At 68.0% G+C, this 56504-nt stretch carries 49 protein-coding genes, 10 tRNA genes and 3 pseudogenes (1 of these 62 cut by a window edge); 27 read left to right on the top strand and 35 right to left on the bottom strand.

All coding sequences use genetic code 11. The annotated features are described in order from the left end of the window. Nucleotides 1-340 precede the first annotated feature (340 nt). The 4 genes from ACIBL3_RS00290 to ACIBL3_RS00305 form a co-directional block, all read right to left on the bottom strand. A complete protein-coding gene (locus ACIBL3_RS00290) occupies nt 341-1642 on the bottom strand; it encodes a hypothetical protein (RefSeq protein ID WP_396350978.1) in 1302 nt (433 codons plus the stop codon). Nucleotides 1643-1900: 258 nt separating this feature from the next. After that, on the bottom strand, nt 1901-2524 hold the full coding sequence (locus tag ACIBL3_RS00295) for a hypothetical protein (RefSeq protein WP_396350979.1): 624 nt from the start codon (nt 2522-2524) through the stop codon (nt 1901-1903). Nucleotides 2525-2581: 57 nt separating this feature from the next. Next, nucleotides 2582-4363 carry a tyrosine-type recombinase/integrase gene (locus ACIBL3_RS00300; protein ID WP_396350980.1) on the bottom strand — a complete coding sequence of 594 codons (1782 nt, stop codon included), beginning with the start codon at nt 4361-4363 and terminating at the stop codon, nt 2582-2584. Nucleotides 4364-4465: 102 nt separating this feature from the next. Continuing rightward, a tRNA-Thr gene (locus ACIBL3_RS00305) sits at nt 4466-4541 on the bottom strand. Between the two features lie 485 nt (nt 4542-5026). Here ACIBL3_RS00305 and ACIBL3_RS00310 point away from each other — a divergent pair. From ACIBL3_RS00310 to ACIBL3_RS00340, 7 genes are all read left to right on the top strand, one after another. Further along, nucleotides 5027-5095, top strand: a tRNA-OTHER gene (locus ACIBL3_RS00310). A gap of 174 nt (nt 5096-5269) precedes the next feature. Continuing rightward, nucleotides 5270-5345: transfer RNA gene (locus ACIBL3_RS00315), tRNA-Pro, on the top strand. 92 nt (nt 5346-5437) lie between these two features. Further along, nucleotides 5438-5511, top strand: a tRNA-Arg gene (locus ACIBL3_RS00320). A 2-nt stretch (nt 5512-5513) separates the two neighbouring features. Continuing rightward, nucleotides 5514-5590, top strand: a tRNA-His gene (locus ACIBL3_RS00325). Between the two features lie 35 nt (nt 5591-5625). Continuing rightward, nucleotides 5626-5702, top strand: a tRNA-Leu gene (locus ACIBL3_RS00330). Nucleotides 5703-5771: 69 nt separating this feature from the next. Further along, the gene (locus ACIBL3_RS00335) at nt 5772-6218 is read left to right on the top strand and encodes an HNH endonuclease (RefSeq protein ID WP_396350981.1); all 447 of its coding nucleotides are present in this window, start codon (nt 5772-5774) and stop codon (nt 6216-6218) included. 34 nt (nt 6219-6252) lie between these two features. Further along, nucleotides 6253-6325, top strand: a tRNA-Gln gene (locus ACIBL3_RS00340). A gap of 65 nt (nt 6326-6390) precedes the next feature. Here the strand turns inward: ACIBL3_RS00340 and ACIBL3_RS00345 are convergent. Next, nucleotides 6391-6681, bottom strand: coding sequence for a hypothetical protein (locus ACIBL3_RS00345; RefSeq protein WP_396352286.1), 291 nt, complete (start codon nt 6679-6681; stop codon nt 6391-6393). Between ACIBL3_RS00345 and ACIBL3_RS00350 the strand changes: the two genes are divergently transcribed. The 8 genes from ACIBL3_RS00350 (at nt 6613) to ACIBL3_RS00385 (ending at nt 10446) form a co-directional block, all read left to right on the top strand. Further along, nucleotides 6613-7071 carry a hypothetical protein gene (locus ACIBL3_RS00350; RefSeq protein ID WP_396352317.1) on the top strand — a complete coding sequence of 153 codons (459 nt, stop codon included), beginning with the start codon at nt 6613-6615 and terminating at the stop codon, nt 7069-7071. The genes ACIBL3_RS00345 and ACIBL3_RS00350 overlap by 69 nt on opposite strands. A gap of 278 nt (nt 7072-7349) precedes the next feature. Then, a tRNA-Ser gene (locus ACIBL3_RS00355) sits at nt 7350-7441 on the top strand. A 28-nt stretch (nt 7442-7469) separates the two neighbouring features. Continuing rightward, nucleotides 7470-8660 carry an RtcB family protein gene (locus ACIBL3_RS00360; RefSeq protein ID WP_396350982.1) on the top strand — a complete coding sequence of 397 codons (1191 nt, stop codon included), beginning with the start codon at nt 7470-7472 and terminating at the stop codon, nt 8658-8660. A gap of 42 nt (nt 8661-8702) precedes the next feature. Next, nucleotides 8703-8792: transfer RNA gene (locus ACIBL3_RS00365), tRNA-Ser, on the top strand. Between the two features lie 96 nt (nt 8793-8888). Further along, a complete protein-coding gene (locus ACIBL3_RS00370) occupies nt 8889-9716 on the top strand; it encodes an alpha/beta fold hydrolase (protein ID WP_396352287.1) in 828 nt (275 codons plus the stop codon). A gap of 62 nt (nt 9717-9778) precedes the next feature. Beyond that, a complete protein-coding gene (locus ACIBL3_RS00375; RefSeq protein WP_396352288.1) occupies nt 9779-10123 on the top strand; it encodes a methyltransferase family protein in 345 nt (114 codons plus the stop codon). Then, nucleotides 10120-10203: transfer RNA gene (locus ACIBL3_RS00380), tRNA-Tyr, on the top strand. The genes ACIBL3_RS00375 and ACIBL3_RS00380 overlap by 4 nt, the downstream gene beginning before the upstream one ends. A gap of 54 nt (nt 10204-10257) precedes the next feature. Further along, nucleotides 10258-10446 carry a hypothetical protein gene (locus ACIBL3_RS00385; protein ID WP_360518161.1) on the top strand — a complete coding sequence of 63 codons (189 nt, stop codon included), beginning with the start codon at nt 10258-10260 and terminating at the stop codon, nt 10444-10446. A gap of 120 nt (nt 10447-10566) precedes the next feature. Here the strand turns inward: ACIBL3_RS00385 and ACIBL3_RS00390 are convergent, their stop codons facing one another. The 7 genes from ACIBL3_RS00390 to ACIBL3_RS00420 are packed head-to-tail and all read right to left on the bottom strand — an operon-like array spanning nt 10567 to nt 20997. Beyond that, nucleotides 10567-11952 carry an FAD-binding oxidoreductase gene (locus ACIBL3_RS00390; protein WP_396350983.1) on the bottom strand — a complete coding sequence of 462 codons (1386 nt, stop codon included), beginning with the start codon at nt 11950-11952 and terminating at the stop codon, nt 10567-10569. Continuing rightward, complete coding sequence (locus ACIBL3_RS00395) at nt 11949-12815, bottom strand: U32 family peptidase (protein ID WP_396350984.1); 867 nt, start codon at nt 12813-12815, stop codon at nt 11949-11951. The genes ACIBL3_RS00390 and ACIBL3_RS00395 overlap by 4 nt, the downstream gene beginning before the upstream one ends. After that, entirely contained in the window at nt 12812-14119 is a 1308-nt protein-coding gene (locus ACIBL3_RS00400) for a DUF2088 domain-containing protein (RefSeq protein WP_396350985.1), read from the bottom strand. Before ACIBL3_RS00400 ends, ACIBL3_RS00395 begins: the two co-directional genes overlap by 4 nt. Further along, nucleotides 14119-15936 carry an IlvD/Edd family dehydratase gene (locus tag ACIBL3_RS00405; protein ID WP_396350986.1) on the bottom strand — a complete coding sequence of 606 codons (1818 nt, stop codon included), beginning with the start codon at nt 15934-15936 and terminating at the stop codon, nt 14119-14121. Before ACIBL3_RS00405 ends, ACIBL3_RS00400 begins: the two co-directional genes overlap by 1 nt. After that, on the bottom strand, nt 15933-17384 hold the full coding sequence (locus ACIBL3_RS00410; protein ID WP_396350987.1) for an aldehyde dehydrogenase (NADP(+)): 1452 nt from the start codon (nt 17382-17384) through the stop codon (nt 15933-15935). Before ACIBL3_RS00410 ends, ACIBL3_RS00405 begins: the two co-directional genes overlap by 4 nt. Next, on the bottom strand, nt 17381-18271 hold the full coding sequence (locus ACIBL3_RS00415; RefSeq protein WP_396350988.1) for a fumarylacetoacetate hydrolase family protein: 891 nt from the start codon (nt 18269-18271) through the stop codon (nt 17381-17383). Before ACIBL3_RS00415 ends, ACIBL3_RS00410 begins: the two co-directional genes overlap by 4 nt. An 11-nt stretch (nt 18272-18282) precedes the next feature. Further along, nucleotides 18283-20997, bottom strand: a complete 2715-nt coding sequence (locus ACIBL3_RS00420) for a UxaA family hydrolase (RefSeq protein ID WP_396350989.1) — start codon at nt 20995-20997, stop codon at nt 18283-18285. Between the two features lie 50 nt (nt 20998-21047). Here ACIBL3_RS00420 and ACIBL3_RS00425 point away from each other — a divergent pair, with 50 nt between their 5' ends. The 3 genes from ACIBL3_RS00425 to ACIBL3_RS00435 all read left to right on the top strand — a co-directional run bounded on the left by ACIBL3_RS00425 (nt 21048) and on the right by ACIBL3_RS00435 (nt 24286). After that, nucleotides 21048-21800: a GntR family transcriptional regulator gene (locus ACIBL3_RS00425; RefSeq protein ID WP_396350990.1), complete on the top strand. Its 753-nt coding sequence runs from the start codon at nt 21048-21050 to the stop codon at nt 21798-21800. 37 nt (nt 21801-21837) lie between these two features. Further along, nucleotides 21838-22473: a DAPG hydrolase family protein gene (locus ACIBL3_RS00430; RefSeq protein ID WP_396350991.1), complete on the top strand. Its 636-nt coding sequence runs from the start codon at nt 21838-21840 to the stop codon at nt 22471-22473. Between the two features lie 511 nt (nt 22474-22984). Further along, on the top strand, nt 22985-24286 hold the full coding sequence (locus ACIBL3_RS00435) for a hypothetical protein (RefSeq protein WP_396350992.1): 1302 nt from the start codon (nt 22985-22987) through the stop codon (nt 24284-24286). Between the two features lie 405 nt (nt 24287-24691). On the opposite strand, the gene ACIBL3_RS00440 is transcribed toward ACIBL3_RS00435, so the two are convergent. Then, the gene (locus ACIBL3_RS00440; RefSeq protein WP_396350993.1) at nt 24692-25489 is read right to left on the bottom strand and encodes a hypothetical protein; all 798 of its coding nucleotides are present in this window, start codon (nt 25487-25489) and stop codon (nt 24692-24694) included. 21 nt (nt 25490-25510) lie between these two features. Between ACIBL3_RS00440 and ACIBL3_RS00445 the strand changes: the two genes are divergently transcribed. The 3 genes and pseudogenes from ACIBL3_RS00445 to ACIBL3_RS00455 form a co-directional block, all read left to right on the top strand. Next, on the top strand, nt 25511-25843 hold the full coding sequence (locus ACIBL3_RS00445; RefSeq protein ID WP_396350994.1) for a hypothetical protein: 333 nt from the start codon (nt 25511-25513) through the stop codon (nt 25841-25843). 97 nt (nt 25844-25940) lie between these two features. Continuing rightward, a pseudogene (locus ACIBL3_RS00450) lies at nt 25941-26273 on the top strand (LLM class flavin-dependent oxidoreductase); the annotation flags it as partial. 16 nt (nt 26274-26289) lie between these two features. Beyond that, a pseudogene (locus ACIBL3_RS00455) lies at nt 26290-26667 on the top strand (LLM class flavin-dependent oxidoreductase); the annotation flags it as partial. 1 nt (nt 26668) lies between these two features. On the opposite strand, the pseudogene ACIBL3_RS00460 reads toward ACIBL3_RS00455, so the two are convergent. After that, a pseudogene (locus ACIBL3_RS00460) lies at nt 26669-26725 on the bottom strand (MerR family transcriptional regulator); the annotation flags it as partial. 47 nt (nt 26726-26772) lie between these two features. Continuing rightward, nucleotides 26773-27117 carry a VOC family protein gene (locus tag ACIBL3_RS00465; RefSeq protein WP_396350995.1) on the bottom strand — a complete coding sequence of 115 codons (345 nt, stop codon included), beginning with the start codon at nt 27115-27117 and terminating at the stop codon, nt 26773-26775. Nucleotides 27118-27212: 95 nt separating this feature from the next. Between ACIBL3_RS00465 and htpX the strand changes: the two genes are divergently transcribed. Then, entirely contained in the window at nt 27213-28091 is an 879-nt protein-coding gene (gene htpX, locus ACIBL3_RS00470) for a zinc metalloprotease HtpX (protein WP_396350996.1), read from the top strand. 101 nt (nt 28092-28192) lie between these two features. Here htpX and ACIBL3_RS00475 read toward each other — a convergent pair whose 3' ends face one another. The 14 genes from ACIBL3_RS00475 to ACIBL3_RS00540 all read right to left on the bottom strand — a co-directional run bounded on the left by ACIBL3_RS00475 (nt 28193) and on the right by ACIBL3_RS00540 (nt 43054). Then, nucleotides 28193-29389 (bottom strand): Gfo/Idh/MocA family protein, encoded by a 1197-nt coding sequence (locus ACIBL3_RS00475; protein WP_396350997.1) that lies wholly within the window; start codon nt 29387-29389, stop codon nt 28193-28195. 95 nt (nt 29390-29484) lie between these two features. Further along, nucleotides 29485-30150: a glycerophosphodiester phosphodiesterase gene (locus tag ACIBL3_RS00480; RefSeq protein WP_396350998.1), complete on the bottom strand. Its 666-nt coding sequence runs from the start codon at nt 30148-30150 to the stop codon at nt 29485-29487. Beyond that, a complete protein-coding gene (locus ACIBL3_RS00485; RefSeq protein ID WP_396350999.1) occupies nt 30147-31466 on the bottom strand; it encodes an ABC transporter substrate-binding protein in 1320 nt (439 codons plus the stop codon). The genes ACIBL3_RS00480 and ACIBL3_RS00485 overlap by 4 nt, the downstream gene beginning before the upstream one ends. A 2-nt stretch (nt 31467-31468) precedes the next feature. Then, entirely contained in the window at nt 31469-32281 is an 813-nt protein-coding gene (locus tag ACIBL3_RS00490) for a carbohydrate ABC transporter permease (RefSeq protein ID WP_396351000.1), read from the bottom strand. Beyond that, nucleotides 32278-33231 (bottom strand): carbohydrate ABC transporter permease, encoded by a 954-nt coding sequence (locus ACIBL3_RS00495; RefSeq protein ID WP_396351001.1) that lies wholly within the window; start codon nt 33229-33231, stop codon nt 32278-32280. Before ACIBL3_RS00495 ends, ACIBL3_RS00490 begins: the two co-directional genes overlap by 4 nt. Further along, entirely contained in the window at nt 33228-34025 is a 798-nt protein-coding gene (locus ACIBL3_RS00500; RefSeq protein WP_396351002.1) for an inositol monophosphatase family protein, read from the bottom strand. Before ACIBL3_RS00500 ends, ACIBL3_RS00495 begins: the two co-directional genes overlap by 4 nt. 216 nt (nt 34026-34241) lie before the next feature. Next, a complete protein-coding gene (locus tag ACIBL3_RS00505; protein ID WP_396351003.1) occupies nt 34242-35261 on the bottom strand; it encodes a 2-hydroxyacid dehydrogenase in 1020 nt (339 codons plus the stop codon). Next, nucleotides 35258-36736, bottom strand: a complete 1479-nt coding sequence (locus ACIBL3_RS00510; protein ID WP_396351004.1) for an FGGY family carbohydrate kinase — start codon at nt 36734-36736, stop codon at nt 35258-35260. Before ACIBL3_RS00510 ends, ACIBL3_RS00505 begins: the two co-directional genes overlap by 4 nt. A gap of 12 nt (nt 36737-36748) precedes the next feature. Further along, a complete protein-coding gene (locus ACIBL3_RS00515) occupies nt 36749-37549 on the bottom strand; it encodes a DeoR/GlpR family DNA-binding transcription regulator (RefSeq protein WP_396351005.1) in 801 nt (266 codons plus the stop codon). Continuing rightward, nucleotides 37546-38163, bottom strand: coding sequence for a histidine phosphatase family protein (locus ACIBL3_RS00520; RefSeq protein ID WP_396351006.1), 618 nt, complete (start codon nt 38161-38163; stop codon nt 37546-37548). The genes ACIBL3_RS00515 and ACIBL3_RS00520 overlap by 4 nt, the downstream gene beginning before the upstream one ends. Next, nucleotides 38160-39497: an FGGY-family carbohydrate kinase gene (locus tag ACIBL3_RS00525; RefSeq protein ID WP_396351007.1), complete on the bottom strand. Its 1338-nt coding sequence runs from the start codon at nt 39495-39497 to the stop codon at nt 38160-38162. The genes ACIBL3_RS00520 and ACIBL3_RS00525 overlap by 4 nt, the downstream gene beginning before the upstream one ends. 179 nt (nt 39498-39676) lie before the next feature. Continuing rightward, nucleotides 39677-39910: a hypothetical protein gene (locus tag ACIBL3_RS00530; protein WP_396351008.1), complete on the bottom strand. Its 234-nt coding sequence runs from the start codon at nt 39908-39910 to the stop codon at nt 39677-39679. Nucleotides 39911-40152: 242 nt separating this feature from the next. After that, the gene (locus tag ACIBL3_RS00535) at nt 40153-42804 is read right to left on the bottom strand and encodes a hypothetical protein (RefSeq protein ID WP_396351009.1); all 2652 of its coding nucleotides are present in this window, start codon (nt 42802-42804) and stop codon (nt 40153-40155) included. 25 nt (nt 42805-42829) lie between these two features. Then, on the bottom strand, nt 42830-43054 hold the full coding sequence (locus ACIBL3_RS00540) for a hypothetical protein (protein WP_396351010.1): 225 nt from the start codon (nt 43052-43054) through the stop codon (nt 42830-42832). A 144-nt stretch (nt 43055-43198) separates the two neighbouring features. On the opposite strand from ACIBL3_RS00540, the gene ACIBL3_RS00545 reads away from it, so the two are divergent. Then, nucleotides 43199-44611 (top strand): family 43 glycosylhydrolase, encoded by a 1413-nt coding sequence (locus tag ACIBL3_RS00545; RefSeq protein ID WP_396351011.1) that lies wholly within the window; start codon nt 43199-43201, stop codon nt 44609-44611. Between the two features lie 96 nt (nt 44612-44707). Here ACIBL3_RS00545 and ACIBL3_RS00550 read toward each other — a convergent pair whose 3' ends face one another. Further along, complete coding sequence (locus ACIBL3_RS00550; RefSeq protein ID WP_396351012.1) at nt 44708-45388, bottom strand: hypothetical protein; 681 nt, start codon at nt 45386-45388, stop codon at nt 44708-44710. A 64-nt stretch (nt 45389-45452) separates the two neighbouring features. On the opposite strand from ACIBL3_RS00550, the gene ACIBL3_RS00555 reads away from it, so the two are divergent. Next, the gene (locus tag ACIBL3_RS00555; RefSeq protein WP_396351013.1) at nt 45453-45938 is read left to right on the top strand and encodes a CGNR zinc finger domain-containing protein; all 486 of its coding nucleotides are present in this window, start codon (nt 45453-45455) and stop codon (nt 45936-45938) included. 47 nt (nt 45939-45985) lie between these two features. Here the strand turns inward: ACIBL3_RS00555 and ACIBL3_RS00560 are convergent, their stop codons facing one another. Genes ACIBL3_RS00560 through ACIBL3_RS00575 form a run of 4 tightly spaced genes read right to left on the bottom strand, consistent with a single transcriptional unit; the run spans nt 45986 to nt 52750 of the window. After that, entirely contained in the window at nt 45986-49708 is a 3723-nt protein-coding gene (locus ACIBL3_RS00560) for a hypothetical protein (RefSeq protein WP_396351014.1), read from the bottom strand. A 2-nt stretch (nt 49709-49710) separates the two neighbouring features. Next, nucleotides 49711-50538: a carbohydrate ABC transporter permease gene (locus ACIBL3_RS00565; RefSeq protein ID WP_396351015.1), complete on the bottom strand. Its 828-nt coding sequence runs from the start codon at nt 50536-50538 to the stop codon at nt 49711-49713. After that, nucleotides 50535-51467, bottom strand: a complete 933-nt coding sequence (locus tag ACIBL3_RS00570) for a carbohydrate ABC transporter permease (protein ID WP_396351016.1) — start codon at nt 51465-51467, stop codon at nt 50535-50537. The genes ACIBL3_RS00565 and ACIBL3_RS00570 overlap by 4 nt, the downstream gene beginning before the upstream one ends. Further along, a complete protein-coding gene (locus ACIBL3_RS00575) occupies nt 51464-52750 on the bottom strand; it encodes an ABC transporter substrate-binding protein (protein ID WP_396351017.1) in 1287 nt (428 codons plus the stop codon). The genes ACIBL3_RS00570 and ACIBL3_RS00575 overlap by 4 nt, the downstream gene beginning before the upstream one ends. A gap of 308 nt (nt 52751-53058) precedes the next feature. Between ACIBL3_RS00575 and ACIBL3_RS00580 the strand changes: the two genes are divergently transcribed. Both ACIBL3_RS00580 and ACIBL3_RS00585 read left to right on the top strand, forming a co-directional pair. Then, a complete protein-coding gene (locus tag ACIBL3_RS00580) occupies nt 53059-53751 on the top strand; it encodes a hypothetical protein (RefSeq protein WP_396351018.1) in 693 nt (230 codons plus the stop codon). Between the two features lie 120 nt (nt 53752-53871). Next, on the top strand, nt 53872-54630 hold the full coding sequence (locus tag ACIBL3_RS00585; RefSeq protein WP_396351019.1) for a hypothetical protein: 759 nt from the start codon (nt 53872-53874) through the stop codon (nt 54628-54630). A 125-nt stretch (nt 54631-54755) separates the two neighbouring features. Here the strand turns inward: ACIBL3_RS00585 and ACIBL3_RS00590 are convergent, their stop codons facing one another. Next, complete coding sequence (locus tag ACIBL3_RS00590; protein WP_396351020.1) at nt 54756-56279, bottom strand: serine/threonine-protein kinase; 1524 nt, start codon at nt 56277-56279, stop codon at nt 54756-54758. A gap of 95 nt (nt 56280-56374) precedes the next feature. Between ACIBL3_RS00590 and ACIBL3_RS00595 the strand changes: the two genes are divergently transcribed. Beyond that, nucleotides 56375-56504, top strand: partial view of an RNA polymerase sigma factor gene (locus ACIBL3_RS00595; RefSeq protein WP_396351021.1) — the start only. The gene runs 431 nt beyond the window's last position; only the first 130 of its 561 coding nucleotides appear in the window; it begins with the start codon at nt 56375-56377; the stop codon falls past the right edge of the window.

Raw genomic sequence — 56504 nt, forward strand, 5'->3', positions numbered from 1 at the left:
CTCGACTCGGTTGCATGCACTGACAGGGACGGGCTCTTGGAAGCGATACGACGGCAATCAATGCGCGCGGGTGGAGGGCGTCGGCCGCAGGTCGTAAGCCCGGCCCGCGCTGCGCGCCGCTTGTGGCGCGCCTTGATACTCAAGAGGTCCATCCGGCAAATAGCCCTCCTGTAGTCGTGTCCTCCGTCGGGTGATGCGCGACACTCGTCGGCCAGGTCATGTGCGACAGTCTGAAGCGCGGATCGCGGCGTGACAGGAAGTTCCGTGGACGGCTCCGGGAGGCTGGAGCCTCGGGCAACGAACAAGCACGGACGCGATTCCTTGTCCGGCTTGGAACTCGTCAGATGCGCAGCAGGTAGCTGAGCCCGTTCTCATGCACGGTCGCCCTACCTTCTCGCCAATCGTTGAACCATTGGGCGCCGGGTACCACTGTTCCGGAGATAAGGCCGAGCCCAGCGATTGCGAGAACGATCGGAGTCAGCGGCGCGGCGAAGACGGTCAATACGGCCGCCCCGGCTCCGGTGGCCAGGCCGGCGGCGGACAGAATTCCCTGCTTGCGTTTGCGGTTGACCCAGTCGTCGCGTCGTTCGCGCGCAGTGTCGAGTTCGGCGGCGAGCTCGGGGATGGTGCGGCGGTCGAGTTCTCTGGCGAAGTCGTCGGTCCAGGGGTCAGTTTGGATGCGCCTCGCGAGCGCTGCGAGGTGTGTCCGTACGTGATTGAGCTCGTCTGTGTGGTCTTGGCGATACTCCAGAACCGCGTCAACTGGCAGATCAGGGCTGAGCGCTGGCAGATTGAGGTCCGTATCAGGCAGCGCGGCTGTCGCCAACAGATCTGTTCGCAGCCCGCGGTTCCGGACCCGGTCCTCAAGGACTTGTCGCACGAGCGGATTCTTCGCGGTTCTGCCTAGCTTGTGGGCGAGGATCATAGCGTGGAAGGGGTCATCGGCTATCGGTGTCGCTTGGGACAAGAGGAGCCCACCGAATAGGGCATGGTTCACCATGATCGCCTCGCCGAGGGCCAGCGGTACGTCGATGTACCGGTAGTTGAGGACGTCACCAGCCGAGTCGTACCGAATCTCGGGGTAGACATGGCCCTTGCGGACGAAGTCGCGATAGTCGGCCAACTGCCGACGCTCCTGCGCCGAGGCGGAAGCGTCTTCGTTCCCGGAGAGGTAGGACTGCCCCTCACGGTGTTCGATGTAGTCGTCGATCCGTCGAGCCATTTCGGCTGCCAAGGTTGGCGCCAGCTCGCCAAGCAGGGAGCGCAGGTGCCCGTCGACCAAGAGACTGTCGGGAACCTTGGCCAGGGCAAGCGACCATATGTGCTTGCCAACTCGCTGGGCATGCTCCCCGCAGAGACGTATGAACTCCGGATCGCGGATGTCCTCGCGAATCGCGTCTGCGAGCTCTGGTCCGTAGTGCTCCAGCACCTTTGCGGGGTTGAGTCGCTCAAGGAGCCCATGCCGCTCAAGCAGCAAAACTTCGTCGAGCGCAAGCGGGTTCGGCCCAACTCGGTCCCAACTCGCGTCGCGGGGATCCAGCAAGATGAGCTTGTCGAAGTACAAAGCTGCGGTCTTCAGGAGGGGCAACTGCGCGTCGAACATGGTCGCATACGGGTAGTACAAGAGCCGGTTCTCCGTCATGGCGTCCCCCTTGCAACTCAGCAGAACCACTGCGTGACCCTACAAATGAGGATGCAACGAACTGCCTTGTACTTCCATAGCTGTCATCGGGCCGCTTCCTGGCATGATCGGGCCGCGATCCAGAACCGCTGCAATTCGGCATGTGCGTGCGTTGGCCGGCGTCCCGGGTGGCCGCCAGACTTTTAGCCTGTCGCACATCACCTGGCGGACTTGTGTCGCCGATCAGTTGTCGGATCACAGCCCTCCTGTAGTCGCGCGCTAATTGCTTGTCGGGCGAGCCTTCGCTGTCTCATCTGTTGGGCCCTGCCCCTGAGTGGATTCCGTTTTGCCGTACCGGTCCGGCTGGAGTGGCAGCACGCGGGTTCCGTCCCGATTCCTAGCAACTGTGAACGACCTTCGCTCCCGCCTGGTCGCCCGACGAGCCACCCAGCCCGACAGGAGATCATGCGTGTTGGCCAGGTTCGCCACCAGTGCCTGGCGTCGTTCGTCGGACCAGTCTCCTGCGCGTACCGCTTGGACATCACCAGCCAGTGCCACTAGGAACGGGCGCAACCGCTTCTCAACGAACTCGGGGTCGACGACTTCGATCTCGGCCAGCCCGAGTCCCATCATTCGGATCACTCGAAGACGAGCCACGTCAAGAGAAAGTGCGTCGCGCTGCTTTATGGCATGGCCGATCTCAATGCTGAGGTCACCGATAGCAGCGTCGAGCTCCCTTGCTGCCGTCCGAGCGCTCAGCTCGTTCTCAAGAGCGCGTTCGTGGCGCTTGGTGCCTAGCAGGATCAGCCACGCAGTCGCCGCGGCGAGGATCGCTCCAACGCCAGTGCTCACAAGGCCCTGCAGCAGGTTGTCCCAGCCGCCCCACAACTCCAGTGACTGCATGCAGGCCATGATCGCAGGCAACCGGTCTTCACACGTGCCCTTGGCCGATGCGCCAGCTCACGGCGAGAGCGCCACATACGTGGTGAGAATCGCATCGCCGCCAGGGCGCCGGACGATCAACTCGAAGTCGTCGATCTCGTGAGGCTGGGAGCCATGGCGCTTGACAGCGCCGAGCAGCAAGCGATGGAGCGATTCCGTGTCGCTCGGATCGGCCTGCGTCTGCAGGCTGGCTACGGTGGCACCAAGCCTGCGGACTTCCAGCTTGATTGCTTCAGGGCCAGCGGTCATCGGAGCAGACGGACTCTCCTGCGTCGATTCGGCGGCGACAGCTGCCGCATCTGCTGGCCGGGGCGCAACGAACGTCGGCCTGCCCGGCGCGACCCGGACCAGTCCCCAGTCGCTCAGCAGTTGCACGGCGCGCTGCGCTGTTGAAGGCGATACGCCTGTCTCGCGGCCAATCTTTTTGACCGACGGTATCGGCAACCCCACTGCTAGCGTGCCAGCGTAGATACGATCGCGCAGCTCGATCGCCAGCTTCTCGAACCGGTGCTTCGGATCGAACTCCACTTTCGGGGGAAGGTCTGCAACGAGTGGTCGAGCTGGCATCCGTGGTGTCACGGTGCCGGCGGCCCGCTGGTCCGCCTCCGATACCCAGGCCGAGTAATGACGACCCGTCGTGGCGCCACCACCACCGTGGCCGTGGCGGCCCGCGACCGTGCGAATGTCGACGCCCGCTGTCAGCAGCTCGGTTGCGTTGTACGTACGGAGCTTGTGGATTGAGGTGTCGATGCCGAGTCGAGCCACCAGCCTGCTGTACCGCTGAGTGACCGAATCGGGCTTGAGGTGGGTCTGCCCTAGCGGGTCGCGGGAGAACATGAATGCGTCGCGAGAGAGCGTGGCCCCGAGTCCACGTGCCCGCTGTTCGCAGCGGTCTCGATGCTCAGAGAGCACCGCAATGCTCTCGGGATCGAGGACGATTCGTCGGTCGTCCTCGTTCTTGGTGTCCTTCTCCCATGTCTCCTTGCCGTACTGGCCGATCGCTCGCTGGACATGGATCACACCTCTACTGAGGTCGACGTGGCGCCAGCGGATGCCGCAGAGCTCGCCGCGGCGGTTGCCGGCCACCATGGTTAGCCAGATCAGTGCGCCCCAGTCGGGGTCCTTCCAGGCTTCATTGACGATTGCCGCAGCGTCCTCGACGGATGGTGGCCGTGGCCTCGGCTTTGGGGGTGACGGCGGCTCGGCAAAGTCGATCGGATTGATGGTCACCCACTTCAAGCGGACCGCGCGGCGAAATGCTCCGCTGAGGATCTGGTGAATGTAGAGGATGCTCGATTCGCTGAGTGGCTCGCATACGTGTGGCTTGCAGCGCTCGTCGCAGTCGTGCGCTCGATTGGTCCGGTGATCGGTTCGGGGCTTGCGGTCACAGTGATCCCGGCACCGCCGTAACTCGGAGTAGAACGAGTCCATCACGTGAGCGTCGACCGCGCGCACCTTCTCCCGCCCGATGGCGGGGATGATGTGTTTGTCGGCTTGGTTGCCGTAGTTCTTCTTCGTCTTGAACCCGAGTTTGGCGTCGGCGAGGTGGCGCTCGAGGAGCTGCTCGACGGTCGCATCCGTCCTGGGGTGGCGCCGTTCGTAGACCTCAAGGCGGAAGCGAGCAAGGACAGTCTTAGCCTCCTTTTCGGCGTTCGGTCCGGCCGGTACCGTCTCACGGAGGTACACCCGGTCCTTGGTGATCGGGTCCCGGCCGGCGTAAACGCTGACCCGTAGCGAGCCGGACGGCAACGTCTCGATACCGCCAAGTTGACGCTTCGGCTTCGCCTTGTCCTTGGCCACGGATCGCAGCTTACGGTCGCCTCGCACCACGACCGGCACCACGGACGGCGAAAAGACGAAACCCCCACCGTCAGGAAGTGCCTTCTGACCTGGGGGTTTGGGTGGAGCCGCCTGTCGGAATCGAACCGACGACCTTCTCATTACGAGTGAGACGCTCTGCCGACTGAGCTAAGGCGGCGGGTGCCGAGGCAAGAGTGTAGCGGGAGGGTGGGGGAGATTCCGAATCGGATACGTGAGGGGGCGGGGTGAGGGGATGGGGGTAGCGAGTGGGTGACTGGGTGTAGCAGGGGGAGGTGGGCCGGAACGCGAGGGGTAGGCGGCGCGTCGGAGGGGTGCGGAATTGCAGTGGGAACAAAGGGTTTGGGAAATGCGTTGACTTCTTTGATGGGTGTGCGTGAGACTAATGCCCGCAAGGAACTACAAGACTTCGAGGAGATGACCGTGACCAGGACGTGGAACGCGATGGAGGCGTGGCGGGGAGCCATTGCCTTGTCGGTGTGTCCGCGACCGGTGCGCGACAGCCGATCCGTCTTTTATCACCAGCTCGGCGCCGAGCTGAGCCCCAGTCCGGGCGGCCCACCTGGGTGATCTCCAGCGGGAGATCGTCCCAGGGAGCCGTCTGAGCCGGGTGTCCGGCATCAGGCGGCTCTTTTCTTTTGCCTCGTCGGTGCGCAATGGTTGCCGGCCGGATTCCAAACCCGGGGCGCGAGGGTTCGATTCCTTCCACCGATGCTTTTGTGCGGTATTCACGAATACCGACCCGAACAATTGACAACTGGACATTCATCGCATTTTCCGCCGGGCCGCCGAGGCCGGGCGGACCTTCCCTGCGGCGCCGCCCGTGCGCCGGGGAAGACGCCCGGGCACGTCCCGGGCACCGTCCCCGGGCCGACCCCGGGGACGTCACCAGCTGTGGGCCAGTGGCTAGGCCGCCTCATTTGGGTTGAGGACGACGGGGGTTCGAGTCCCTCCAGCTGGACCAGGCGCCCGCAGGATGCTCAGCTACCGGCCGAGCGGGCGCCACGAACGTGCCCTGCGCCGGAAATCCGCACCACATCCGGCGCAGGGCACCGGACGCCCGTGGCTCAACGGGAGAGAGCACCGGTCTACGAAGCCGGGGAGTGCAGGTTCGAGTCCTGCCGGGCGTGCTGTGTCCGAAGCAGAAGCGGTCGATGCACCGGGACGTGACCCCGGAGGAAGCGGGTTCGAGCCCCGCCGGACACCCCACACGAAGAGCAACAGACCGTCGTACCAGCAGATCTGCGGCCCTCGCCCAATTGGTAGAGGCAGCTGGCTTAGGACCAGAAGGTTCGGGGTTCGAGTCCCCGGGGCCGCACCACACGACCACACCGAGATCAGCCGACCTGGCGGCGCGCTGTCGGGCACACTGGATGGGAGGAGGAACCACATGAGCGGTGTGATCGTTCTCAACGCCTCGTACGAGCAGCTGCACGTCGTGTCGATTCCGCACGCCATCCGGATGCTCGTCCGGGAGGTCGCCGTCGTCGAGGAAGCGCACGACGGCGCGAGCATCGGACCGTTCCCGCTCCCCCGCGTGCTGCGCCTGGTGCGGTACGTCGTGACCAAGTGGCGCTACGCCGCCGGACGCCTGCAGTACACGCGGGCCGGCGTACTGAAGCGCGACAAGCACACCTGTGCGTACTGCGGCCGGCCCGGCGCGACCACCATGGACCATGTGGTGCCGCGGTCACGTGGTGGACGTGGCGAGTGGCTGAACGCCGTCGCCGCGCACGCGTCCTGCAACGAGAAGAAGGGCTCACGCACGCCCGAGGAGGCCGGCATGCCACTGCTGTGGCAGCCGTGGATCCCCTCGCGTGCGGAGATAGCGCTCTGACGCGACACCACCGAGGTGTCGCGCCGGAGCGCGATGCCAGGTGGGCGACGGTGACCCACCCTCGGTTCTGACCCGAGGTCCCGCAGGTTCGAGCCCTGCCCTGGCAGCGGTACGCCGGCCACCCGGCGTCCGGGGATCGCGTCGGCACGCGAGCGACCCTTGCACGGTCGTCTCACCGGGTTCGACACCCGGGATCTCCACGCTCGGTCCAACCGGTACTCCTCGCCCACTCGTAGATGGGCCAAGCACGCGCGGCTCGGCGCTGGAGCAGCCATGGCAGGATCGGCGGCAGCACCCGACGGAGGTTGGTGCGCCCACGGATCGCAAGAATCGTGGTTGGCTTCCAGTTCTCCTTCCGGGCAGCCTGGCGGTACAGATCACCACCGGTCAGATCGTGAACTCGCTCGACGACGTCAGCGTCCGTGGATTCCAAGTTGATCCGGCCACCGTGACGCCTCGTCAAGGTGAAACAACCTTCGCCCTCGAAGACACCGGCGACCCAGGCTGCGGCCGGACCGGTCAACTCCGTTGGAGACGACCAGGTATCGGGCCAGGAAACCTGAGCGAGTGTCTTGCAGGACTCCATCTGTTTTCGCCGTCGCTGACCCATCAGTGGCCACAACAGCCTCGCGAGCGGCAAGAGGTGTTCTCGTCGCTTCACCTGCCACCCATAAGCCTGCTTGTGATGTGGCTGCCTGCTGGCTACGGGCCGGATCAGGCCGACACCGGTGATCCGCTCAAGCCGCTGCAGAACGTCGAGATCGGTCATGACTACTCGAAGCACGGAGGTGGATCCAGAGTTGGTGAAGGTGCCCTCACCTTCTATCAGTCCTGCGATCCAAGCCAAGGCTGACATCGACATCTCTTTGACGGGTGGTTGCGGGCCGCCGTTCGCACAGGAGCGGCAGCGCACGGCTGTGCGAGACATGCGTTCACCGCACTCGGGACACGACGGATGACCCAGTACTCGATCCCGACACGGCCAGCACTTCCAGCGCGATTCGTTGGTGACGAACACCTTGCCGCACGACCGGCAGGTTCGCGACTCCGGTGCTGGAAGGCGTGGGCTCATGGCCAACAACTACCGAGAGCCACCGACAGTTTGCAGAAGGATCAGAGATCACCAGACCTGGCGGAATAAGCCGAGTTTCGGCCTAACGGCAGCCGTTTCGAAAACGGTCAGCCCTTCAGCGGGCGTGCAGGTTCGAGACCTGCTTCCGCCGCATGCACACGATCGAGGAGAGTGGGGAGATGGACGGGTTTCCGGTTGAGCTCAGTGGGGCCAAGAGCTCCACGCTCATGTGGGCGCGGGAGCACGAGGTGGGTGCGCAGGCGCTGCAGCAGCTGCGGAACATTGCGGCGCTGCCGTGGGTGCACGGTGTCCGGGTGATGCCGGACGTCCACCTCGGCAAGGGCGCGACGGTCGGTTCGGTGATCGCGATGAAGCAGGCGGTGTCGCCGGCCGCGGTCGGGGTCGACATCGGGTGCGGCATGGAAGGCGTCCTCACCTCGCTGACGGCCGCGGACCTGCCGGACGACCTGTCGGCGATCCGGTCCCGGATCGAGGCCGCCGTGCCGGTCGGGTTCCGGGCGCACGAGGACCCGGTCAGCGTGCGCAAGCTCGGGCTGGACCGTGGTTGGGACCGGTTCTGGGGTTCGTTCTCGAGCCTGCACGACGGGGTGCAGGACCGGGAGAAGAAGGCGCACCAGCAGATGGGGTCGCTGGGCGGCGGCAACCACTTCATCGAGGTCTGCCTCGACGACGAGGACCGCGTCTGGCTGATGCTGCACTCGGGCAGCCGGAACATCGGCAAGGAGCTCGCCGAGCGGCACATGCGGATCGCCCGCACGCTGCCGCACAACGCGGACCTGCCGGACCGTGACCTGGCGGTGTTCCTGTCCGGTACGCCGGAGATGGACGCGTACCGCCGGGACCTGACCTGGGCGCAGGAGTACGCGTCCCGGAACCGCGCAGTCATGCTTGCGCTGGTGATGCAGGCGGTCCGGGACTCGTTCCCGTACGACGTCCGGTTCGAGCAGCCGATCTCGTGCCACCACAACTACGTGGCCGAGGAGCACATCGACGGGCTCGACCTGCTGGTCACCCGCAAGGGCGCGATCCGGGCGGGTCGCGGTGACCTCGGGCTGATCCCCGGCTCGATGGGGACCGGGTCGTACGTCGTTCGCGGTCTCGGGTCGGAGCGGTCGTTCTACTCGGCCTCGCACGGGGCAGGCCGGCGGATGAGCCGCAACGAGGCGAAGCGCCGGTACACGGTCGACGACCTGATCGCCCAGACGACCGGCGTCGAGTCCCGCAAGGACGCCGGCGTGATCGACGAGATCCCGGCGGCGTACAAGGACATCGAGTCGGTGATCGCGGCTCAGTCCGACCTGGTCGAGGTCGTCGCCCACCTCAAGCAGGTCATCTGCGTCAAGGGTTGAGAGTGGTCCTGCCGTGGTCAGGGGACACGGCAGGACCGTGCTGGTGAGGTCCGCCTGCAGGCAGGGGCAGCGGTTTGCTAAACCGTCGGCCGGGTTCGCCCTGGTCCGCGAGTTCGAATCTCGCCCTCACCGCGTACGTACGCAGTTGTTCGCAGTCGCCGGTGTCCGTGAGTTGGGTAGTTCTTCGGAAGCGGTCGGGCGGAGCCCGAACCTAGCCTGAAGAACGTGATGCCAGAACGCGCACGACTGCTGCGCGATCTGCCGGTCAATGAACGGCGGATCGACGTCGGCGGCGTGTCCACAGTCCTCCTGGAGGGTGGGCATGGGTCGCCGCTGGTGTTGCTGCACGGGGGTATCGAGTGCGGTGGCGTCTACTGGGCGCCGGTGCTGGCCCGGCTTGCGGACGAGCATCAGGTTGTCGTGCCCGACGTACCAGGGCTTGGGGAGTCTGATCCGGTTGACCGGCTGGACGACGAGACGTTCGGTCGCTGGATGACCGAGCTGCTGCGGCTGACCTGCGACGAGCCGCCGATCCTGATCACGCACTCATTGCTCGGGACGATGGCTGCCCGGTTCGCGGCGAAGCACGGCGAACTGCTGCGCCAACTGGTGATCTACGCGGCTCCCGGAGTCGGCCGGTATCGGATGCCGATCGGGCTTCGGGTGACGGCGATCAGGTTCGCCGTGCGGCCGACCGAGGACAACATGGTGCGGTTCGAGCGCTGGGCGTTCGCGGACCTTGATCAGGTACGGCGGAAGTCGCCGGACTGGATGGACGCGTTCACCACCTACACACGGAGTCGTGCCGTGGTGCCGCACGTCCAGCGAACGATGCGGCAGCTGATCCGCACTTGCACCAAACAGGTCCGCGAGCCGATCGACGTACCGACGTCGCTGCTGTGGGGCGCACAGGACCGGTTCGTTCCATTGCCCCTTGCGCTCGAAGCGAGCCAACGGTTGAACTGGCCGTTGCGGGTGATCGACGATGCCGGGCACGTCCCGCACATCGAGCAGCCGGAGGCGTTTCTCGAGGAGGTCGCACGGACGCGAAGCTAACCAACGTCCCGATTCCCGAGGCCAGTCTGGCCGGGATCGCGGTCGGGTTCGCGTTGGAACAGGTGCGACCGTGGCGGCTGCGCAAACGCCGTACCGGATGGGCGGCGCTCGCCGCAGGTAGCCTGGTGATCGCCGGCTCGGTGCGGGCGGCGACTACGGACCTGGCAAAGCCTGAAGCGCTTGTCACCAAAGGCCCGTACGCGATCAGCCGGAACCCGATGTACGTCGGCTGGATCCTGCTGCAGCTGGGGGTCGGTCTGATCACCCGGTCCGGATGGGTGGTGGCGACCATGCCACTCGTCGGCGCGGCGATCCACCGGGAGGTTGTCGGTGAGGAACGCGGGCTGACCACGAAGTTCGGGGACGAGTACCGCGAGTACCGCGCGAACGTCCGCCGCTATCTGTAGGAGCGCCACCGTGGGAGAGGTGGGGCGGGCTGTAAACCCGTTGCCCTTGGGCTGAGCAGGTTCGAATCCTGTCTCCTGCACGAGGCAAAGATGCCTTCAGCAACTATCAATGTGACAAGAGAGGAGGACCGGCCATGGCCGACCTCAGGAAGCGGGTTCCGGGTGGTAGGACCGGTGCTCCGGTCAAACAGGGTCACGCGATGCGCCGGGTGCGGCTCGCCTGCGGGCACGTCCAGCGCGACCGGATCGCCCACCGTGGCGATCACGTGTGGTGCGAAGCCGACTGTTCCGACTGGATGCGCGTCGTCTCGGTCGACGAGTGACCACCCGTCGGGTACGCACCAGCAAGTGCGTACCCGACAAACCCTCTGGTGACGGATGCACGCCCGGCCCTCCGAAGGCCGGGTCCCTGGTTCGACTCCAGGCAGGGGGACTCCAAAACCTCAGAAGCGTTCCAGGACCTTCCCCGGATTGAGCAGGTTGCCGGGGTCGAAGGCCTGCTTGATCCGGCGTTGCAGGTCGAGGCCGGCCGGGCCGAGCTCCTGCTCGAGCCAGCGGGTCTTCAACGTGCCGATGCCGTGTTCGCCAGTGATCGTGCCACCCAGCGCCAACCCGAGGTCCATCACCGCGCCGAACGCCTCCAGGGCCCGCGCCTCGGCGGCCGGATCGTGGCGGTCGAAGATCACGGTGGGGTGCATGTTTCCGTCCCCAACGTGCCCTGGGCAACAGATCAGTACGTCGTACTTCGTGCCGATCTCGGCGATACCGCGCAGCAACGCGACCAGCTTCGACCGCGGTACGGCGACATCGTCGACCAACGTGACACCCAACGGCTCCAAGGCGGCGTTGACCAGCCGCCGAGCCTCGAGCAGCATCCGTGATTCCTCGGCGTCGGACGCCTCCGCGACCTCGACGGCCCCGTGCTCGGAACAGATCGCGGCGATCCGAGCGACGTCCTCGGCCGCCCGCGGACCGCGATCCGACTGGGCGATCAGCAGCGACCCGACATCGGCCGGCAGCCCCATGTCCCGGTAGTCCTGGATCGCCCGCGCGGTCGGCCCGTCCAGGAACTCCAGCAGTGACGGCCGCAGCCCGGACGCCATCACCGCGGCAGCAGCAGCGATCCCGTCCTCGATGGACAGGAACGTCGCCGCCGCGGTCAACGCGGCCTCGGGCGCAGGACGCAGCGCCAGCGTCGCCTCCGTGACGACACCGAGCGTCCCCTCGGATCCCACGATCAACCGCGTCAGGTCGTACCCGGCGACGCCCTTCGCCGACCGGCGGCCGGTGCGGACGACCTCACCCGACGCCAGCACCACCTCCAGTCCACGCACGAAGTCCGACGTCACGCCGTACTTCACACAGCACAACCCACCGGCGTTGGTGGCGATGTTGCCACCCACCGTGGACATTTCCCACGACGACGGATCCGGCGGGTAGAACAATCCCTGTTCCAGCACCGCGCGGGACAACTCGGCGTTGACCACACCGGGCTGGACGACGGCGACCTGGTCCTCGACCGAGACCTCGAGCACGCGGTTCATACGCGAGGTCGACAGCAGCAAGCACCCGTCGATGGCATTCGCCGCCCCCGACAGCCCGGTCCGCGTTCCCTGCGCGACCACCGGCACGCCGAACTCGCCGGCGGCCTTCAGCACCTCCGAAACCTCGGCCGTCGACGACGGCCGCACCAGCACCCGCGGTACGCCGGCCGTGCAGAAGGTCGCGTGATCGTTGCGATGAGCGTCCAGTACGTCGGGATCGTCCAGCACACCCTTGTCACCCAGCACCGACCGGAGCCGGGTGACAAGCGGATCGGAAGAACTCATCCCTCATCCTGTTCGGCCAATAGGCGCAGGATCAACTCGGCCCGGCGGACCCGTTCGCGGCCGAGGGCCTCGGCGGTTCCGGAGAGGTGCGCGCCGACCGGGTAGATGTTCGGCGCGTTCCGCAGCCCCATCTTCAGGTACACCGGCGCCGCGACCCGGACGATCTCCGGTACGTCGTAGAACCGCACGTGTCCGCCCTGGTCGTCCGGGACCTCGATGTACATGTCGATCGGCACCGACGTCACCGAGCGGATCTCGGCCAGCACCGGGACCGGCAGGTCGGTCGACACGTTCAGGCTGGTCGCGCCGAGGCGCTCGTACAGCCGGGCCGTCGGCGCGTTCGGCAGCGGCATCAGCACCGACGTCTTCAGCACCAGGTCCGACGGCAGCGAGCCGTCGACCTTCAACTCACCGAGGATCTCGAGTACGCCGATGTCGCCGACCAGCAGGCTGCGCACTCCGAGCTCGACCGCACGGAACGCGTCACACAGCGACGCCGCGACCATCTCGTTGCCCCGGGCAACACCACCGACGGTGGCGGACACCTTGGCCTGGCCGCCGATGTCCCAGGCGCCGCGCGGGCCGAGGAACAGGCAGACCTCGACGCCGGCCGACGCGCCAAGTGAGAGCATCTCCTCGATCTCGGCGTCGGTCAGCATCATCACGCCGCTGCCCTGCGACACCCGGTCGATCGTCACACCACGGGTCTTGGCCTCCTCCAGCACGGCCGCCATCACCCGCGGCCCTTCACAGGAAGGGATCTCGATCTTGTGCGGCGATCCGTCCGGGAACGTCGCCGCGGACGTGTCGCCCGGGCGGAAGCCGCGGTCGGCCAGTAGCGCGTGTGCCTCGCGAAGGTTCATGCGTCACTCCAGGGTCCGAGCCGGCCGGCCGACGTCAGGTCCCGGGCCGTCCCGGTGATCTCCAGGTCGAAGCGGTCACCTGCCTCGGTCAGCAGAGCCGGCGTCACCATCAACTCGTTCGGGGAAAGGGTGTCCTTGATCCGGGCCAGCCGGAGCTCGGACCAGTCCCGCCGCCCACACATCGTGGCGGCGGCCAGGACGGCGGCCTCGTCGTCCTCCATCACCATCGGCAGCCGGGACCGGCGGGCTCCGCCGGCGCCGGAGGTCAACGCGTTCACGTAGCTGACCCGGAGGTCGATCTGCTCCAGGATCCGCGCCGGGATCACGTCGGCCAGGCCGAGGCCGGACGCGTTCCCGTGCGAGGCCCCGGACAGCGAGTGCACCGTGATCGCCGCGATCGACGGCGACTCGAACTCGGGGATCCCGTGCACCCAGCACCGGCCGATCACGTTCGTGTCCATGCCGGCGCCGGACTTGTCCTTGCCGAGCTCGTCCACCACCAGGACGTCGAGCTCGTCGAACGGCAACCGCCCGAGCAGGCTGCCAGCCCTTTGCAGCAAGGCGTTCTCGGCCGGTCCGGCAATGCCATCGGCCTCGACGAACTCGACCGCGGCGGTGCGTTCCAGCGCGTTCTCGAGGATGCCGAGACCGCCGAGGATCTTGCCTTGGGCAATGACGATCCGGGCGGCGGCCTCGATCGCGCCGCCGAGCGAGGGGATCCCGCCGGCGTGCAGGGACGCCGCGCCGGCGTGGTTGCCGAGGCCGATCGCCAGGATCTTGGCCAGCCCGCTCTCGATCGGGCCCCGGAAGTCCGTATGCGGCTTGATCCGGTTCACCAGCAGTACGCCGTCCGCCTTCGCCGCCAGCGCGTCGTGGTGTACCGGCGTACCGTCCTCGAGCGTGCCGACGACGACGGTCTCCATGGTCGCCTCGACCGGGCAACCGACCGACTCCTTGGTGATGCCCAGCCCGGCCAGCATCTCGAGCTGACCGGAGGCGGTCGCACCGCCGTGTGAGCCCATTGCCGGTACGACGAACGGCTCGGCACCGACCGCGGTCAGCCAGTCGACAGCCGCCTTCACCACGGGCACCAGGTCGTGGATCCCGCGGCTGCCGGCGGTCACCGCGATCCGAGCGCCCGGTCGGATCTGGGCACGCAACGGCTCCAAGGCGTTGAAGGCGTCGGTGTACGGATCAGCCGAGGCGGGGAGGTCCGGGAGCAGCCGCCGTACCGGCGTGACCTGCGGGATCACACCGGTCGGCCGAAGCCCCCGGATGGCATCAAACGGGCCCCAGGAGGACATCAGTGGCTCTGCCTCGCTACGGACGAGCCGGTGCGGCCGACCAGGAAGTCCAGGTCGCAGCCCTGGTTCGCCTGCGTGACGTGGTCGACGTACAGCCGAGCCCACCCGCGATCCGACGGCGGCGCCGGCGGCTGCCAGTCGGCCCGCCGCTTCTCCAGCTCCTCCTCCGGTACGTCGAGGTGCAGCCGCCGAGCCGGTACGTCGAGCTCGATCCAGTCACCCGTCCGCACCAGCGCCAGCGGACCACCCACGGCCGCTTCCGGCGTGACGTGCAGTACGACGGTGCCGTACGCCGTACCGCTCATCCGCGCGTCCGAGATCCGCACCATGTCGTCGATGCCCACCTCGGCCAGCTTGCGCGGGATCGTCATGTTGCCGACCTCCGGCATGCCCGGGTAGCCGCGCGGTCCCGCGTTCTGGAGCACCAGCACGGTGTCCTCGTCGACATCCAGATCCGGGTCGTCGACGGCCTTGTCGTACTCCTCGATGCTGGAGAACACCAGCGCCTTGCCACGGTGCTGCGACAGCCGCTCGGACGCCGCGGACTGCTTGATGACGGCGCCGTCCGGGGCCAGATTGCCCTTCAGTACGGCGGTTCCCGCGCCGGACCCGAGCGGGTCGCCGACCGGCCGGATCACCGCATAGGTCTGGTCCGCCGTGCCACCCGGGATGACCGCTTCGATCCGCTCGGCGTTCGCGATGTTCTCGCCGATGGACTTGCCGGTCACGGTGATCGCGTCGGTCTTGAGCAGCGGCTCGATCTCCTTCAGCACCGCAGGCAGCCCGCCGGCGTAGTAGAAGTCCTCCATCAGGTACTTGCCCGACGGCTGCAGGTCCACCAGCCACGGCACCCCACGGGCCCACTCGTCGATGTCGTCCAGCGTGATGTCGACGCCGACCCGGCCCGCGATCGCCAGCAGGTGGATGACGAAGTTGGTCGAGCCACCGATCGCGGCGTTCGCGCGGACCGCGTTCGCGAAGGCGTCCCGGGTCAGGATGTCGCTGAGCTTGAGGTCCTCCTTCACCATCTCGACGATCCGCTGACCGGACTTCTGGGCGATCACGTAGCGGCGGGAGTCGACCGCGGGAATCGCTGCGCCACCGGTCAACTGCAGGCCGAGCGACTCGGCCATGCAGGCCATCGTCGACGCCGTACCCATCGTCATGCAGTGACCGTTGCTACGCGACTGACCCGCCTCGGCCGCGGCGAAGTCCTCGGGCGACATCCGGCCGGCGTTGAGGTCCTGGGTGAACCGCCAGACCGCCGTACCGGAGCCGATGTCGCAGCCGCGGAACTTGCCGTTCAGCATCGGGCCGCCGGTCACCACCAGGGTCGGCAGGTCGACACTTGCGGCGCCCATGATCGAGCCCGGCGTGGTCTTGTCGCAGCCGGTCAGCAGCACCGCGCCGTCGAGCGGGTTGCCGCGCAGCGACTCCTCGACGTCCATGCTGAGCAGGTTGCGGAACAGCATCGCGGTCGGCCGGAGCAGGGTCTCGCCGAGCGACATCACCGGGAACTCGAGCGGGAACCCGCCGGCCTGCCAGACGCCGCGCTTCACGGCGTCGGCGACCCGGCGCAGGTGCGCGTTGCACGGGGTGAGCTCGGACCAGGTGTTGCAGATGCCGATCACCGGGCGGCCGTCGAACGCCTCCTCGGAGAAGCCCTGCGAACGCATCCAGGACCGGTGGATGAAGCCGTTGCGGCCCTCCTCGCCGAACCAGTGATCGAAGCTGCGCCGTCCGGTTTGCTGCGGATGCCCTTCACCGGGCAGGACCTGACCCTCACCGGGGTCGTTGGTCGGGGGAAGATCGGTCATCGAGACACCTCACCTGTTGTCACAGTCCCGTTCACCCGGCGGCTGATCCCGGCCGGGTTCGAGTCCTTCAGTACGGCGGGCAGCACCGTGTCGGGCGCGTCCTGGTAAGCCACCGGGCGCTGGAAGCGGCGGGCCGCGGTCACCCCGACACTGGTGTGGATCGAGCCGACGGTCGACGGGAACGGGCCGCCGTGGTGCTGTGCCCAGGACACCGCGACTCCGGTCGGCCAGCCGTTCCAGAGCACCCGCCCGGCCCTTGCCGTCAGCAACGGAAGCAGCTCACCGGCCAGCTCGGTGTCCGACGACTCGGCGTGCAGCGTCGCGGTCAGGTTGCCCTCGAAGGCCTCGACGGCGGCCTTGAGCTCGTCCAGGCCGTCGTACTCGACGACGATCGAGACCGGGCCGAAGCACTCCTCGAGGATCTCGTCGCGGCGGGCCAGCAGCTCGGCGACGGTCGTCTGCAGCAGCGTCGCGCCACCGGACGCCCAGACCCGGACACCCTCGACCTTCTGCAGCCGGTCCAGGCCGGAGGCGAAGCCGTCCTTGATCCGGTCGTTCAGCATCGGCGCCTCGGCCACTCCGCCGGCCGCCTCGGTCAACTGGTCCTGCAGGCCGTGGCCGGACGGCAGGAAGAGCAGCCCCGGCTTGGTGCAGAACTGACCGACGCCGAGCGTGAAGGAGCCGACGTACCCGGTCGCAATGTCCTTGCCGCGGGCATCGACCGCGGCCTGGGTCACGAAGACCGGGTTCAGGCTGCCGAGCTCGCCGTAGAACGGGATCGGCTCGGGCCGGGTGACCGCGATCTCGTGCAGCGCCTTGCCGGCCGGGACCGAACCGGTGAACCCGGCCGCGGTGATCCGTGGGTCCTTCAGCGCGGTGACGCCGACGTCGAAGCCCTGGATCAGGCCGAAGGCGCCCGCCGGAGCGCCGGCGACCCGCAGCGCCTCGATCATCACCTCGGCCGTCTTCGCGGACAGATCCGGGTGGCCGGGGTGTGCTTTAACGATCACCGGGCAACCAGCAGCCAGCGCGGACGCGGTGTCGCCGCCGCAGACGCTGAACGCGAACGGGAAGTTGCTGGCGGCGAACACCAGCACCGGGCCGAGCGGCACCAGCACGTGGCGCAGGTCGGGACGCGGCACCGGCTTCGCGTTCGCGTCGGCGGTGTCGATGATCACTTCCAGCAGCGAGCCCTCTTCGAGCACGTCCGCGAACATCCGCAGCTGGCCGGTGCTGCGCGCGACCTCGCCGCGCAGCCGCGGCTCGGGCAGCGACGACTCCCGCATCGCGATCGGCACCAGCTCGTCCGCGGCCGCGTCCAGCGCGTCCGCCACCGCGCGGATCCACCCGGCCCGGACGGCGGGCTCCGAGGCGCCGAGCGCCGGTGCGGCGGCCGCCACGTCGGTCAGGGCTTGCTCGAGCTCGGCGGGCGTGGTGTCCGGAATCATCGCTTCTCCTCCAGGTTCTCGGTTGCCAGGAACGCGAACGGGTCCCGGCCTACTGCCACCGTATTCGTCAGCGTTCCGACCTCGGCGATGGTGATCGTGATCACGTCACCCTCGGCGAGCGCGAAGTCGAGCTCAGGCACGATGCCGGTGCCGGTCGCCAGGATCACGCCGTCCGGGAAGTCGTTGGGCAGGAACAGCGCGTCGATCAGGTCCTGGAGGTTCCGGACCAGCTTCGCGGTGGACGTCGTACCCACGAACACCTCGTCGCCGGCGCGCTCGATGACCAGGTCGATGGTGAGGTCCTTCGGGTCCGCCACCTCCCAGGCGGGCCGGATCCCGGCGGCCAGCGCGCACCCGCCGGCGAACAGCTTGGCCTGCGGCACGTAGAGCGGGTTCACGCCCTCGATCGAGCGTGAGCTCATGTCGTTGCAGACGGTGAAGCCGACGATCTCGCCGTGGCTGTTCGCGACCACGGCGAGCTCCGGCTCCGGTACGTCGTGACCGGAGTCGGACCGGATACCGACCGGCTCGCCGTCCACGACGACCCGCCAGGCCGGCGCCTTCTGGAACAGCTCGGGGCGGTCGGCGGTGTAGACCTTGTCGTACACGGACTGCTCGGTGCTCTCCTCCATCCGGGCGCCGCGCGACCGCTCGTAGGTGACACCCGCGCACCAGACCTCACCGCGGCTGTCGAGCGGCGGCAGGAACCTCAGGCCGGCGGCCGGGACCTCCTGGCCGACCTTGGCGACCGCGGTCTGCAGCTCGTCGAGCCGGAGCCGCAGCAGCTCCGCGAAGCTGTTCACGCCCTCCAGCGGAGCCACGGTGTCGCCGGTGCGCACACCGACGACGGGCCGGCCGTCGTTGGACTGGTAACGGACCAGGTGCATAGATATGCCTTTCACATCGAGGTGCCGAGCAAACCACGGGTGATCTGGAAGCCGACGTTGCCGGAGGCAACTGCCTTGGGGACGAGCCGGCGGCCGGCGACGGCCGCGATCGTGTCGAGTCCGGTCCGGGCCTGCTCGGCCGCGTCGCCGGTGGCGACGGCGTCGAGGTCGTCGCCGTACTTCGCGACCGTCTCCGGGTCGTTGCTGAACTCGACCACCGGGACGAACCGCTGCGCGGACAACGTGCCGCCGGCGACGTGCGCGAGGATCTGCTGGACCCCGCCGGCCCCGAAGCCGGTCGCGGTCTCCATCCAGTCGGTGCCGGGCATCCGCATCACATGCCAGCCCGGCTCGACGAACCGCTGCCCGTGCGCGATCGTCGACTCGAGCTGATCCGACGACCCGAAGGCCGCCGTACGGAAGACCTTGTGGGCCAGCAGTGCACCGCGCGAGGAGAGTACGACGGAACCGCCGGAGCCCACGATCTCGCGGCCGATCAGCGCCAGCGCCTCGGCTGTCTCGTCGGACAGCGGTCCGCGGGCTTCGAGCCCGACGGTGAGCTCACCGACCGTCCCGTCGTACTCGACCGGCGCCTGGAGGTCGAAGCTGCCGAACCAGTCGCGCACCCTCGTCCCAACGGCCTCGAGCCCGCCGTCGGCCTGGATGCTGGCCCAGCCGAAGCGGGCCGGGTCCGCGCCGGCTTCGACCAGGCGGGAGCGGAAGTAGTCGTTGTGGGTCTTCTCGCAGCCGTGCTCGAGCAGCAGCGCCATCCGGGTGTTGGGGTGGAGCAGGTAGCCGAGCATCGTGCGGGCGAACGTCTCTTCCGACGCGCCGCCGCTGCTGCCGCAGCCCTCGGTGTGCGGGAGCGCGACCATTCGCGTGACCGCGTCACCGGCCCACTTCTCCAGCTCCGCCTGGGCGGCGAGCCGCAGCGCGATCTGGCCGGAGCACAGGCTGGTCGGCAGGATCAGGCCGACCGACTCCGGCACCAGCCGGTCGTCGACCTGCAGGAGCCGTACGGCGGTCCGCGCGTTCGTGCCGAGCCCGGTCAGCGGGAGGCCGTCGAGCGGTGCGTCGCGGTCCTCGGCCGGGAGGTCGGTCAGTTTGCGGCTCATCCGGCCGTCGGTGCTGATCGAGATGCCCTCGCGCGGCCCCTTCTGGCGCCAGTTCCGCCAGATCGACACCTGGCTGTGGCCGGCCCGCTCCCCCGCGCTCGGCTCACCCGATGCGACCCGGACGGTGAGGTCGAAGGTGTCCGCGGTCAGCTCGGTCATCGCCGTACCGGTGAGGTAGCGGCCCGCGTCCACGTCCATCTCGGCGTGCAGACGCTCGTACCGGGCACTCGTGGTGACGAACTTGAGCGTGGGCACGAACGGGAAGTTGGTGATCGAGCCGTTGCCGGTGGTGAAGAAGATCAGGTTGCAGCCGCTGCCGATCTGGCCGGCCACCGACTCGAGGTCGTTGCCGGGGCTGTCCATGAAGATGTAGCCGTTGCCGGGGAGTGGTTCGCCGTAGTCGATCACGTGGTCGAGCCGGACCTCGCGCGGCAGCTTCCGCGCGGCGCCGATCGACTTGAGCACGATGTTGTAGAGGCCGCGGTACACGTTGCCGCCGGACGGGTTGCCCTCGGCGGTGTGACCGTGCCAGCCGACGCGTTCCTTGAACGACTTGATGGTGCTGAGGAAGCGCTTCGCAGTCGCCAGATCGCGCACGTTCTTCAGCACGTACGGCTCCGCGCCGATCAGCTCGTCGGTCTCGGCGAGTACGGCGGCGCCGCCGTGCTTGATCACCTCCGCGCCGACCAGACCGGCCAGCGGGTTCGCCGAGATCCCGGAGAACGCGTCGGACCCACCGCACTGCAGGGCGATCTTCAGATCGGCGAGCGGGACCTCGACCCGCGGCTGGGCGTCGACGATCGGCAACCACGGCTCGATCAGGGCGCCGGCGGTGGTCAGGTCGTGCTCGAAACCGGCGCGGCGGGTGAAGAACGCGTGCGGGACCTTGATCGACGGGTAGCCGTGCTCCGTCATGTAGTCCTGGACTGCCTGGCCGGACACCACGTCGTCCTCGGTGTCGATGATCAGGACGGCGCCGACGTTCGGGTTCAGCGTGAAGCCGGCCAGCGTCCGGAGCAGCAGGTCCAGGTTGTTCGGCGCCTCGTCCTCGCCGCCCTCGGTGTGTGCCACCGGTACGACGCCGTCCCCGGCGGCCGCGCCGTCGAAGCGCCGCGCCAGCTCGGTGACGAACCCGCTGCTCCGGGAGCTGGTCGCCATCACCACCACGTGGTTGCGGGTACCCGCCGCGCCCTGCTCTCGCGGGTACCCGAGGAATGTCCCGGGTTGCTCGACGCTGGTGACCTGGGCGCCGAAGCTCAGCGCGGACTCGTCGAGCTGGTACGGGTCGAGCGGCTCGTTGGTCGCCGACGGCTCGGTCGGGAGACCCTCCACTCCGCGCGCGGTGACTGCGGCCAGGCTGGTCGGCGTACACACGTAGTCGCCAGGCACGAGATCACGGGAGGCGCGGGCGAACGGGGTGTTCCAGGAGGTCACCGCCTCGCCGGTCCGCACCGGCCGGACGACGAACCGGTGCCCCTCGAGGACCGTGTGCGGCAGGGTGATCACGCTGCCGTCGAGGTCGATCGTCGTACCGGCGTCCAGCCGGCGGGAACAGATCGCCGCGTTGTCCTCGGGCTCGGGCAGTACGCCGACCTCGTCGAACCTCAACATGCCTCGCCTCTCGTGGATCTGGCTCAGTGACCCCGAATCGTGCATGATGCATGATTACAGACGTAACCCTGCCGAAGACGACCGGCCGGGTCAAGACCGCGACCAGGATCCGGAGAGGGCCGATGACGGACATCGTGGAGCCGCAGGACCGGCGGTTGCTGCGGCGGCAGATGCTCGCCGACGACGTGTACGAGGCGATCAAGACGATGCTGATGGACCACGTCATCCGGCCCGGCGCCCGGATCTCGATCGACGGGCTGGCCCGGGAGTTCCAGGTGTCGTCGACCCCGGTCCGGGAGGCGCTGGCCCGGCTCGAGTCGGAGGGGCTCGCGGTCAAGGAGCCGCTGAAGGGGTACCGCGCGACCCCGCTGCTGTCACTGGAGGAGTTCGACGACCTGTACCGCTTCCGCCGGCTGCTAGAGCCATGGGCGGCCCGCCGGGCAGCCGAGCTGATCGACGACGACGGCCGCGCCCGCCTGAAGGCCGAGCTCGCGAACGCGGTCGAACCGACCTCAGTGGACTATGCCGGCTACAAGTCGCTGACCGCGCACGACAACCGGTTCCACTCGCTGATCGCGACGCTGTCGGGGAGCGAGCAAGTCCGGCTTGCGTTCGAGCGCACCCACTGCCACCTGCACATCTTCCGGCTGCACTACGAACGCGACATCGGCCCCGAAGTCCTCACCGAGCACCGCACCCTCGTCGACGCGATCAGTTCCGGCGATCCAGCAGCCGCCGAAGCGGCCATGAACCAGCACATCGACAACTCCATGTCCGTCCGCCTCCGCCGGATCTACGACTGAACGGTTTCGGAGTTCGCCGCTGGGGCACGCGCAGGGAATGACGGCACCGCAACTCCCTGAACCGCGGCCCGTGCTGTGGCCGCTCCGCCCACTCGGGTCCGCGGCCGTCTGGACCAAGGCCTCCGACGGCCGAACCGTCGTCACGGTCCGCCACTCACCCCTGTCCCAGGTGACCCCGGAGATGCTCGCGTGGTGGTACTCCCACGTCCCCGGAACCATGCGGTACGCCGGCAAGACCTTGCCCCGCTACCTGGTCTGGCACCCGCTCGACCACATCTCCTACGAGGCGTCGACCCCGACCGTCCAGCCCGGCACCAGCCTGCACATCACCGAAGCACTGGGCCGCGACGTCACCAAACTGATCGACATCCAGGTCACCGTCGAAACCATCGACGCCCAGGCCGCGATCATCTCCAAACGCCTCTTCGGTACGTCGCTCATCCGCCTGGAAAACGAGTTCACGCCCTACAACGGCGGCGCCCGCTACGTCACCCGCCTCACCATCGGCGACACCACACCCCTAGCCGGCCTCATCCTCAACCGGGTAGCCCACACCCGAGCGTTTCCCCCAGCCAAACTGGCCGCCTGGATCCGCCACCACATAGAAGAAATAGGCAACCTGGAAAACTTCCTCCCCGACCTCTACCGCTACCGCGCCGACCACGAACCGTAAGCCGCGCGTGGGAGTGTCCAGCCCACGCCTGCGCCCGCACGCTCCCACCCACCCCCGGCTCATCGCCGTGCATCCCCTTGCCGGCTATCGCCGGCACCTCGCGGGCTACCGCCCGCCCTGACTACCCCGCGAACCGCATTTCGCCAGCGTCAACCGTGGTCACACGAACTGGTTCGAACCCCAGGGCCTCGGCATAGTCGTGTTCAGCAGGTCAGCGGGAGATTGATGCATCGTTCGGCGTCTGCGGCATGACGACATCGGGCTGTCGCGATGCTGTCGCAACTTGCGAGCCGGACACGCTGATCACGGTGTTCCTCAGGGTCGCCATGACGTCTTGACGGCGTGGTGGAACGTCTTCTGGTTGGCCCTGACGGTGAACACGCAGTACCCGCCGCAGTCGATGATCCTTGCGGTCGCGGCTGGTCAAGCGAGCCGAAGCGATCAGCTCGTGGGCGCATCCATTCTGTCGCCGCGGACCGTTATCATCTGGAAGCCTCACCAAGGGAGATCCATGAGCGACGAAGACACCCCGGTCGTGCCCGTCTGGACGCTGTCCACGTCCGACTCCCCGGGCGTTCCGGCGCTGGCTGGCGAAGACGCGCTCACGCCGGAACGCTTGGCCGACCTTCGCTCAGCGCTCGCCGCGTTCTCACGGGTTCCAGTGGTCACCTTGGAAGCGCATGCGCTGCCGAAGAAGCGCGAGCGTACGGCGGGCATGCCGCTGGACGCTGTGAGCCCCCTCGCGCAGGAGCTGTCGCGTCTGGTGTCAGCGAATGCGAAGACCGTGCCGGCGGTCGCGCAGGTCGCGGGGTCTGGTGAGGTGCTCTACCGGATGGTGGTTCCCGCAAAGGTTGCCGCACAGCTTGGCAAAGGTCTCGTGAAACCGATGGCGTCCAAAGCTGCCGCGAACGGTATTTACGGCGACTTCGTTGGCACAGCGACCAACGTGGTTGCCTCCAAAGCCACCTTCGTGCCGGTCCAAACAACCGCAGCCGGAGCCGCGGGCACGGCCGTGGGTACTGTCACTGCGGGAACTGCGATGACTGTTGCCGCGCCACTGATACTGATGGCGGTCGCAGTCGGTGCGAGCGCGTATGCCGACCATCGGCGACAGAAGGCGATCGAACACATCGCTGAGTTGTTGGAGAAGTTTCAGAACGAAAACCTGGAGCGGGAGCGCAACGAGCTGGACGGCTGCCGCGACGCCATCGACAAGGCCACCGCATTGTTACTGGACCGCGGAAGGGTCGGGGCATCGCTCGGTCTCGATTCGGCTGTTCACGCGATCAGTACTGCGACGGAGAATGCGGTCCGCCGGGTGCAGAAGTGGGAGGCCGCACTCGACGCCATCAGTGGTAATCGCGTTGAGCTCCCCGATCTGGAGGAGGCGTTTCCTGGCATTGCTGAAGAGGGCGGCGAGTTCCGTGCCCATCTTGAACTGGCGGCTCTCGCCATCGCGCTCAAGCGCAGGGTGGTCGTCTTGCAGGGCGTGGAGGCTGGGCAGAGCGACCCAGACAACCCGTTTGAGAACTTCGTCCGCAGTCTCAAGGTCGACCAGCAGCGGATCGATGAGTTGGAAGCACGCGTTGCTGCCGTCCTTCTACGGCTGTCGGCTCTTGAGCTGCGGTCTCCAAAACGGCTCATCGACAAGGTCATGACTCGAAAGCAGGTTGATGGTCTGCTCGAGACGTCCTATCGACTCAGGGCCCTCGGAGACGGGGTTGGCGGTGCTGCGCCGACTGCGGACGTGGTTATTGAGATCGAGAAGCACAGCGACGGAACGCTCTTGGTGCTTCCGGCCCACGCGTCCTGACCGCGGCAGCGTTCCTACGGCGCACCATGCAGCCGTCTGCGGGCGGCCACCGTGGATCGGTTCGGGCGATCACTCAGAACGCAGTCGAAACAGAGAACCCTCCACGTGTTCGACGTTCAGACTCGGAGGTTCGCCCTTGGGCCAGGGCGCTTCTCCCGTCCGACGCAGCCACCGACCGACGGCTGCACTCCTCAACTCGCTGCATCGCCGCCAGAACGACCGCGACACCGGGATCGACGTTATCCCTTCGCCCGGTATGTCCAGGCGGACGGCCTCCCATTCTGGCCGAAAGAAGCGGTCACGATCCGCGAGAGAGAATTTGATCCCGTACCCGGCTCCGGATGAGCGGTGTTGCCCGTTGTTCCATGCCATAGCTCTCATGCCGACCTCCGTCGCCCGTTGCCGTCAGGCTTGTCTTCCATGGCCTGGTGGTAGTTGGCTGAGGACGGCGGCGACGTGCTCTTGCAGGTGGACTGCCAGTTCCTCCAGGGTGATGCCTTCGACGCCGAGATCCGCCAGTGCTCTGCGGGCTCGAGACAAGTCATCGGCGAGATGTTCCAGCTGCTGGGTGAACGACGGTTGCGCCGCGAAGGTGTCGGTGCTGACGGCGTGCTGCCAGGCGACGAAGACGGCGCCGAGGGTGCGGTCGATCCAATCGAGCGCTGACCTGAAGCGATTCTCGGCACCAGCCTCGGTGGCAACGCTCAGCATGCTGGTTCCTGGCGGATATCGCCGGGACATTGCGCCGAGCATATGAAGGTTTTCCGCCTCGGCGCCGGTCACCTCCGGCCGGAGTCGCTCGATGACGGTCCTGATGACCTCTGACCGGGTGGGGCCATCGGATCCCCGACTGTCGGTTTCTGCCTCCCACGCCGGGAGCGCGCGATCCAACGCGGCCCTGGTGGCGCCGCCGACGACCGCACCACCCACGGCGGCGAACGGACCCACCAGTGGAGTCACGGCCAGGGTCACTCCGGCTCCCGCCGCAGCCGCGACACCGTTCACGAGCGCAGCCCGGCCTGCCACCGGCAGGCTCAGTCGCAGGTACGAGCGGAGCCTCGCGACGGCACCCGGACGCTGATCCGCCAGGGCTCGATCGAGCCGGGTCGCGAGGTCGGCAACCCGGGCTCGGAGGTCGCGGGTGTAGACGCCGCCGTCGCGGATCGCGCGGCGGACATCCATCCGGAACTCATCGGCCAGCACTTCGGCCGACGGTGGTTCCTGGTGCCCAGCTTCACGCAGGAACGGCGCCCAATCGATGTCGGTGGCGGCACGCAACTGAACTCGTCTGGCCTCGTCGAGGTCTTCCAGAACGATCTGTTGCTTCCGCAGCTGCTTCCAGAGCCGGCGGTCGTCGTGGAACGACCACAACAGCTCGGCGAGATCCCGTGTGATCGGCCGGAGTTCAAGGCCGGCGTCCAGTGCGAACTGCCCCTGCGCGTAGACATCGGCCAGCCCGCGCTGACGCTCGCGCCAACGCTCGAGATCCGCATCATCGGGTTCGCGCTCGCCCCATCGGCGCCGCGCGGATCAGAATCCCCCACGCCTCGATGCTAAGCACCACAATCACCTCGGGCCAGCACTGAATGTGCACGACCTCACACCGGCTCGGATTTGACCTTCACATCCATGTGACGGTTCAACGATTGGTGCCATGCAGGCATCTGTTGGAGGAGCTGTGGAGATCGGGCTTGCGTTGCCCACTGCTGGGCCGGAGGCTTCGGCGGAGACGATTGTCAAGGTTGCGAAGGAAGCTGAGCGGCTTGGCTTCAGTGCCTTGTGGACGTTTGAGCGGCTGCTTCGGCCGCTCGACAAGGTTGTGCTGTGGACGGGCGGTGAGCCCGAGATGTTGCCGGAGTTCTACGGCTCGGTCTATGAGCCGCTGGAGACGCTGAGCTATGTCGCTGCTGCGACTGAGCGGATCAAGCTGGGGACCGCGGTCCTGGTGGCGCCGTTGCACGTACCCGTGATGCTCGCCCGACGGCTCGCCACCCTGGAACCGGATCAGCGGCGGTCGAGTCATCGCCGGTCTGGGACAGGGCTGGCAGCACACCGAGTTCGAGACGGCCAACGTGTCGAGCCAGCGCAAGGGCGCCCGTACGGAGGAATTCATCACCGCGATGCGGGCCGCCTGGGGCCCGGACCCGGTCCGGCACGAAGGCGAGTTCTACCGGATCGCGCCGTCGCAGGTGAACCCCAAGCCGGTCCAAGCCCACCTTCCGGTACTGCTGGCCGGGACGTCACCGGCCGCCATCAAACGCGCCGGCCGGATCGCGGACGGCCTGATCCCGATCACCTCCTCGGCGGAGGAACTGCTCACGGTCGCGACCACGTTCTACGACGCCGCCCGCGAGGCGGGCCGCGATCCGCGGGATCTTCGTAGTACCGCAACAACCGCCGCGAAGCCCCCGTCCGCTCCGCAAGCTCCCCGATCCTCATGCTCTTCAGCGTACGACGTGCCCCTCACAGGCATGTGAGTGTTTGACCTACTCGGCAGGGGCGCCGCCGAAGCCTATTTCGTTGCCGTCGGGGTCTTTGTAGATGAATTTGCGGACGCCGTTGTCGTAGGTCTCGCGAAGGGCCGGTTCAACGCCTCGGTCGGTGATCGCCGTGACGCGCTCGTCGAAGTCCTCGGTGAAGATCGTGACCTGGCCATGGCCGGCATGGTCGGGTCGGTGCTCGACGACGAGGTACTGGTGTTCGGCCAGCTCGAACACCGCCTCGATGTCGTTCGGGTACATCACCGGCGCCGCCCCGAGCAGCTGCTCGTACCACTTGAGCGCACCCGGGTAGTCCGACACGGACATCTCCGCAAACAGGTCGAGAGCCATACCGCATCGTACGAACCGACCAGGCCAGCGGGAATACCGGTCGCACCGGCGATGTTCCTGCAGTCAAAGACCTTTCCGATGGAGAGTGATGATGAATGACCGGTCTTCGACGCGCCGGTAACGCGCTCAGGACCGCCGTACTCCTCGCCCTGCTGACGGCCCTGATCATCGTCGTCGGCGGATACATCGCCGGTACGACGGGTGTGCTGATCGCGGCCGTGTTGTCGCTGGGCCTCAACGCCTACCTCTACTTCAACTCCGACAAACTCGCGCTGCGCTCGATGGCTGCTCGACCGGTCAGCCCGCAGCAGGCGCCGGAGCTGTACGCCGTGGTGGCCGAGCTCGCGCAGCGGGCGGGTCAGCCGATGCCGCGGATCTACATGAGCCCGGTTGCCCAGCCGAACGCGTTCGCCACCGGACGCAACCCGGAGCACGCAGCGGTCGCAGTGACGGAGGGGATCCTGCGCGTCCTGGATCGCCGCGAGCTCCGCGCCGTACTCGGGCATGAACTGGCGCACGTCTACAACCGCGACATCCTCACCTCGAGCATCGCGGCCGGGCTGGCCGGGATCGTGACGACGCTGGCCAACCTGGCGATCTTCCTCCCGCTCGGCTCGTCCGACGACGAGGACGCCCCCAACCCGCTGGCGACGCTGCTGACCGTGCTACTCGCTCCGTTCGCAGCCGGCCTGATCCAGCTGGCGGTCAGCCGGCGACGTGAGTACGCCGCAGACGACGACGGCGCCGAGTTGTCGGGCGACCCGCTGGCCCTCGCGAGTGCCCTCGCCAAGATCAGCCGCGGTACGGCGGCCATGCCGCTGCCGACTGATTCCGGCGTGGCAACCCAAAGCCACCTGATGATCGCCAACCCGCTCAACGGGCGCGGGATCGCCGCCCTGTTCTCCACCCACCCCCCGATGGACCGCCGCATCGCCCGCCTCAAGGCGAAAGCCCGCGAACTAGCCGCCGCCTAACCCCCAACAAGAAGGGCCGACCGGATCACCGGTCGGCCCTTTCTCCTGCTCAGGCGAGGTTGTCGGGGCACAACTCGGGGCCTGACCGACCCGGCCGTGGGCTAGGCCGGCGCGTCGCCGTGGTCGGGGATTTCTAGTTGTACGCCGCCCTGCAAGGCGGACTGGTGGGCGTAGATGCCGGGGAGGGTGTAGCGGGCGGCTACCCAGGCGTTGATGGGTGGGAGGGTTTTGTCGGCGACTGCGCGGACGAAGTCGTCGGCGAGGAAGTGGTGGGAGCCTTCGTGGCCGTTGTGGAGGCCATCGAACTCGGCGGGGAGCCGGCTGCGGTCGTGGACCGGGGACAGGCCGGAGCGGAACGCGTCCCGCAGGGCCGGGTCGACGTTGGCCAGGTCGGCGTCGTCCAAAGAGCTGCTCGGCTTGGTCTCCATCAGCTGGCTGATGTCCTCCACGCCCTCCTTGTTCTGCCAGACCGTCGTGGTAGCGAGCTGCTCGAAGCTGCCCTCGGTCCCGAACACCCGCAGCCGGGACTCACGGATGTGCGACGGGTAGCCGACGCGGCGCATCTCGTTGGTCCGCATCACGCCGCCGTCGGCGAGCTTGAACAGCGCGGTGGCGTTGCTGAAGTCGTTGTCGAACTGGCTGATCTCCTTGTCGAAGACGCCGTCACCGCGGTCGTCTGCGACGCCGATGCAGGAGACGTGGGTGGCGTGCTGGCCGGTCACCGAGAGCACGTTGCCGACCGCGTGCGTCGGGTACAGCATGGGCGGGAACGAGGCGGTCTTCTTCCACTCGTCGCCGCCGCTGTACTGGTACGCGGCGTAGAACCCGAGGTCCATGTCGTGGACGTAGTCGCCCTCGGCGTAGAACACCCGGCCGAAGGAGCCGTCGGCCAGCTTCTGCCGGCAGTACACCGAGGACGGGTAGTAGAAGCTTGTCTCGCCCATCATGTAGGTCAGGCCGGTCTCCTTGACCAGCTCGATGATGCGGGCGATCTGGTCCGCCTCGATCGCCATCGGGACGGTCGAGTACACGTGCTTGCCGGCCTCCAGCGCGCGGATCGCCATCTCACCGTGCAGCCAGCGCTGGGTGAAGATCGCCACCGCGTCCACGTCGGACGCCAGCATCTCCTCGAAGGACTGGTAGGTGAGGGTGATCCCCTGCTTGGCCGCCATCTCGGCGGTCCGTTCGGGTACGACGTCGGTCAGTCGCACGTCGGACACATCCGGGTGCGCGGACCACAGTCGCAGGAACGAGGGGGCGAACTGGCCGGCTCCGACCACACCGATGCTGATTCCCATGGACGCTAGGCAATCACACATTTATGTTCCATGGAAGAACAAATTCAGACGTTGGAACATGTGACAAGCACCACCGGCGGGGGTCTGGCGGTCCCCTACAACAGATGTGGGTTGTCCGTGGTGATCCCGTCGACACCCAGGGCGATCGCTTGTTCGAGGGTCGCCCAGTCCGGGACGGGCCAGGCGGTGACGTCGAGGCCGGCGGCGTGGAGCTTCTCGACGCCGTCCGCGGTGAGGCCGACGATGCCGCACAGCGCCGTACCTGCCTGAGCGGCCCGGGTCAACGAGAGCACGTCGGCGACGTCCGGCGTACGGCCGAAGATCAGCCCGGTCGACGCCGACGGCATCGCCTGCCGGACCGCGAGCAGGATGTCGGCGTGCGACGACGTCACCATGGTCCGGGCCGCCAGCGACGGATCGGCCTGCAGGGACTCGACCAGCAGCGGTACGGCGCGAGCCGCCTTCACCTCGGCCTGGAACCGGACGTCGATCGCCGCGATCGTCTCGGCCCAGGTCGGGACCACCTCGCCGAGCCCGGCGTCCAGCGACCGGAGCTCGTCGAACGTCAGCGCCGCGACCTCGCCCGAGCCGGACGTGGTTCGGTCGACAGTCGCGTCGTGCAGGACGACGAGCTCGTCGTCGGCGGTCACCCGGAGGTCGAGCTCGATCTCGTCGCACCCGTCCGCGACGGCGCGCCGGAACGAGCGCAGCGTGTTCTCCGGTTCGGTCCCGAGCGCACCGCGGTGACCGGTGATGATCACAGAACCTTCTCCTCGTACTGTCGACGGACTTCCTCGCCGATCGCGTCCAGCCGACGGGCGACCGAAGCGAAAACCTGCTTCGGTTGCGCGTTGTCGGCGTAGATCTGCTGCAGGCCGGTGTAGATGACGACGTTCGCGTTCCGGCCGTAGAGCCGGATCGGGTCCTGCTGCCGGGCATTCTCGAGCTGCTCGATCGCGACACCGTAGTTCGGCTTCTCGGCGATCAGCTTCTTCAGGTCCGGGTTCTCCCGAGCCGCGTTCACCACCGGCAGGTAGCCGGTCTCCTTGGTCCACCAGGCCGAGTTCTCCGGCCGGGCCAGGAACTGCAGGAAGGCGGCGGCCGCGGCCTTGCGATCGGCAGAGATGTTCCGCAGCATCCCGATCCCGCCACCGCCGGTCGCCAGACCGGAGGCGACCTCGGACGGGATGAACCCGGCGCCGACGTCGAACTTGGCCTTGCCGGTGATGGTCTTCATGCCACCGGTCGACTCCTGGATGACGGCCACCAGCCCGTTGGCGAAGTCGGTGCTCGGACTGCTCGCCATGTAGGCCAGCCCCTTGTCGTGCACCATCGAACGCTGCCACTCACCCGCGGCGACCGCGCCGTCCTGGTCGATGGTGACGTCGAGGCCCTTGGAGTAGGCGCCGCCGAACTGCCACACGTTGCCCTGGAACTGCCAGTCGCCGTCGATCTTCGCGAACGCGATCGTCCGCAGCGACCGGCCGCCGGACTGCACCTTGGCCAGTTCCGGCCCCCATGACCGCAGCTCACTCCAGGTCCGCGGCGCCCGATCCGGCAGCCCGGCCTTCGCGAACGCGTCCCGGTTGTAGTAGAGGATCGGCGTACTGCGGGCGAACGGGACACACCAGCTCTGCCCCTTCACGACGTACTCGCCGAACAGCTTCTCCTGGTAGACCGCCGGGCCGAACCCGTCGGTGAAGTAGCCGTTCAGCGGCTCGAGCGCGTCGTTCAGGAAGAACCGCTCCCAGGTCACGTCGGACAGTACGGCGAGATCCGGCGCCTGCTTCGCGACGAGCGCGGCCGCGACCTTCTGGGCCACGTCGTCGTAGCTGCCCTGGAACTGCACCTCGACGTACACGTCCTGCTGGGAGTCGTTGAACTTGGCAACGAGCTTGTCGACCGCCTTGCCGTTCACACCACCGTACGGCGACCAGAACACCACGCGGACGCGGTTCGCGTACTGCTTCGGGACTACTCCTGCAGGCTGGGAGTACTCGGCGTCGACCGAGCGGTAGCCACAGCCGGCCAGCGTGGCGCCGGCCGCCAGGCCCAGGAACACCCTGCGATTCAGCATGCTCATCCCTTCAGCGCTCCCTGGGTGATACCGCCGACGATGTAGCGCTGGGCGATCAGGAAGATCAGCAGCATCGGCGCAAGGACAAGCAGCGTGCCGGCCATGATCGTTCCCCAGTTCGCCAGGCCCTCCTCGTCCTTGAGGATCAGCAGCCCGACCGGCAGCGTCCGCATCGAGGCGGTGTTGGTCACGATCAGCGGCCAGACGAAGTTGTTCCACTCCTCGACCGCGGTGATCACCACGACCGTGATCAGCATCGGCCGCGACATCGGCAGCACGACCCGCCACAGCGTCCGCAGGTGCCCGGCGCCGTCGACCGCGGCGGCGTCGGTCACCTCGGTCGGCAGGGTGAGGAAGTGCTGCCGCATCAGGAAGGTCGCGAACGCCGACCCGATACCGGGGATGATCAGGCCGGCGTAGGTGTTGATCCAGCCGAGCGTCGCGACGGTCAGGTAGTTCGGCAGCAGCGTGACGTGACCGGGCACCATCATCGCGCCGAGCACCGCGAAGAACAGCACCTTCTTGAAGGGGAAGCGCAAGTAGGCGAACGCATAGGCCGTGAGTACGGCGTTGGTCACCTTCAGCACGGTCCCGGCGATGGTGATGATCGTGGAGTTCAGGAAGAACCGGTCGAACGGCGCGGCCTTCCAGGCCAGGCTGAAGTTCTCCCAGGTCAGGTCCGGCCACCAGGCCGGCGGCCACTGGTAGATCTGCGTCGGCACCTTGAACGCCGTCGACAGCAGCCAGTACAGCGGTCCGAAGAACAGCGCCGCCACCCCGACCAGTACGACGTACTGGATCGCACGAGCCTTCATCGGTAGTGCACCCGCCTCTCCATCACGCGGGCCTGCACCGTGGTGACCAGCAGCAGGATCACGAACATGATGATCGACAGCGTCGCCGCGCGACCGGCGTTGAACGCCTGGAAGCCCTCGTTGTAGATCGACCAGCTGAGCGTGGTGGTGGCGTCACCAGGGCCACCACCGGTCATCACCGCGATCACGTCGAACGCCTGGAAGGTGCCGATGACCGTGGTGATCAGCAGGAAGAACGTGATCGGGGCGAGCAGCGGCAGCTTGATGGCCCGGAACCGGGTCCAGGTCGAAGCGCCGTCGATCGCGGCCGCTTCGTCGAGCTCCTTGGGCAGCCCCTGCAGGCCGGCCAGGTAGATCAGGGCGGCGAAGCCGACGTTCTTCCACAGGTAGACGATGACGAGTCCGGGCAGCGCCCAGTCGGAGTTGTTCATCCAGTCCGGCGGTTCGGCGCCGAACGGCTCGATCAGCGCCCGCATCAGGCCGTAGCCGGGGTCGAAGATGAACAGCCAGATCGTCGCGACCGCCGCACCCGACAGGATGTGCGGGGCGAACGCGATCGTCCGGACCGCGCCCCGGCCCTTCAGCGGCAGGTTGAACAGGAACGCCAGCGCCAGCCCGATGACCAGGCTGCCGGCCACGATCAGGCCGGTGAAGACCACGGTGATCCACAAGGTCTTGTGGAACGCCGGATCGGTCAGCGTCCGGCCGTAGTTCGCCAGCCCCACGAACGCGGGCTTGGCCGCGATCATGTTCCAGTCGGTCAGGCTGAGGAACGCGTTGTAGATGATCGGCCAGTACGCGAACACCGCGATCACCAGCAGGTTGGGCGCGACCAGCAGGGCGAACAGCCCGTACTCGCGGCGCCGTCTGCGGCGTTGCTGGTTGCCGCCGTCCGTGGCCAGCCGGCGTTCGTCCGGATGGCTCCGGACCGGCAGGTCTAGTGCGGTCACACCGACCTCCTCGGGGTTGATGGAGCGAGCAGTTCGACAAGTGCGGCCGCCAGGGAGGGCGCGGCCGCGAGAACGCCGTTGGACAAGGCGACGACCTGAGCACCCGCTTCGTGGGCGATCAGGGACCCGGCGGCAATGTCCCACGGCTGGATCACGTGTTCGTAGTAGGCATCCGCCGTACCGTCGGCGACCGAGCACAGGTCGAGGGCGGCCGAGCCGCCACGACGCACATCCCGTACGGCGGGCAGCAGCAGGCGCAGGTGGTCGCCTTGCTCGGCGCGCGTCTCGGGCAGGTACGAGAATCCCGTGCTCACCAAGGCGTTCTCGAGGGCGACGTCACGGAGTGGGCCGAGGGCGACATCGTTGCGGACGGCACCTGCGCCGCGAGCAGCTGACCAGGTGAGGCCGGTGCGCGGCTGATGGACCACGCCGACCAATGCACCGGCCTCGTCCTCGACCGCGATGGAGACACACCAGTCGAGCCTGCCGTAGAGGTAGTTGACCGTGCCGTCCAGCGGGTCGATCACCCAGGTGAGCCCAGTGGCGGATGGGCGGGAGGCGCCCTCCTCACCGAGCAGGCCGTCACCGGGTCGCGCCGCGGTCAGGCCGTCAGTGATCAGCTTCTCGGAAGCCCGGTCCGCGTCGCTGACCGGATCACTCGCCGACGTCTTGGTCTCGACACCGGCCGCATCAATCGATAGACCTGGTTGCCGCGCCACCAACTCCGCACCGGCCGCGAACGCCAGCCTAAGGGCCAGCTCACGGAGCTCGGCGTGGGGCGGAGTGTTAAGCACGCCGTGAAATTATCACCGTTTCATGGTGACGTATAGAGAATCCATGTGATTTTCTCACTGACTTCACAACGATCCGGACAACCTCAGTCATCATCGTCGTTGCGCAGCCGGACGCCGGTGACACCGTCCAGCTCGTCCAGGGCCAGGACGAGGTTCTGCAGCGGCGGCCGACCGCGGAACCGCATCGACGCCCGGACCTGCGGCTGAGTTGCATGGTTACGCCGAGACCAGCCCGACCGGGTCCTTCCCGGCCAGGTAGGCGGCGACAGCCTCCGCTGCCAGGGAGCCGGCGCGGTGCGCGGTCTGCCGGGTCGCGCCGGCCAGGTGCGGCGTCATCACCACATTGGGTGCCGTCAGCAACCGAGACCCCGCCGGCACCGGCTCGGACGGGAAGACATCGAAGGCGGCGGAACCCAGCTGCCCGGACTCCAGCGCATCGACAGTCGCGTCGTAGTCCAGCAGGCCGCCGCGAGCTGTGTTCACCAGTACGGCGCCTCGTGGCATCAGCGCAATCTGGTCGGCGCCGATCATGCCGCGGGTCTGGTCGGTCAGCCGGGCATGCAGGCTGACCACATCCGACCGACGCAGCAGGTCGTCCAACTCGACCAGCTCGATACCGTCAGAAGCCTTGTCCACAAAGGGATCGGCGACCAAGACATGAGCGCCGAAAGCGAGCATCACCCGGGCGACGCGCTGGCCGATTGCGCCGTAGCCGACCAATCCGACTGTGGACCCGTCGAGCTCCAGGCCGCACTCGTCGTACGCGTAGAGATCGCTGCGCCACTCCCCCTGCTCGAGGGTGCGTTGCAGGCGGGGCAGGTTGCGCAGGGCCCCCATCATCAGCGCGACCGCATGCTCGGCGGCCGCGACCGCGTTGCGGCCGGGTGTGGAGGCGACAGCGACTCCGCGCTTGATCGCCGCCGGCACGTTCACGTTGACCGGCCCGCCCCGGCAGACCACCAGGAACTTCAGGTCGGTCGCGGACGTCAGGACCCGCTCAGTGAACGGCCCCATCTGGGTGACCGCGACCTCGACCCCGGCCAGCGCCTCGATCAACTGGTCCTCGGCGTCACTCGCCTCGTCCACCTCGGCCACCCGCCCGTACGGCGTCAACGGCCAGGGCAGCGTGACCTCGCGGAAGTCGAAGGCGACGCCGTCGAGGGAGGACAGTGCTTTGGCGAGCATCTCGTTGCGCACGAAGTGATCGCCGGCAAGCAATGCCTTGATGGTTCTCATTGAACTCCTGAAGTTAACGTTGGGGCGGGGTCGGACCAGCGTGGGCGGGCCGACTCGATGCGGCGCAGGTAGTGGGCGTAGCCCTCGGCGTAGAAGGCGGCGCGGGTCGGATCGGGGTCGACCTGGCGGGTCTCGGCGATCCACTCCGGTCCGGCGCTGTCCGGATCGACCGCACGCCGGGCGCAGATGACTGCACCACGAGCAGCGACCTGTTCGGCCTCGGCGGTGTGCAGGGGTGCGTTCAGGACATCCGCCAGGATTTGCGTCCACTCTCTACTGCGGGCACCGCCGCCGCACAAGGTGACGCGTCCGGACCACCCGGCCGCCTCCAGGCAATGGCGAGCGGCGTACGCGATGCCTTCGCACGTCGCGCGGACCAGGTCCGCCGTGGTGGTGGACAGGGAGATCCCGTCGATCGTCCCGCGAGCGCGGGTGTCGACGAACGGCGCTCGCTCACCGGCCTCGGATAGATAGGGAAGAACAGTCACGCCTTGTGCGCCGACCGGGCTCTCCGCGAGCAACGCCGGCAGTTGGTCTGTCCCGACACCCACCAGTGCCAGCACCCGGTCGAGCGCTGCCGTGCCGACCATCGCGGGCATCGCGCGGAGCCAGACACCTGGTGTCCACGTGCCGAGGAACAACCCGGCCGGCTCGCCGTCCACAGGCAGTTCGCGCGTCACGACTTGGCAGGCGAGCGTCGTACCGACAGTCAGTAGGGCGTCGCCGGGCTCCTGCACGCCGGTCCCGGCTGCGGCGGCCGGAAGGTCGTACGGTCCGGCGGAAACCCGGGTGCCAGGGGCCATTCCGGTCGAGTCGTCGCGGAGCTCGCCGATCGGGCCGACGGGCTCCACCGGCGCCAGCAGGTGCCGCAGCTCGGACAGACCGGTCGCCTTCAGCGCCTCGTCGTCGTACTCGTTGGTCCGCGGATCGAGGAACGGCGCGGACGCGTCCGACACGTCCGTCGCGCGGACGCCGGTCAGCTGCTGCATCACGACGTCCTTGCAGTACGCCGCCGTCCCGGCGCGAGCGATCACCTCAGGCTCTTCCGCGAGTACGGCGGCCAGCAGCGGACCGGAAGCACCCGGGAACATCCGGTTACCGGACCGGCGGAAGACGCGCTCGGCGACACCGTCGGCGGTCCAGCGCTCGAGGATCGCGCTGCTGCGCGCGTCGAGCCAGGAGATCGCCGGGCGGACCGCCGTACCGTCGGCGTCGACCAGCCAGAGGCCGTCGCCCTGGGCGGTGATCGCCAGGACGCCGGGCCGGTTCCCCACTGTGCCGGCCAGCTCACCGACCACCTCATTGACCGAGGCAACGATCTCGGCGGTCTCGTGCTCGAACCGTCCCAGCTTCGATGTGCCCAGCCCGGGCCGGACCAGCCTGGTCGGCCGGGACACCTCGGCCACCGGCCGCCCGTCGTCGTCGAACGCAACAGCCTTGGTGACAGTGGTGCCGACGTCAACCCCGACGTCCATAAACTCCCCCTTCTAGAGTTTTGCGACCTCCACGGTCGCGCCGTGGTCGCGGAGCGGCTGGATCAGGTCCTGCGGGGTCTTCTCGTCCACGATCACGACGTCGAAGTCGGTGAGCGGGGCGAGCCGGTGCAGGGCGGTTCGCTGGAGCTTCGCGTGGTCGACGAGCAGCACCTTGGTCTTCGCGGACCGCAGCATCGCCCGCTTCACCAGGACGATCTCCTCCTCCTGGTGAAAGGCGTGCGTCGGCGACACCGCGGAGACCGAGCAGAACAGCAGGTCGGTGTGCAGCGCCTCGACCGCCTCCGCGCACGGCATCCCGCCGAACGAGTCGTGCGTGGCGGAGTAGATCCCGCCGAGCGCGAGCAGGGTGATGTCCCGCAGCGCGGCCAGCTTGGTGATCGCGGGCAGGAAGTTCGTTGCCACCGTCAACGGGGTGATGTCCTCGAAGAGGTCGACCAGGGCCAGTGCGCTGGTCGAGTCGTCGAGCATCACCGACATGCCGGGCTCGATCATCGCGCGGGCGTGCCGGGCGATCGCGGTCTTCTCGGCCTGCGCGGTGTTCAGCCGGTACGCGACGTTGCTCTCGAACACGCTGGTCGGCTGCGCGCTGACGCCACCGCGGTACTTGCGCACCACGCCCTGGCGCTCGAGCTCGTCCAGGTCACGGTGCACGGTCATCACGCTCACCCCGAACGCCTCGACCAGGTCGTTGGCCGAGACCGAGCCGTGCTCGACGACGTAGGCCGCGATCTCGGCCTGCCGGCGGGCGGGACGACTCAGCTCGGTGGTGTCACCGTCGACGTCGGATGTCATGCCAGGGTCTCCATTCGTACTGCGGGAACGTTGTACGCCTCGAGACCCACTGTGCCGTCCTGCCACCGGAAACGCACCAACGCCGCGGGACCGAGCGCAGGTAGCAGTCTGCGGTAGTCGTTCAGCCGCAGCCCGAGCACCCGGCAGGTGAGCAGCCGGATCAGGGTGTTGTGCGCGACCACGAGCACCTTCTGACCCTCGTGCCGCCGCCCGATCTCGTGGAAGACCTCGTGCACCCGGTCGGCCGCCGCGGCCGGATCCTCGCCGCCGGGAAAGTGGTCGCGCACCGGGTCCAGCTGGAACGCCTTCGCCACCGCGGGCGGCAGCTCGCTGAGCATCTTCCCCTCGGCCGAGCCGAAGTCGACCTCCCGCAGCCGCGCGTCGAGGGTCGGCTCGAGGTTCAGCAGCTCGGCGGTCGGCGCGATGGTCTGCCGGGCGCGCAGCATCGGCGAGCACCACAGTACGTCCGGCGCGTAGTCGGCCGCCCAGTCCTTCAGCTGCTGCGCCTGCCGTACGCCGACCTCGTCGATCGGGAGGTCCGTCGACCCCGTGTAGCGGTTGCCGTGGTGCCACTCGGTCCGGCCATGCCTGGCCAGGACGATCGTTGTCCTCATCCGCGGTACCCCCGTCGATCCAGCTCGGCGACGAATTCGCCGTACAGGTCCTCGAGTCGTCGTGGACCTGGTTCGAGGATGCGGTCCGTCCGGACCATCCGGCGAGCCGTCTCGGTCAACGAGCCGCCAGAGGATGCGGCGAGCACGGCCATGCCGTACGCCGGATCCGGCGACGCCGGAAGCTCGACCGGAACGCCGAGGACGTCGGCGCGGAGCTGGTTCCAGTACCCACTCCGTACGGCGCCGCCAGTGAGCGACACCGATCGGAGCGGCTCCGCGCCGAGACCGACCACATGCTCGAACGCCAGTCGCTCGATGAAGGCCACACCTTGTAGTACCGCGACGTACGTCGCCAAGTCACCGGTCGGGTTGCCAAGGGTGAAACGCTCGGCCTGGGGAGCGACGAACGGGAACCTTTCACCCGTCTTGGTGAGTGGGTAGATGACGGCCGCGACCGGCTCCGCCGCTTGGTCCAGCGCGTCCAGGTCCGCATTCGGAAGGAGTTCGGTGAGTAGGCCGGCGCCCGTGCTGGACGCCCCGCCGGGGAGCCAGCCGCCATCCGGGTGCCGGTGGCTGTAGACGGCGCCGGTGGGGTCGTCGAGGAGGTCCTTGCTCACGCCTTTGAGGACGAGCGTCGTACCGAGGACCGAGTTCCAGGCGCCGGGGCTCAGGGCGCCGGCGGCGATCTGGGCCGCGCAGCCGTCTGTCATGCCGGCGTAGACCGGGACACCGGACGGCGTGCGGCCGAGCTCGGCGCCGGGGAGGACGACGTCGGGGAAGATGCTCGCCGGCAGGTCGAGCTTGTCGAAGGCGGCCTGCGGCCAGGACTCGGCGACCAGGTCGTACCCGGTCTTCAGGGCGTGGCTGGTGTCGGTGGCGACCGGGTGGCCGACGAGGTGGGCCGCGACGAAGTCGGCGCTGTGAACGATACGGTGCGCTGCCGACGGGTTCAGTGAGAGGAGCTTCGGGAGCGCCCAGGTCGGCTGCATCGAGGTCGCCCAGCGATTTGGGTCGGCGTCCACGATGCGGCCACGCAGGTCGGCTGCACGGGCGTCGTCGTACATCAGCGCCGGACTGACCGGGCGGCCCTGCTCGTCGGTGAGCAGGAAGGTGCCAGAGGTGGAGCAGATCGCAATGCCATCGAGCCCGGGTCCGGCAACCTCGGCGAGGACTGCGTCGACCGCGTCCAGCCAGCTCTGCGGGTCCTGCTCGTGACGCGGTCCGTCGCGGTGGCTGACCAGCGGCCGCGCGGCGCGCCCGGTGACCGAACCGTCGGCCTCGACGCGGACGGCGCGCGCACTTTGCGTGCCGAGGTCAACGCCGATCCAGCTCACGCCCAGCCTCCCGATCCAGTGTTATCTGCGCTGATAACATAACACCAGAAGACGGTAAGAACACGCCAGCCCCCGTCCGATCCCGGACATGACTCGGCTCCCGCAGCTGAGATACCTGCGGGAGCCGGGCGGTCCGGCCGACTGCGCCTGTGCCGGCGGGACGGTCGAGTGCTGGTTGGTCAGGAGTGCATGAGCACCAAGGCGGGGTCGACGGCGGCGAACTCGACCCGGCCGGCGTCGAGAGCGCCGTACGCGCCGATCGGCCCGCTCGCCGGGCGGCCGTTGCGGTTGACCCAGAAGCCCCAGCCTGCCGGCGCCTCCGGCCATTCGGGGTCCGGCTCCCAGCCTGGCGGCGGACGCCAGGTGTCGCTGGGCGGCTCGGGCCAGTCAGGTGGCGGATTGAATCGATGCACGGGCGGTCCTTCCCAGATTCCCCAGCAAATCTGCCCCAGCGATCACTACAGGTCGCGAACTGTCTGACAGATCAACGACCTGGTGTCCGGAAAGGTCACGGCTAATTTTCTGTAAAGATTCTCCGGCACACGGCCACCAATAACACCACCGCACCGGGCGGTAGGCAACCATCCGCTCACCAGGCGGACTGCACGTGCATCCGCATCGGCATTTGGTTGCCTTCGACTGCCTAATCGGTGGTCTAGACCTGCTCGGTCTGCAGGTCCTCGAGGCGGGCGCGGACCCGGTGATGCTCGGTGAGGGACTCGGCCAGCGCGTAGCCGAGTGAGCGGTAGGCCTCGAAGTCCCACTCGTCGTAGAACTGGTCGCCGGTGGTCCGGCGCGGGAAGTCCGGGTGCCCGGCGGCGTACTGCTCGATGTCCCAGCCGAGGTGCCCGGCCAGCACCGCCTTCAGGAAGAAGATCTCGGTCTTGTACGGCTTCTCCGCGCCGTCCTTCAGCGGGTGCGTCGCGATGCCGTACGCCCACGGCCGGTCGGCCCGCGGTTTGCCGCCGCGGATCATCGGCGACGGGTCGATGTCGATCTGGATCCCGTGGTCCATCCGGGCGGTCGCGATCGCCTCGGCCAGCGCGGTGAACCGGTCCTCGGGGTCGTTCGACGCGTCGATCACGATCACCTGGGCCGGCTCCCGGCGGAGCGCCTCGACCAGGCCGAGGTTGTCGTAGTGGCCGCCGTCGGTGACGTAGATCCGCCGGTCGTACATCGACGGCTGCCCGATCCCCTCGAGCAGCAACCGGTACGGACCCGGCTTGTCGATCACGCTGCCGAAGTACCGCCGGACCTTCGCGACGGTCCCGCGCACCTCCGGGAACGCGGGCTCGGACCGGTTGTTCCAGTACGGGTTCGGCAGCCACACCCCGAGCCGCGCGTTCAGTACGGCGAGCAGCAGCCGAACCGGCCTGGTCCGCGCGTTCACTCGGCCGGTGAGCGGGCTGAACGCGGCGCCGCTGATCGCCATCGCGGCCGGCACCGTCACCTCCCGCTTCAGCACGTCGGCCTCGCGCTCGTAGTCGTCGGTGACCCGGCGCCCGCCGTCGGGCAGCGACCGGTCGCCGATGATCCCGATCTGCTCGGCGTCGAAGACGAACGGCACGCAGTCGCGCTGGATCGGCACGAAGTCGCCGTCGGACACGTTCGCGACACCGGCGATGACCAACTGCGGGCCGCCGTCGACCGGCTTCGCCCACTCCGAGTACCGCAGCCGCAAGTGGTAGTCGAGGGCAACGGCCGCGCCGTTGTCCTTCCGGGTGACCAGGAACGCGCGCGACAAGCGCTCGCGATAGAACGAGTGCAGGGATGTCCGGTTCGCGTCGGTGAGCACCTTGATGGCGATCGCGATCGCGGCCAGGATCAGCGCGACGTTCCAGTTCTCCTGGTACCCGGGCTCGGTCGCGTAGCCGCCGGTCCAGCGCAGCAGAACGATCACCGCCGCGAGCACGATGATCGCGCTCGCCACCCACGGCGCGAGCTTGGTGCGGGCGAACGCGAGCAGCCGCGCCCGCATGCTGCCCGACTCCTTGCCCTCGACCGCGAGCCCGTTCCAGACCGCCTTGCCGAGCCCGATCAGGACGACGACCAGCGCGCTGAACGACGCGATGCCCTGTTTCGCCGGGTCGACCAACGCCAGCACCGCCGAGGGGATACTGGAGTCACCCGGCAGTTGTGCCAACAGGTACAGGCCGCCCGGTACGCCGAGCAACAGGACGGCAAGCGGTACGCCGAACTTCAGTGCGACGTTCCCGATCGTCGTCAGGATCATCCGGACCACGTCGGGCATCCGGGCCCAGCGGTCCCACACCTTCTCCAGCACGAACATCGCCGCGCTCAACGCGAGTGGGAACAGCGACAGGCCGAGGAAGAACCAGGAGTCGTTCGGCCGCCAGTCGACCTTGATCTCGCCGTCTCCCAGCAGGACCACCTGCTGGTCGGCGAGGAACCAGCCGAGCACCCACGCGATCGCGCGCAGCGTGATCCCGATCAGCAGCAGGTTGACGACCAGCCCGAACAGCACCGACAGCGCTGCCCGGAACATCGCCCGGCCCCCCTGCAACAGGTACCGGGTCTGCCGCCGCAACCGCGCGAGCTCGGGCGACCCCGGCGAGAACGGGTCGGTGCAGGTCCGCCGGAGCACATGGAACGCGGCGGCCATGTAGCCGCCGCCACTGACTCCGACCACACTCGACGCCCGGTCGTAGAAGCCCTTCTCCCGCAGGAGTTGCAGGGCGCCGAGACAGAACGACGCCGACCGGATCCCGCCACCGGAACAGGTGATCACCAGTTGGCCGGCGTCCTTGCCGTCGTTCTGGATCCGCTTGAACGTCGCCGGTGGATCGAGGCGGACGCCGTACAACTTGCGTTGCCCGAAGCGGGTGGTGGCGAAGAGCGCGACGGCCAGGACCACCGCGCCGGCGAAGCCGGTGCAGCGCATCAGCCAGGTGAGCCAGCCGGTCGACAAGCCGGCGCAAGACGTGCCGAGCTCGTTCCACAGCCGGACGTCCTCGACGATGTCGAGCAAGGCGGCGACAAAGACGATCCACGACCCGAGGGCCGCAATCCGCTGCCAGGACTGGCGATTCAGGAACTTGACGTACTTGTAGGCCCGGTACGCCGCATAGACGTAGGCCATGATGAACGTCGCGTCGACCAGCAACGACAGCCGGCCGGGGACCTCACAGCCGAGCGCCGAACCCGTCGCGTCGTACACCGCGTCGCGCATCGGCCACTGGACCACGGCGAGTACGACGGCGAGTTGAAGTGTCCTGGTGAATGTCCGGCGGCGTCCGATCTGCTCGATCGTGGCGTCGCCTTTGGTGCCCTCCGATTCCCCGAGCATCGCCCCATGATGCCGGTCGGGGAGTTCAGGCGGCGACTTGAGACTCGCTGATGCGTGTCAGCGGACCGATCGCCTGCTCCAAAGCGGCCAGTTGGCTGCAGGCGAGGGTGATCGCCTCGGCCTGCGAGCGGCAGCCGTCGGCGTACCAGTACGGGTCGTCCGGCTGGCGGTCGTCGGCGTCGTCGATGTCGGCGTACCAGCAGTCACGTGCGTGACAGCGGTAGTGCACGACCCTCACCTTCAGCTTCATGCGCGATACGACGCCGGTCCTGGTACGGCGGTTCCCGGCCCCGGATCCTGGCATTCGATCCTGGTGTGAAGGGTTTACAACGATGGTAAAGACGCAGTACAAACGACAGGACCGGTCCGCCCCTCCGGCTCGAGAGGTACTGCCATGAGGTTCTTCCGCCCCACAGTTGCCTTGATCGCATCCGCCGTACTGCTACTGTCCGGCGCCGTGCCGGCGTCGTCGGCGCCACAACAGGAGAGTGCTGTGCAGTCGCAGACCTTCCGCAACCCGGTGAACCCGTCGGCCGATCCGTCGCTGACGTTCCACAACGGCAGGTACTACATCGCGACCACGCGCGGGGACCGGATCGGGATCTGGTCGTCTGCGAGCCTGGCGACCCTACTGGTGCAGCCGGAGCAGGTGGTCTGGCGGGACTCGGATCCGAGCCGCAACACACAGATGTGGGCGCCGGCGTTCCGGCAGGTCGGCGGCCGCTGGTACATCTACTACACCGCTTCCGACGGCGTGGACGCGAACCACCGGATGTACGTGATCGAGTCCGAGGGCGCCGACCCGCTCGGTCCGTACCACTTCAAGGCGAAGATCGCGGACTTCGGCGAGTACGCGATCGACGGTGAGCCGATCACGGTGAACGGGCAGCAGTACTTCGTCTGGACCGGGCCGGGTCGTGGTCAGGGCGGACCGGCGCAGCTCTACATCGCGCGGATGAGCAACCCGTGGACGGTGACCGGCGGCCGGGTCGCGATTCCCGCCAGCGGCGGATGCAGCGAGGTGCGCGAGGGCCCGACACCGATCTACGGCAACGGGCGGGTCTTCCTCACCTACTCGTCCTGCGACACCGGCAAGCCGGACTACCAGCTGTGGATGAAGAGCATCGCGAACGGCGCCAACCCGATGGTCGCGTCGAACTGGGTGCAGCACCCCGGCCCGATCTTCTCCCGCAACGACGCCACCGGCGTGTGGGGACCGGGTCACCACTCGTTCTTCAAGTCGCCGGACGGGACCGAGGACTGGATCGCGTACCACGGGAAGAACACCAGCACCTACACGTACTCCTTCCGCACCAGCCGCGTGCAGAAGATCAGCTGGAACGCCGACGGCACACCGAACCTCGGCCGACCGCTGGCCGCCGGCGCGACGCAGAACCTGCCGTCCGGCGATCCCGGGTCGGCGAACTACTGGATCAACGACACCGACAGCACGGTCGTGTACAGCGGCAACTGGAGCTCGGGATCCGGCTGCGGGAACCAGTGCTTCTGGGGCAACGACCACTGGAGCGGCGTCCGGGACGCGTCCGCGACCATCCACTTCAACGGCACCAAGGTCGCACTGCTCAGCGTCGCCGACGTGGGCAACGGCATCGCCGGCATCTCCATCGACGGCGGGCCGGAGCAGCGGATCGACTACTACAGCTCGATCCGCGTCGGCGAGCAACTGATGTACGTCAGCCCAACACTCGCGCCAGGAGCCCACACCGTGCGCGTCCGCGTCACCGGCGACAAGAACCCAGCCTCCAGCAGCACAGTCATCAGCCTGGACCGCATCGAGGTGTACTAACGGGTCCGCAGGCTCCTCCTGTCCCGCCTGACAAAAGAGCAGAAGGCCATCCTCCAACCCATCCCACCGCGCACCCTCAACACCCGAACTGGCGAATCAGGCGTCCGACAGGAGCCAGCCGATGTGTAGTTCTTTGGCGGCTGGGTGGTAGGTGCGGGTGAGCTCGGCGCGCTCGGGGTCGGTTTCGGGGAGGTCGGCGGCGAGGGCCGCCTGGGCGGCGACTGTTTGGGGGCGGGCGCCGAGAGCGGCGCGGAGGTGGAGGGATCGGCGCAGCATCGCGATCCGTTCGGCGGGCTCCTTGAGGTGTGCGAGGTGCCGGATGATGTAGGACTCGAAGTAGCCGTCGCCGTACTTCGTCGCGATGGCGAGAGCCGTCTCGTAGCGTGCGAGGGCGCCGTCCGGGTCGTCGTCGATGTTGTCCAGCAAGACGCCCCAGTGGTACTCCGCCCAACCGCGCTGCTTCTCATCGCTGCTCGCGGCCGCCGCGCGGTAGCCCGCCTCGGCCACGGCGCGGTCGTCGGGGCGAAGGTCGCGACCGAACAGCAGGCGGCTGTAGGCCATGCGTGCCGTGAGCAACTGTGCGGTCGGAGATGCGGGGTCGAGTGCCGCGACTGCCTTCTCGGCCTCGTCATGACCCTCGATCCGGAAGAACCAGCGGTCGACGGCGATCTCTGCGCGCAGTTCGGGATCACCGCCCGGGCCCAGGACCGCGAGCGCGGCGTCCCACTCCCCGAGCAGGTGTAGGCGCCGGGCTATGTAGGTGTCATCAGCTAGCATGACGCCTACCATAGGAATCGGCGATGTAGGTGGTCAAGTGCAGTACGGTGACTACATTGGGAACGTGACGCGGCTGGCCGTCGAGCTGGCCAACACCGGCACTCTCGACCCGGACGGTGAGCTGGTCGCCGCGTTCTTCGCGGAGCACGAGATCAGCCCGCCGCCGGACGGCGAGTACGGCGAACTACCGGATCTCGTGCGCACGGCCTTGGCTCAGTCGGTCGACGGTGCCGCGCCCGACGCCGTACACCGCCTGCTGCGCGACTACCCGCCGGACATGCACCTGTCCGACCACGACGGCGGCTGGCACATCCACTTCAGCCGCAATGGCACGCCGGCGAAACAGTGGCTCGGCCAACTGATCGCCGCCAAGCTCGCCCTCATCGCCGCAGGCGATCCGGCGGTGACGCTCGGCCGATGCGCCGCAGCCGGCTGCGAGAACTACTTCGTGGACCAGTCCCGAAACCGAACCCGCCGCTTCTGCTCCAACCCCTGTGCCAGCCGCACAACAGTCGCCGCCTACCGAGCCCGCTCAGCCAAGACCCCCTAGCAAATTCCGTTGTGGACGTGCAGTGGTGACGCTTCGCGGGTGTGGGGTCAGCCGGTGGTGAGGGTGATGGGGCCGAGGAGGCCGGATTGGGTTTGGTTGGGGAAGATGAAGTGGGTGGGGCTGATGGCGTTGAGGTGGGGGGCGGCGGTGTTGAAGATCTCGATGGTCAGGGTGTGGTTGCCGGGGGCCACGGTTGTGAGGTCGAAGGTGTAGGGGGAGCAGAAGCGGGTGCCGATCGAGGTGCCGTCGACGAGGACCTCGGCGGTGCCGCGGACGCTGCCTAGGTTGAGGGTTGCGGCGTCGGGGAGGTCGATGGTTCGGGTGTAGCGGACGCCGCCGGAGTACTCGGCGAGGCCGAGGGATTGCCAGTCACCCAAGGGGATTCGCCCGGTCCCAACAGTGGCGCGGATCGGGCCGGTGAGGGCGGCGCCGGACTCGTGGCCCGGGGTGGTCATCAAGGTAAGCCAACCCGTGCGAGCGCCGGAAGGTACGTCGGCGACAAGCGTGCCGGACCCGGTCACGAGTTGCTCACCGTCGACGGAGAGTACGCCGTCGCCCACCAGGTCGACCTCCAGGCGGGTAGTGACGGGAGGGAGGTCGAAGCGCAGGTGCTCGATCCGGTCCGCCGTGGGGCGGGGTACGGCGAAAGTGATCGGCTCAACCACCTCAGTAGATGTGCCGTCGAGCCACGCCGCGCCCGGCAGCGGATGCGGTCGACGGCTCAGGTAGAGGTCGGGGAGGGATCGGTGCCAGGGGCGGCGACGCTCCGTCGGGACGGTCCTGCCGTCGGCTGTTGCGGTCCAGTCGTGGTCGGAGATTGCCAGGCCGTCTACCAGAATCGGCGTCGACCGGGTCACCTCGACGGCGATCGTGTTCTCGACTCCCGGCCGGAGTGCAGCAGCGGCGTCGTACCGGCGTACTCGGGGAGTCGGCCGCTCGTACGGCAGGAAGCCGCCTTGCCGCCCGATCTCTAGGCCGTTGACGAGCACCCGCGCCGCGCCCCACGCGGTCAACGTGAGCTCGGTGCAATCCCCCGGTACGACGCTCGTGCTGTAGGTGATCGCGGACCCCGCCGAGGCAGCGGCGATCCAGGACGGGCGACGGTACGCCGCCAGGTCGCGAACGAACGCCACATTCGCCCGAAGCTGCAACTCCTCATCGGGAGTCAGCCGCAGTTCGAGCTGATGCGTTCCGGCGTCGAGCGAAACCGGGACCGTGCCGACGTACCCACCGTCATCGGTGATCGCCAACGACCGTCCGTCGATCAGCAGTTCCTTGCCCGCCGGCGCACTGACAACCACAGTGCTCTCCAAAGCCGCGTCCAGCTGGAAGGCTGCGATGAAAGTCACCGTCTGCCCGGCGGCGACGGTGCCGAAGTCCAGGAAGTCTTCAGGGACATGCCCCTTCGGACCGAGCGCGTGGTGGTGGATGTGGTCCTTGTAGATCCCTCGCGACTCGGAGTACTCCACCGGCTCGCCGTTGATGAACCCATGCGGCCCGAAGGTGGCGTGCGCCGGGTGCCACTCGTCCGAGCTGTCGACGCGATGCTCGAGCGCCCAGCGTTCGACTACGACCTCACCCGACGACGAGGGCGGCCAGGCGAAGTCGCCCCACGTGTTGTCAAGCGTAGGAATCAGCTCGGACTCCCAGTCACCGGTCAACGTCTCTACATACTGTGGGGCCGAAGCCGCCACGTCGCCAACCGGCGAGTTGCCCTCGGCAAACACCACGAGGGCCGCAGGCCCCGCCGCGAAGGGCACCACGATGTCGGCGATCCCACACGCATCCACCTTGTAGGCAAGGGGTTTCGAGGATCCGTCGAACGGTGACACCAGCACCGGCGGGCCGGGCATGTCCCGAACCCGCAGGCGGACCTCGTTCCGGTACCGCGACGGATCGAAGGAGTATCCGACCCGAGCCCACTCGTGACTGATCCCCCGCCCAACGGGTTGACCGTCGATCTCCGTAGCACTCCACTCGGTCGGCGTCACGAACACGACCAGCGCCCCGTCGACCTCCCGGGTCAGCACCGGGACCTCCGCCTCGACCCGCCGCGTCACCAGCGCCAGCGCCTCAGGCACGTCCGCCGCCGAGTCGACCACCACAGCTCCGGACAACCCCTCAGGCGCAAAGCCCACGGCAACAACCAGCCCACCGGCAGCAACAAACTCGTTCAACCGCTCAGTCACCGCATCCTCGAGCACCGTTGCCGCAGGCAACACCACGGCCGCAAACGACTCAGCCGCAACCGTCAGCCGCGCACCCGCGACCCCGGCCCCGGCCAGCGACTCGTCATCGATCACGTCCGCGTCGATCCGCGCCCGATCCAGCACCCCCAGCACCGGCGCGAACCACGTCGCGTCCCCGATCAGCTCCCGATACACCCCCTGAGCCCGCAATGCGTCCGGCCCAGGCCCGTCCATTGTCAGATCCGACTGCGCCGTCGCATTCGGGAACAGTACGGCGACCTCGCAAACATGCCGCCCCAACGACAAGGCCGCGCACAACCGAGTCACCGCATCCGCAAACGACTTGTGATGCCGCCAGTAGGGCTGTCGCCAGTCGGTCGACGGCGGTGCCCACTCCCACCACCCGGCCCGGGTCGTGTAGTAGACGGCATGCGGGTTGTAGAGCGTCGCCCCGGTCCGCAACCACGGCAGCAACCAGTCGAACGTCTCCTCCAACGTCCCGCCCCACCCGGTGGAGTGGAACGCCTCGATCCACGTCCGCGGTCGCTCGTACAGGTGCGCGAGCGACGAGTGTATCCGCGCATCCCCGTGGTGGTCTGACCCCGGCGCACTGAACCACCGGTGCGTCCGCGCATAGTCGGCGTACAACTCGACTCCCTCAACGGGCAGGCCGGCCCGCGCCGGGTCCTGCTGGTCGCAGCCGACGATCAGCCCGTGCTTCTCGTGCCACTCGTGCAACGGCTTGAAGAACGCCTCCTCGGACAGCGAAGCCCGGAGCGCGTGGTAGTCCCGCCGTACCCGAGCCCCATCGGGTACGGCGAGGTCCCACAGCGCATCGAGTCGGTCCCGGAGGTCGTACCCGTACCGTGCTTCGAATCTCGAAGCGAAGTCGGCGGACCACGTCGGCACCGACGGCAGCTCGTCCTGGAAGGACCCGACCACGACCCGGCCGAGCCGGTCCCCGAGCCGTCGCTCGAACTCACCGTGCACCTGGTCGAGCAACGCCGTACACGCCGACGGACTGAGGTAGTCGAACCCGTGATCCGTCTCGTAGTACAACGACAACTCCGACTCGACATCCGCCTCACACGAAGCGCCGGCGCCATCGACGACCACGTCGACACCCGACGTCACCGACGCCGAGATCACCCGACCACCCGGCGGACACCGCAGCTCCAACCGACCGGTCCCGTGCACCGTCGACCGCTGCAACCGCCGACCGGCGTACGCAGGCTCCCGAGCCACCAACCGCGCCTGGATGTCCGCCCCCGAGAACCCCAGCTGGTCGTAGAACCAGAGCGAGACGCCAAGCGACGCCGCGTCGTCACAGACCCCGAGGAAGATGCTCCACCACTCCTCCGAGAAGAACGGCGGATCGTCCGCGTCGCAGCCGTGGTCCGACCCCGCCGGAGCCAGGTTCAGTACGACGAGCTGGTACACGCCACCCTCGACGAACCGCTCGAGTTGCCAGCGCAGCCGTGCCGGGTCGAGCGGCTCGCCGCTCCACCACCAGATGGGCGCAGGTGAGTGTGACCTGGGCGGATCGGTGAGGACCGACGCCAGGCGAGGGGGAAGTGCCACGGTTATCCCTTCAGGCCGCTGGAGAAGCCGCGGATGACGTACCGCTGGAGGACCAGGAAGACGAGCAGGATGGGCAGCGCGGCCAGCACCAGGCCGGCGGCGACGAGGCCGTAGTCCGAGGTGTACTCGTTGACAAAGGCAAAGACCCGGACCGGGACGGTCTCCCGGCCGGAACCGCCGAGGTAGAGCAGCGGCGTGAAGAAGTCGTTCCAGATGTGCACCGCGTTGAGGATCAGCACGGTGCCGGTGATCGGCCGCAGCAGCGGGAAGATCACGTACCCGAACGCCTGCAGGTGCGAGGCGCCGTCGATCAGCGCGGCGTTGGTGTAGTCGGCCGGCAGCGACCGGATGAACCCGGTGTAGAGGAACACCGTGAACGGCAGTTGGATGCCGGTGTAGAACAGGATCATCCCCTGGTACGTGCCGAGCAGGCCGAGGTCGTTGACCAGCTGGTACAGCGGGATCATGCCGAGCTGGAACGGCAGGATGATGCCGACCAGGAACAGGATGTACAGGCTGTAGCTCAGCCGGGACGCCGTACGGGCGAGGAAGTACGCCGCCAGCGACCCGAGCACGATCAGGATGACGACACTCGACACCGTGATCAGCGTGCTGTTCAGCAAGGCGGACCCGAGGGAGGCCGACTGCCACGCCTCGCCGAAGCTGCCCACTGATGGCGGGTTGGGCACCGACAGCGGTTCATTCGCGATCTGCGACGGGTCCTTGAACGCCAGCGTCACCAGTGCGTAGACCGGGAACAGGAAGGCGATCGCGACCGCGATCATGACGAGTTCACGCACCAGTGTGCGCGGGCGGTAGCCGGTCCTCATGCCGTCGTCTCCCTCGAACGCAGGTAGCCGATCTGGATGAAGGAGACGGCCGCGACGAAGATCGCCAGCACCAGCGCGACCGCGGTGCTGTAGCCGAACTTCCCGTACACGAAGGCCTGCTTGTAGAGCACTGTCGACAACGTGTCGGTCGCGTACCCGGGTCCGCCGTTCGTCATCGCGATGATCTGGGTGAACAGCGTCAGGCCGCCGACCGTCGACAGCATCACGTTGATCGTCGTCGCCGGGGCGAGCAGCGGCCAGGTGATGTGCCGGAACCGCGCGAACAGCCCGGCGCCGTCCACCATCGCGGACTCCTGCAGCTCCTGCGGCACACCCTCCAGCCCGGCCAGGAAGATCACCATCGAGTACCCGGCGCACTGCCAGATCACCGTGAACGCGACCGACCAGATCGCCAGCGACGGATCACCGAGCCAGTCCTGCCGCAACGCCCCGAGACCGATCGCGTTCAACGCGGCGTTCAGCCCGGCGTCGGGCGCTGGGTTGTACACGTACTTCCACAGGAACGACACCATCACCGGGCTGACCACGACGGGCGCGAAGAAGATCACCCGCAACGCCATCCGGCTCTTGATCCCGGAGTGGACGCCGAGCGCGAGCAGCAGGCCGATCCCGTTCTGGACCACGACGATCGCGACGGTCAGCAGCAGCGTGTTGCGCAAGGCGCCCAACGCCTGGTCGTCGTGCACCAGCTGCTTGAAGTTCTCCAGCCCGACGAACGACCGCTGCTCCCCGACCCCGGACCAGTCCGTGAACGCCGACCCCGCCCCCGCGATGCTCGGGTACAGCATCACCAGCGCGTAGACGACCAACGCCGGCACCGCGAACAACCACGGCGGCGCAATCCCGCCGCCGCGACGCCGTGAGGTCTTCACGGCGTCGCGTCGTACCGCCTGCAAGGAAACCGTCATGCGGACTTCCGGTAGGCCTCGTCCATCTTCTTCAGGGCGCCGTCGACGGTGGTCTTGCCGCCGAGGAGTTCCTGGACGACGGCGAAGTGGGTGGGCTGGACCTCGGCGTTCGGCCAGCGCTGGTCCATGAACGGGACGGCCTTGTTGTCCTTCAGGTACGGCAGGAAGGGCTTCAGGACCGGGTCCACCTTGGCCTCGCCCTCGGAGTACAGCGGGACGCAGGCGACCGCCTCGGCCCAGGCGTTCACGACGTCCGGCTGGCCGCAGTACTCGATGAACTTCTTCGCCTGGTCGGCCTTCTTGCTCTTGGCGCTGATCGCGATGCCGACCACGACGCCGCCGGGGATCCAGTTGTCCGCCTCGACGTCGGTGGCCGGGAACGGGAACATGCCCAGGTCGTCCGGCGACGGTGCGGCCTCCCGGAACGCCTGCAGTACGGCGGACACCTGTACGGCCATCGCCGCCTTGCCGGTGCCGACCATCGAGGTGGCCTGCTCGTACGTCGTCCCGTTCGGGTTGTCGTTGAAGAAGCCCTTCTTCTGCAGCTCGAGGTACTTGTCCATCGCGTCCGCCCAGCCGGAGTCGGCGAACGACGCGTTGCCCGCGGTCATCTTGTCGTCGAAGTCCGGCGTCTTGGCGTAGACCGTGCCGGGTACCAGCGCGTAGTCGATCAGCTGGGTCACCCACGGGGTCTGGGCGCCGAGCGCGATCGGGACGATGCCCTTCTGCTTCAGCTTGTCGCAGACCGCGAGCAGCTCCGACCACGTCTTCGGCGGCTCGACGTCGGCGGTCGCGAACGCCTTCTTGTTGTAGATCGCGCCGAGCACGCTGGTCCCGGGCGAGAAGATGAACGTCTTTCTGTCGTTCTGGAACGCGCCCTTGAACCCGGTCGGGATCTTCTGGGTCCAGGACTGGTCGCTGAGGTCGGCGAGCAGGTTCGCCTTGCTCAGCTGGACCATCGACATCGCGCTGCCGTTGCCCGGGTAGACCGCGTGCAGGTCGGGCGCGTTCCCGGCCGCCAGCTGGGCGCGCAGCGCGGTCTGCAGCTGGTCGGCGGGTGAGAACGACAGGTTGAAGTCGAAGTCGGAGTGCGCCTTCTTGTACTCGTCCAGCGCCTTGCGCAGACCGGCCTCCTGGCTGCCGGCGCCGATCACCTTCAGCTGGCCGCCGGACGACGCCGAACCGCCGTTCCCGCCACCACAGGCGGCCAGTGTGCCGACGGCGGCAGCGCCGCCCATCAGCTGCAGGAGCCGCCTCCGACTGACGGACTGATCGAATGCCATGAGTTCCTCCTGAGCCGCGGGGCGAGAGCCCCTGAAATACCGCCTGGTGATGTGAAGTAATCGTGAAGTCGTGTTACTTTCTTCAGCCGGGACGCTACGGACGGCCCTGGAGGGTGTCAAGACCTCGTTGAAAGGATTCAGTCGCTGGCCGCTGTTTGGCTGGCTGCCCGGGTCGCCTGAGAAGATGTCGCCGTGCCCGTTCCCGCCCGCGTTCCGTCGAACAGCACGCCGTACGACGACGTGCTGCGCATCGTCACGCCGTACGACGGGACCGGCCGGAGCCGCGTGACGCCCGGACCGGTGCACCGGTGAAACGTCCGATTCTGGTCAGCGGCATCCTGCTGATCACGCTCCTAGGCGCGACCGCCGGCTACTTCACCGGCGACCGCACCGAGGTTCCCGTCCCCACCGCGACCGGCCAGGCGGCGCCACTCGGCGAGGTGACGGCGCCAACGCCGTCGTTGCCCGTCAAGACGCCCGTGCCGAGCGACGTGGTGGGGCTGGAGACCGGGCTGAGCTACAAGCGCCGTACCTTCACGGTCACCCGCGAGGACGGCCAGCGGGTGCACGTGTCGATCGAGACACCGGACGACTGGCGGCTGACCCAGGACAAGAAGGCCCCGGCGGAGGTCAAGTTCCTGGACCGGTTGACCGAGCGCGGTGTCCGGGTCGAGGCGGTCGAGCCGAAGCAGACGCCGGCGGACGCCCGCGCGGCGCTCGTCGTCGCCCTGAAGCAGAGCCAGGCGCCGGAGAACGACCTGCGTATCCTCAGCGAGTCCGACGAGCAGGTCGAGGGATACGACGGCCGGCCGCGGACGGTGTCCACGCTGATCTACACGTTCATCCCGAAAGAGACCCTCCGGTACGTGATCGTCCGCTGGGTCGCGACCGGGGACGACCTCACCACGGTGGAGATGAGCATCACCGGGCTCCCGCAGGACGCGGACGGCCTCGGCGAGGTGCTGCAGGCGGCGACCCGAACCGTGCGCGAGACCAGTTGAGCAGACTGTCCGGCGGTGCCCGAAGGGGTCGTTTCACGGAATTGTTACGCGGCTGCAGCAACCCCACGCCGGGCTACGGTGTCTGTGGGAGTAGGGGAGATCTGGGGAGGTGAGGCAGGCGTGGCTCGTCGGGGGACTGTAGGCGCTCTGCTGGGTTCGGGACTGGTCGTCATCACCGCGCTCGGCGGTGCCGGCGGGTATGGGATCGGCCTCTTGACCGCGGTCGAGCGGTCGTCTGCGGCCACGACCGGAGCCGCGGCTCCGCTGGGCAGCCCGCAGGTGTCGACGCCGGGACCCGGGGCGACTCCGACGCCGACGGCGCCACCGCGCAAGATCGTGCCGGACAACTCGCCCCCGCTCGAGGCCGGGGACCTGCGCTACAAGAGCCGCACGTTCGAGGTCAGCTACGTCTACAAGTCGGCGGTCACCGCCCGGGTGCCGTCCGGCTGGAACATGACCCAGCCCGACCCGCCGCGGACCGCGCGCTTCACCGACCCGACCGGCAAGCGCTGGCTCCGGATCGAGTCCGGCTTCACCATCCAGCGCCTGCCGGCCGCGTCGATGGAGGCGCGGATCGAGGAGCTCGAGAAGCTGTCCCCGGACCAGATGCTGAAGATCATCTCCAGCACGACCGAGGGCAAGTACGCGACGCTGTCGTACACCTACGTGCCCCCCGCTTCGCTGGCTCCGAAGGCGATCCTCCGCTACGTGATCGTCCGCTGGGTCGCCGACGACAGCGGCCTCTGCGCGGTCGAGATGAGCTCCACCGGTCTCCCGCAGGACAAGGACGCCCTGATGACCGTGCTCGACAAGGCCGCCGCCAACGTCGTACGGCGAGACAGCCCGCTGTCAGGCTCGAGCTCAGAGAAGCCCAGCTGAGTCAGTTGACCGGCCAGATGAGGCGGAAGATGGTCGAGCGGAGGCGGTAGAAGCGGCGGCGGGTGGACTGGACGAAGGCAGGCGACGGCCGGAGCCGTTCGCTGGAGAAGGGCATTCAGGCTTCCTCAACCGGAGTACGTCACCGAATCGGCCATCTCCGTCGCGCGGACCAGACGGTCAGCGTCCGGGACCATGACCTGGACGAGCATCGAGCCCGCGGCCCCCCGGTCCACGACTCGCTGGAGGAGCACCATACCGGCATCGCCACAGTCGGTTGAGACGCGCGCGGTGACCTTCTGGCCTTGCACGCTCCGACCCTCGAGATCGTTGTCGTTACTGCAACCGAACTGTGACGTGTCCGGAAGGGCGAGCTTCGAGTTCGCCACCCCGATGAAGATGCCGGGGGTGCCGTTCGCCGCCCAGTCGGCGTTCTGACTGACCCGGATCGCCGGGTAGGGGTTGTTGCTGCCGGGCGGCTGCCACTCCGACTGCGCCACCGACCTGGCCCAACCGCGCGGGATGTCCACGGAGAACCCGCCCTGCGAGACCGTGATGACCTCCCGCTCCGCCAGATACCGCTGGCCCACGAAGCCGGCTCCGCCGCCCACGATCAGCGCGAGTACGGCGGCCACGACCCAGCGACCCCGCCGTCGCTTCGGCGGCCCAGGCTCGGCAGCGGGCGCCGGTTCAGCCTCTGCAGCGGCGGCCGGCAGCTCGGTCGGAGCAGCGACGGTCTCGACGGACGCCGGCGTCTTCACGATCGTCGGCTTGTTCTCGTCGCTGAGTGCCGTGTTCTCGCCGAGATCATCGGAGACCGAGATCGCGATCGTCTCCCGGCCCGCGACCTTCGGCGGGACGAAGTCGTGGGTGGTCTCGTTCAGGGCGCCGACCAGCTCGCGGGTGAACGACTGGACGTCCGGCCAGCGCTTCTCCCGGTCCGGTTCGAGCGCGCGGACGATGGCGAGGTCGACTTGCTCCGGTAGCAGGTACCCCAGCGTGCTCGGCGGTGGCGCCGCCTCGACCCGGGACGCCGCGCCCAGCCCGTCGACCTGATGCGGTGACCGCCCGGTCAGAGCGGCGTACGCGACGGCTCCCAGCGAGTACTGGTCGGCGCGTTGGTCCAGCCGCTCCCCCATGGCCTGTTCGGGGGCGACGTACGACGGGGTGCCGCCGGGCATTGTGATTCGCGACACCTCGTCGAGGGACTTGCCCAGGCCGAGGTCGGACAGCACGGCGCGTTCACCCTCGTCCGTGCTGCGAAACAGAACGTTCGCCGGTTTCACGTCACGGTGCAGCAGACCGCGCCGGTGCAGGGCCTGCAGGCCGCGGCCGACCTGGACGACCACGTCGACGGCCTCGGGCAGCGGCAGCGGTTCCTTCTTCAGCCGGTCCGCCAGCGTGCCGCGATCGGCGTACGTGAGCACGAGAAACGGCCTGCCGTCCTCGAGCTCGCCGACGTCGTGCACCTGCACCACGTGCTCGGACTCGACCCGGCGCAGGAACCGGCCCTCCTCGAGGAACCGGCGGCGGACCGTGTCGTCGTGTCCCCAGTTGTCCGCGAGGACCTTGATCGCCACCTCGGCGTCCAGTTGCTCGTCGTGAGCGAGCCATACCGTAGCGAAACCGCCCGAGCCCAGGCGTCGTCGCACGACGTAACGGCCTAGCCTGCTTGGGACCCCCATAGAGGGCATTATGGATCACTGGGAGTCCCATGCCCGGGGACGATTGACAAGCAAAGGCGCAGATGAGCGAGAGCAGCAGCCCGACCGACGACCTCGGAGCCCTGGCGGAGCGCGCGAAGGCCGGGGACAAGCACGCGATGGACGACCTGCTGCGGCTGGTCCATCCGCGCGTCCTGCGGATCTGCCGCAGCG

The sequence above is a fragment of the Kribbella sp. NPDC050124 genome (assembly GCF_044460355.1).
In the GTDB taxonomy this organism is placed as follows: domain Bacteria; phylum Actinomycetota; class Actinomycetes; order Propionibacteriales; family Kribbellaceae; genus Kribbella.

Bases quoted from the DNA above. Each gene is read 5' to 3' on its own strand.
- ACIBL3_RS00290 (WP_396350978.1), bottom strand. From the start codon at position 1,642: ATGACGGAGAACCGGCTCTTGTACTACCCGTATGCGACCATGTTCGAC.
- ACIBL3_RS00295 (WP_396350979.1), bottom strand. From the start codon at position 2,524: ATGCAGTCACTGGAGTTGTGGGGCGGCTGGGACAACCTGCTGCAGGGC.
- ACIBL3_RS00335 (WP_396350981.1), top strand. From the start codon at position 5,772: ATGAGCGGTGTGATCGTTCTCAACGCCTCGTACGAGCAGCTGCACGTC.
- ACIBL3_RS00360 (WP_396350982.1), top strand. From the start codon at position 7,470: ATGGACGGGTTTCCGGTTGAGCTCAGTGGGGCCAAGAGCTCCACGCTC.
- ACIBL3_RS00370 (WP_396352287.1), top strand. From the start codon at position 8,889: ATGCCAGAACGCGCACGACTGCTGCGCGATCTGCCGGTCAATGAACGG.
- ACIBL3_RS00385 (WP_360518161.1), top strand. From the start codon at position 10,258: ATGGCCGACCTCAGGAAGCGGGTTCCGGGTGGTAGGACCGGTGCTCCG.
- ACIBL3_RS00390 (WP_396350983.1), bottom strand. From the start codon at position 11,952: ATGAGTTCTTCCGATCCGCTTGTCACCCGGCTCCGGTCGGTGCTGGGT.
- ACIBL3_RS00395 (WP_396350984.1), bottom strand. From the start codon at position 12,815: ATGAACCTTCGCGAGGCACACGCGCTACTGGCCGACCGCGGCTTCCGC.
- ACIBL3_RS00400 (WP_396350985.1), bottom strand. From the start codon at position 14,119: ATGTCCTCCTGGGGCCCGTTTGATGCCATCCGGGGGCTTCGGCCGACC.
- ACIBL3_RS00405 (WP_396350986.1), bottom strand. From the start codon at position 15,936: ATGACCGATCTTCCCCCGACCAACGACCCCGGTGAGGGTCAGGTCCTG.
- ACIBL3_RS00410 (WP_396350987.1), bottom strand. From the start codon at position 17,384: ATGATTCCGGACACCACGCCCGCCGAGCTCGAGCAAGCCCTGACCGAC.
- ACIBL3_RS00415 (WP_396350988.1), bottom strand. From the start codon at position 18,271: ATGCACCTGGTCCGTTACCAGTCCAACGACGGCCGGCCCGTCGTCGGT.
- ACIBL3_RS00420 (WP_396350989.1), bottom strand. From the start codon at position 20,997: ATGTTGAGGTTCGACGAGGTCGGCGTACTGCCCGAGCCCGAGGACAAC.
- ACIBL3_RS00425 (WP_396350990.1), top strand. From the start codon at position 21,048: ATGATTACAGACGTAACCCTGCCGAAGACGACCGGCCGGGTCAAGACC.
- ACIBL3_RS00430 (WP_396350991.1), top strand. From the start codon at position 21,838: ATGACGGCACCGCAACTCCCTGAACCGCGGCCCGTGCTGTGGCCGCTC.
- ACIBL3_RS00435 (WP_396350992.1), top strand. From the start codon at position 22,985: ATGAGCGACGAAGACACCCCGGTCGTGCCCGTCTGGACGCTGTCCACG.
- ACIBL3_RS00465 (WP_396350995.1), bottom strand. From the start codon at position 27,117: ATGGCTCTCGACCTGTTTGCGGAGATGTCCGTGTCGGACTACCCGGGT.
- htpX (WP_396350996.1), top strand. From the start codon at position 27,213: ATGACCGGTCTTCGACGCGCCGGTAACGCGCTCAGGACCGCCGTACTC.
- ACIBL3_RS00475 (WP_396350997.1), bottom strand. From the start codon at position 29,389: ATGGGAATCAGCATCGGTGTGGTCGGAGCCGGCCAGTTCGCCCCCTCG.
- ACIBL3_RS00485 (WP_396350999.1), bottom strand. From the start codon at position 31,466: ATGCTGAATCGCAGGGTGTTCCTGGGCCTGGCGGCCGGCGCCACGCTG.
- ACIBL3_RS00490 (WP_396351000.1), bottom strand. From the start codon at position 32,281: ATGAAGGCTCGTGCGATCCAGTACGTCGTACTGGTCGGGGTGGCGGCG.
- ACIBL3_RS00505 (WP_396351003.1), bottom strand. From the start codon at position 35,261: ATGAGAACCATCAAGGCATTGCTTGCCGGCGATCACTTCGTGCGCAAC.
- ACIBL3_RS00510 (WP_396351004.1), bottom strand. From the start codon at position 36,736: ATGGACGTCGGGGTTGACGTCGGCACCACTGTCACCAAGGCTGTTGCG.
- ACIBL3_RS00515 (WP_396351005.1), bottom strand. From the start codon at position 37,549: ATGACATCCGACGTCGACGGTGACACCACCGAGCTGAGTCGTCCCGCC.
- ACIBL3_RS00520 (WP_396351006.1), bottom strand. From the start codon at position 38,163: ATGAGGACAACGATCGTCCTGGCCAGGCATGGCCGGACCGAGTGGCAC.
- ACIBL3_RS00535 (WP_396351009.1), bottom strand. From the start codon at position 42,804: ATGCTCGGGGAATCGGAGGGCACCAAAGGCGACGCCACGATCGAGCAG.
- ACIBL3_RS00540 (WP_396351010.1), bottom strand. From the start codon at position 43,054: ATGAAGCTGAAGGTGAGGGTCGTGCACTACCGCTGTCACGCACGTGAC.
- ACIBL3_RS00545 (WP_396351011.1), top strand. From the start codon at position 43,199: ATGAGGTTCTTCCGCCCCACAGTTGCCTTGATCGCATCCGCCGTACTG.
- ACIBL3_RS00550 (WP_396351012.1), bottom strand. From the start codon at position 45,388: ATGCTAGCTGATGACACCTACATAGCCCGGCGCCTACACCTGCTCGGG.
- ACIBL3_RS00565 (WP_396351015.1), bottom strand. From the start codon at position 50,538: ATGAGGACCGGCTACCGCCCGCGCACACTGGTGCGTGAACTCGTCATG.
- ACIBL3_RS00570 (WP_396351016.1), bottom strand. From the start codon at position 51,467: ATGACGGTTTCCTTGCAGGCGGTACGACGCGACGCCGTGAAGACCTCA.
- ACIBL3_RS00575 (WP_396351017.1), bottom strand. From the start codon at position 52,750: ATGGCATTCGATCAGTCCGTCAGTCGGAGGCGGCTCCTGCAGCTGATG.